The organism is Exiguobacterium artemiae, assembly GCF_033342815.1.
In the GTDB taxonomy this organism is placed as follows: Bacteria; Bacillota; Bacilli; order Exiguobacteriales; family Exiguobacteriaceae; genus Exiguobacterium_A; species Exiguobacterium_A artemiae_A.
Genome location: NZ_JAWPEN010000002.1, coordinates 288,358 through 339,450, shown reverse-complemented (window position 1 = coordinate 339,450; position 51,093 = coordinate 288,358). Strand labels below are relative to the sequence as shown.

Annotated in this window: 50 protein-coding genes, 1 rRNA gene and 5 riboswitches (1 of these 56 only partly in view); of the genes, 20 read left to right on the top strand and 31 right to left on the bottom strand. The window is 49.1% G+C overall.

The window, feature by feature from the left end:
* The 16 genes from R7V76_RS04250 to mtnK all read right to left on the bottom strand — a co-directional run.
* A 16S ribosomal RNA gene (locus R7V76_RS04250) occupies positions 1-351 on the bottom strand; the annotation flags it as partial.
* A 448-nt stretch (positions 352-799) separates the two neighbouring features.
* The gene (gene tnpB, locus R7V76_RS04245; protein ID WP_318091400.1) at positions 800-1,891 is read right to left on the bottom strand and encodes an IS200/IS605 family element RNA-guided endonuclease TnpB; all 1,092 of its coding nucleotides are present in this window, start codon (positions 1,889-1,891) and stop codon (positions 800-802) included.
* Between the two features lie 142 nt (positions 1,892-2,033).
* A complete protein-coding gene (locus tag R7V76_RS04240) occupies positions 2,034-2,945 on the bottom strand; it encodes a proline dehydrogenase family protein (protein ID WP_318091399.1) in 912 nt (303 codons plus the stop codon).
* A gap of 91 nt (positions 2,946-3,036) precedes the next feature.
* Positions 3,037-4,341: an NCS2 family permease gene (locus R7V76_RS04235; RefSeq protein WP_026829315.1), complete on the bottom strand. Its 1,305-nt coding sequence runs from the start codon at positions 4,339-4,341 to the stop codon at positions 3,037-3,039.
* Between the two features lie 135 nt (positions 4,342-4,476).
* A riboswitch (purine riboswitch) is annotated at positions 4,477-4,578 on the bottom strand.
* A gap of 121 nt (positions 4,579-4,699) precedes the next feature.
* Positions 4,700-5,716 carry an acyltransferase family protein gene (locus R7V76_RS04230; RefSeq protein ID WP_318091398.1) on the bottom strand — a complete coding sequence of 339 codons (1,017 nt, stop codon included), beginning with the start codon at positions 5,714-5,716 and terminating at the stop codon, positions 4,700-4,702.
* A gap of 176 nt (positions 5,717-5,892) precedes the next feature.
* On the bottom strand, positions 5,893-6,837 hold the full coding sequence (locus R7V76_RS04225) for a YsnF/AvaK domain-containing protein (protein WP_318091397.1): 945 nt from the start codon (positions 6,835-6,837) through the stop codon (positions 5,893-5,895).
* 312 nt (positions 6,838-7,149) lie between these two features.
* Positions 7,150-7,689 carry a hypothetical protein gene (locus R7V76_RS04220; protein ID WP_318091396.1) on the bottom strand — a complete coding sequence of 180 codons (540 nt, stop codon included), beginning with the start codon at positions 7,687-7,689 and terminating at the stop codon, positions 7,150-7,152.
* Positions 7,690-7,987: 298 nt separating this feature from the next.
* Positions 7,988-9,508: a glutamine-hydrolyzing GMP synthase gene (guaA, locus tag R7V76_RS04215; protein WP_318091407.1), complete on the bottom strand. Its 1,521-nt coding sequence runs from the start codon at positions 9,506-9,508 to the stop codon at positions 7,988-7,990.
* Between the two features lie 129 nt (positions 9,509-9,637).
* Positions 9,638-9,739: riboswitch (purine riboswitch) on the bottom strand.
* Positions 9,740-9,776: 37 nt separating this feature from the next.
* Positions 9,777-11,849: a transglutaminase TgpA family protein gene (locus tag R7V76_RS04210; protein WP_318091395.1), complete on the bottom strand. Its 2,073-nt coding sequence runs from the start codon at positions 11,847-11,849 to the stop codon at positions 9,777-9,779.
* Positions 11,846-12,928, bottom strand: coding sequence for a DUF58 domain-containing protein (locus tag R7V76_RS04205; RefSeq protein ID WP_318091394.1), 1,083 nt, complete (start codon positions 12,926-12,928; stop codon positions 11,846-11,848). The genes R7V76_RS04210 and R7V76_RS04205 overlap by 4 nt, the downstream gene beginning before the upstream one ends.
* Positions 12,925-13,881: an AAA family ATPase gene (locus R7V76_RS04200; protein ID WP_318091393.1), complete on the bottom strand. Its 957-nt coding sequence runs from the start codon at positions 13,879-13,881 to the stop codon at positions 12,925-12,927. Before R7V76_RS04200 ends, R7V76_RS04205 begins: the two co-directional genes overlap by 4 nt.
* A 365-nt stretch (positions 13,882-14,246) precedes the next feature.
* Positions 14,247-15,266 (bottom strand): ABC transporter permease, encoded by a 1,020-nt coding sequence (locus R7V76_RS04195; protein ID WP_318091392.1) that lies wholly within the window; start codon positions 15,264-15,266, stop codon positions 14,247-14,249.
* Positions 15,259-16,782 carry a sugar ABC transporter ATP-binding protein gene (locus R7V76_RS04190; protein WP_318091391.1) on the bottom strand — a complete coding sequence of 508 codons (1,524 nt, stop codon included), beginning with the start codon at positions 16,780-16,782 and terminating at the stop codon, positions 15,259-15,261. Before R7V76_RS04190 ends, R7V76_RS04195 begins: the two co-directional genes overlap by 8 nt.
* Positions 16,779-17,861: a sugar ABC transporter substrate-binding protein gene (locus tag R7V76_RS04185; protein ID WP_318091390.1), complete on the bottom strand. Its 1,083-nt coding sequence runs from the start codon at positions 17,859-17,861 to the stop codon at positions 16,779-16,781. Before R7V76_RS04185 ends, R7V76_RS04190 begins: the two co-directional genes overlap by 4 nt.
* 19 nt (positions 17,862-17,880) lie before the next feature.
* Entirely contained in the window at positions 17,881-18,927 is a 1,047-nt protein-coding gene (gene mtnA / locus R7V76_RS04180; RefSeq protein ID WP_318091389.1) for an S-methyl-5-thioribose-1-phosphate isomerase, read from the bottom strand.
* Positions 18,924-20,093, bottom strand: coding sequence for an S-methyl-5-thioribose kinase (mtnK, locus tag R7V76_RS04175; RefSeq protein ID WP_318091388.1), 1,170 nt, complete (start codon positions 20,091-20,093; stop codon positions 18,924-18,926). Before mtnK ends, mtnA begins: the two co-directional genes overlap by 4 nt.
* A 78-nt stretch (positions 20,094-20,171) precedes the next feature.
* Positions 20,172-20,274: riboswitch (SAM riboswitch) on the bottom strand.
* Between the two features lie 207 nt (positions 20,275-20,481).
* Positions 20,482-20,583: riboswitch (SAM riboswitch) on the top strand.
* An 80-nt stretch (positions 20,584-20,663) separates the two neighbouring features.
* Here mtnK and R7V76_RS04170 point away from each other — a divergent pair.
* From R7V76_RS04170 to R7V76_RS04145, 6 genes are all read left to right on the top strand, one after another.
* Positions 20,664-21,854 (top strand): 2,3-diketo-5-methylthiopentyl-1-phosphate enolase, encoded by a 1,191-nt coding sequence (locus R7V76_RS04170; protein ID WP_214850653.1) that lies wholly within the window; start codon positions 20,664-20,666, stop codon positions 21,852-21,854.
* On the top strand, positions 21,851-22,510 hold the full coding sequence (locus R7V76_RS04165) for a 2-hydroxy-3-keto-5-methylthiopentenyl-1-phosphate phosphatase (protein WP_318091387.1): 660 nt from the start codon (positions 21,851-21,853) through the stop codon (positions 22,508-22,510). Before R7V76_RS04170 ends, R7V76_RS04165 begins: the two co-directional genes overlap by 4 nt.
* Positions 22,507-23,127 carry a methylthioribulose 1-phosphate dehydratase gene (locus tag R7V76_RS04160; RefSeq protein WP_318091386.1) on the top strand — a complete coding sequence of 207 codons (621 nt, stop codon included), beginning with the start codon at positions 22,507-22,509 and terminating at the stop codon, positions 23,125-23,127. The genes R7V76_RS04165 and R7V76_RS04160 overlap by 4 nt, the downstream gene beginning before the upstream one ends.
* 15 nt (positions 23,128-23,142) lie before the next feature.
* The gene (locus R7V76_RS04155; protein ID WP_114597098.1) at positions 23,143-23,682 is read left to right on the top strand and encodes a 1,2-dihydroxy-3-keto-5-methylthiopentene dioxygenase; all 540 of its coding nucleotides are present in this window, start codon (positions 23,143-23,145) and stop codon (positions 23,680-23,682) included.
* A gap of 142 nt (positions 23,683-23,824) precedes the next feature.
* Positions 23,825-24,334 (top strand): arsinothricin resistance N-acetyltransferase ArsN1 family A, encoded by a 510-nt coding sequence (locus R7V76_RS04150; protein ID WP_114597097.1) that lies wholly within the window; start codon positions 23,825-23,827, stop codon positions 24,332-24,334.
* 68 nt (positions 24,335-24,402) lie between these two features.
* Positions 24,403-25,158, top strand: coding sequence for an MBL fold metallo-hydrolase (locus tag R7V76_RS04145; RefSeq protein ID WP_318091385.1), 756 nt, complete (start codon positions 24,403-24,405; stop codon positions 25,156-25,158).
* Positions 25,159-25,216: 58 nt separating this feature from the next.
* On the opposite strand, the gene R7V76_RS04140 is transcribed toward R7V76_RS04145, so the two are convergent.
* Positions 25,217-25,864, bottom strand: a complete 648-nt coding sequence (locus R7V76_RS04140) for a pentapeptide repeat-containing protein (RefSeq protein WP_114597095.1) — start codon at positions 25,862-25,864, stop codon at positions 25,217-25,219.
* A 158-nt stretch (positions 25,865-26,022) separates the two neighbouring features.
* Here R7V76_RS04140 and R7V76_RS04135 point away from each other — a divergent pair, with 158 nt between their 5' ends.
* The 3 genes from R7V76_RS04135 (at position 26,023) to R7V76_RS04125 (ending at position 28,543) form a co-directional block, all read left to right on the top strand.
* A complete protein-coding gene (locus R7V76_RS04135) occupies positions 26,023-27,348 on the top strand; it encodes a Y-family DNA polymerase (RefSeq protein ID WP_318091384.1) in 1,326 nt (441 codons plus the stop codon).
* A complete protein-coding gene (locus tag R7V76_RS04130) occupies positions 27,332-27,661 on the top strand; it encodes a YolD-like family protein (protein WP_318091383.1) in 330 nt (109 codons plus the stop codon). Before R7V76_RS04135 ends, R7V76_RS04130 begins: the two co-directional genes overlap by 17 nt.
* A gap of 69 nt (positions 27,662-27,730) precedes the next feature.
* The gene (locus R7V76_RS04125; RefSeq protein WP_034770070.1) at positions 27,731-28,543 is read left to right on the top strand and encodes a ZIP family metal transporter; all 813 of its coding nucleotides are present in this window, start codon (positions 27,731-27,733) and stop codon (positions 28,541-28,543) included.
* A gap of 61 nt (positions 28,544-28,604) precedes the next feature.
* Here the strand turns inward: R7V76_RS04125 and R7V76_RS04120 are convergent, their stop codons facing one another.
* A complete protein-coding gene (locus R7V76_RS04120; RefSeq protein ID WP_318091382.1) occupies positions 28,605-30,728 on the bottom strand; it encodes a heavy metal translocating P-type ATPase in 2,124 nt (707 codons plus the stop codon).
* A 171-nt stretch (positions 30,729-30,899) separates the two neighbouring features.
* Here R7V76_RS04120 and R7V76_RS04115 point away from each other — a divergent pair, with 171 nt between their 5' ends.
* The 5 genes from R7V76_RS04115 (at position 30,900) to R7V76_RS04095 (ending at position 34,632) form a co-directional block, all read left to right on the top strand.
* The gene (locus R7V76_RS04115; RefSeq protein WP_114597090.1) at positions 30,900-31,736 is read left to right on the top strand and encodes an undecaprenyl-diphosphate phosphatase; all 837 of its coding nucleotides are present in this window, start codon (positions 30,900-30,902) and stop codon (positions 31,734-31,736) included.
* Between the two features lie 109 nt (positions 31,737-31,845).
* Positions 31,846-32,439, top strand: a complete 594-nt coding sequence (locus R7V76_RS04110) for a LemA family protein (protein WP_114597089.1) — start codon at positions 31,846-31,848, stop codon at positions 32,437-32,439.
* Positions 32,436-33,176 carry a TPM domain-containing protein gene (locus tag R7V76_RS04105; protein WP_318091381.1) on the top strand — a complete coding sequence of 247 codons (741 nt, stop codon included), beginning with the start codon at positions 32,436-32,438 and terminating at the stop codon, positions 33,174-33,176. The genes R7V76_RS04110 and R7V76_RS04105 overlap by 4 nt, the downstream gene beginning before the upstream one ends.
* Before the next feature lie 9 nt (positions 33,177-33,185).
* Entirely contained in the window at positions 33,186-33,458 is a 273-nt protein-coding gene (locus R7V76_RS04100) for a DUF1294 domain-containing protein (protein WP_318091380.1), read from the top strand.
* A gap of 211 nt (positions 33,459-33,669) precedes the next feature.
* Complete coding sequence (locus tag R7V76_RS04095; RefSeq protein ID WP_318091379.1) at positions 33,670-34,632, top strand: EAL domain-containing protein; 963 nt, start codon at positions 33,670-33,672, stop codon at positions 34,630-34,632.
* Positions 34,633-34,773: 141 nt separating this feature from the next.
* Here the strand turns inward: R7V76_RS04095 and R7V76_RS04090 are convergent, their stop codons facing one another.
* Positions 34,774-35,799 carry an iron-containing alcohol dehydrogenase family protein gene (locus R7V76_RS04090; protein ID WP_318091378.1) on the bottom strand — a complete coding sequence of 342 codons (1,026 nt, stop codon included), beginning with the start codon at positions 35,797-35,799 and terminating at the stop codon, positions 34,774-34,776.
* Between the two features lie 138 nt (positions 35,800-35,937).
* Here R7V76_RS04090 and R7V76_RS04085 point away from each other — a divergent pair, with 138 nt between their 5' ends.
* Positions 35,938-36,762, top strand: coding sequence for an aldo/keto reductase (locus R7V76_RS04085; RefSeq protein WP_318091377.1), 825 nt, complete (start codon positions 35,938-35,940; stop codon positions 36,760-36,762).
* 76 nt (positions 36,763-36,838) lie between these two features.
* Here the strand turns inward: R7V76_RS04085 and R7V76_RS04080 are convergent, their stop codons facing one another.
* The 3 genes from R7V76_RS04080 to R7V76_RS04070 all read right to left on the bottom strand — a co-directional run bounded on the left by R7V76_RS04080 (position 36,839) and on the right by R7V76_RS04070 (position 38,361).
* Positions 36,839-37,594: a general stress protein gene (locus R7V76_RS04080; RefSeq protein ID WP_318091376.1), complete on the bottom strand. Its 756-nt coding sequence runs from the start codon at positions 37,592-37,594 to the stop codon at positions 36,839-36,841.
* Between the two features lie 123 nt (positions 37,595-37,717).
* A complete protein-coding gene (locus tag R7V76_RS04075; protein WP_318091375.1) occupies positions 37,718-38,035 on the bottom strand; it encodes a DMT family transporter in 318 nt (105 codons plus the stop codon).
* Entirely contained in the window at positions 38,032-38,361 is a 330-nt protein-coding gene (locus tag R7V76_RS04070; protein WP_318091374.1) for a DMT family transporter, read from the bottom strand. The genes R7V76_RS04075 and R7V76_RS04070 overlap by 4 nt, the downstream gene beginning before the upstream one ends.
* Positions 38,362-38,624: 263 nt before the next feature.
* Between R7V76_RS04070 and R7V76_RS04065 the strand changes: the two genes are divergently transcribed.
* Positions 38,625-39,182: a GNAT family N-acetyltransferase gene (locus tag R7V76_RS04065; RefSeq protein ID WP_012369315.1), complete on the top strand. Its 558-nt coding sequence runs from the start codon at positions 38,625-38,627 to the stop codon at positions 39,180-39,182.
* 182 nt (positions 39,183-39,364) lie between these two features.
* Complete coding sequence (locus R7V76_RS04060; RefSeq protein ID WP_318091373.1) at positions 39,365-41,917, top strand: SH3 domain-containing C40 family peptidase; 2,553 nt, start codon at positions 39,365-39,367, stop codon at positions 41,915-41,917.
* Positions 41,918-41,971: 54 nt separating this feature from the next.
* Here R7V76_RS04060 and R7V76_RS04055 read toward each other — a convergent pair whose 3' ends face one another.
* On the bottom strand, positions 41,972-42,265 hold the full coding sequence (locus tag R7V76_RS04055; protein ID WP_214855623.1) for a putative quinol monooxygenase: 294 nt from the start codon (positions 42,263-42,265) through the stop codon (positions 41,972-41,974).
* A 77-nt stretch (positions 42,266-42,342) separates the two neighbouring features.
* On the opposite strand from R7V76_RS04055, the gene R7V76_RS04050 reads away from it, so the two are divergent.
* Positions 42,343-43,515, top strand: coding sequence for a M20 metallopeptidase family protein (locus tag R7V76_RS04050; RefSeq protein ID WP_318091372.1), 1,173 nt, complete (start codon positions 42,343-42,345; stop codon positions 43,513-43,515).
* Positions 43,516-43,586: 71 nt separating this feature from the next.
* Positions 43,587-43,690: riboswitch (SAM riboswitch) on the top strand.
* 104 nt (positions 43,691-43,794) lie between these two features.
* Positions 43,795-44,325, top strand: a complete 531-nt coding sequence (gene msrA, locus R7V76_RS04045) for a peptide-methionine (S)-S-oxide reductase MsrA (protein WP_318091371.1) — start codon at positions 43,795-43,797, stop codon at positions 44,323-44,325.
* An 89-nt stretch (positions 44,326-44,414) separates the two neighbouring features.
* Here msrA and R7V76_RS04040 read toward each other — a convergent pair whose 3' ends face one another.
* The 3 genes from R7V76_RS04040 to R7V76_RS04030 form a co-directional block, all read right to left on the bottom strand.
* Entirely contained in the window at positions 44,415-44,894 is a 480-nt protein-coding gene (locus R7V76_RS04040; RefSeq protein WP_318091370.1) for a DMT family transporter, read from the bottom strand.
* Between the two features lie 23 nt (positions 44,895-44,917).
* Positions 44,918-45,346, bottom strand: coding sequence for a DMT family transporter (locus tag R7V76_RS04035; RefSeq protein ID WP_318091369.1), 429 nt, complete (start codon positions 45,344-45,346; stop codon positions 44,918-44,920).
* Positions 45,347-45,466: 120 nt separating this feature from the next.
* Positions 45,467-46,402: an NAD(P)H-dependent flavin oxidoreductase gene (locus tag R7V76_RS04030; RefSeq protein WP_318091368.1), complete on the bottom strand. Its 936-nt coding sequence runs from the start codon at positions 46,400-46,402 to the stop codon at positions 45,467-45,469.
* A gap of 82 nt (positions 46,403-46,484) precedes the next feature.
* Here R7V76_RS04030 and R7V76_RS04025 point away from each other — a divergent pair, with 82 nt between their 5' ends.
* A complete protein-coding gene (locus R7V76_RS04025; RefSeq protein WP_318091367.1) occupies positions 46,485-47,003 on the top strand; it encodes a gamma carbonic anhydrase family protein in 519 nt (172 codons plus the stop codon).
* A gap of 51 nt (positions 47,004-47,054) precedes the next feature.
* Here the strand turns inward: R7V76_RS04025 and paaX are convergent, their stop codons facing one another.
* The 5 genes from paaX to R7V76_RS04000 all read right to left on the bottom strand — a co-directional run.
* Entirely contained in the window at positions 47,055-47,939 is an 885-nt protein-coding gene (gene paaX, locus R7V76_RS04020) for a phenylacetic acid degradation operon negative regulatory protein PaaX (RefSeq protein WP_214766252.1), read from the bottom strand.
* Positions 47,940-48,015: 76 nt separating this feature from the next.
* On the bottom strand, positions 48,016-48,786 hold the full coding sequence (locus R7V76_RS04015; RefSeq protein WP_318091366.1) for an enoyl-CoA hydratase-related protein: 771 nt from the start codon (positions 48,784-48,786) through the stop codon (positions 48,016-48,018).
* Entirely contained in the window at positions 48,783-49,991 is a 1,209-nt protein-coding gene (locus R7V76_RS04010) for an acetyl-CoA C-acyltransferase (RefSeq protein ID WP_318091365.1), read from the bottom strand. The genes R7V76_RS04015 and R7V76_RS04010 overlap by 4 nt, the downstream gene beginning before the upstream one ends.
* Positions 49,988-50,857, bottom strand: coding sequence for a 3-hydroxyacyl-CoA dehydrogenase (locus R7V76_RS04005; protein WP_318091406.1), 870 nt, complete (start codon positions 50,855-50,857; stop codon positions 49,988-49,990). The genes R7V76_RS04010 and R7V76_RS04005 overlap by 4 nt, the downstream gene beginning before the upstream one ends.
* A 55-nt stretch (positions 50,858-50,912) precedes the next feature.
* Positions 50,913-51,093, bottom strand: the final stretch of a protein-coding gene (locus R7V76_RS04000; protein WP_318091364.1) for an aldehyde dehydrogenase family protein. 1,328 nt of this gene lie beyond the right edge of the window; the window shows 181 of its 1,509 coding nt (coding positions 1,329-1,509); its start codon lies beyond the right edge, outside the window; its stop codon occupies positions 50,913-50,915.

The window sequence follows — 51,093 nt, the reverse complement described above, 5'->3', positions numbered from 1 at the left end:
GCCGTGTCTCAGTCCCAGTGTGGCCGATCACCCTCTCAGGTCGGCTATGCATCGTCGCCTTGGTGGGCCATTACCCCACCAACTAGCTAATGCACCGCAAGGCCATCCCAAGGTGACGCCGGAGCGCCTTTCATCATCAGACCATGCGGTCTGAAGAACTATTCGGTATTAGCTCCGATTTCTCGGAGTTATCCCAATCCTTGGGGCAGGTTCCTTACGTGTTACTCACCCGTCCGCCGCTCATTCCCTTCACTTCCCTCCGAAGAGTTCCGTGAGCTTCCTGCGCTCGACTTGCATGTATTAGGCACGCCGCCAGCGTTCGTCCTGAGCCAGGATCAAACTCTCCATAAAGTGTTTGACTTGCTCGTTGTGTGACCGAAGTCACGTTGACGAAGCTTGCGCTTCATTCATTGTTTGTATCCGAAGATACGTTTTTTGCCTCATCGTTCAGTTTTCAAAGTTCGTCATTTCTTTTGTGCCGCATTAGCGACTTCAATAGATTAACAGGTTCTTATGATTATGTCAACCATGTTTAAGAAAAAGATTTTTCAGCCCCAACAAACCGTTTATAAAAGGCGTCTCGCTGGAACATTTATTAATATACCAACAAAATTCGACAAACACAAGCATTATTTCAAAAAAACTTTACAAAGGATTCAAAAACCCTTTGTAAAGCCTGTGAACTACTCACCACTTATTTGCTTCGCAAATTGAAGTGGGAGCTTCTTGGGAAGACCGTACTTTTACGAGCTACGGTTATTGACCAAGCTCATCGGGTGGTTCCCACCCTGAAGGGGTTTCAGTCTGCTAACAGCAACAAGTTGATACTTGCATTGATATCTCGATCGTGATGCGCACCGCAAGTGCATGTCCACTCTCGCACATCCAACGTCTTCTTCTCGCCTTTCGTTCCACAAGAAGAACAGATTTGCGTTGAGGCGTACCATTGGTCCGCTTTGATCAGTGTTCGTCCGTAGAATGTGCATTTATATGCCAACTGCCGGACGAACTCACACCAACTGACGTCTCCGATCGATTTGGCGATCTTATGGTTCTTCATCATGTTCTTCGACTTCAGTGTCTCGACGACGATGACTTGGTTATCGTCAACCATCCGTTTCGACAGCTTATGAAGAAAATCTTGACGTTGATTTACAATCTTCTCATGCTTCTTGGCGAGGATGATCCTCGCCTTGTCTCGATTCTTACTCCCCTTTTTTTTGCGGGACAAGGCACGTTGTGCCCTCTTGATCTTCTCTTCGGACTTTCGAAGGAAACGAGGATTGGCAACTTTCTCAGAAGTCCACTCGTCGTTTGTCATGATGGCGAAGTGTTCCAGACCAAGGTCAATTCCTACTTTATTCTTAGCGGGAACCCATTGCTCTTCGGATTGATCGACAAGAATGGAGATGAAGAATTTTGAGGTCTTCGTCATCGAGACCGTAGCGGACTTGATCATACCATCGAACGGACGATGTTGCTTCAACTTCACAAAACCGATTTTAGGAAGCTTCACCTTACGATCTTCGATTCGTATGCTCCCCTTCAGATTATTTGTTGTGTAAGAGGCACGGGCGTTGTGCTTCGATTTGAACTTCGGGAACCCGACAGACGGATCTCGAAAAAAGTTGTTATATGCTTTGTTCAAGTCCATCTGAGCGTTCGACAGCGACAGGCTGTCGACTTCTTTGAGGAAAGGGAATTCGGGCTTGTACTTCGCCGGGGTTGGGAGCTTCTGTTTCGCATTAGGGTTCAGTTTCGAATCTTCATACAATCGGATTCTCTCTTCGAGCATCTTATTGTAGACGAAACGGACACACCCGAACGTCTTCACGAAATATTCTTGTTGTGGTTTCGTCGGATAGAGTCGAAACTTGTACGCCTTCAGCAACGCAATCACACCTTTCCTTTTGATTCGTTACACTGATTTTATCAAACAATCTCAGTCTTGAAAAACAGGGTGATTCATCTCCCACCTATGCTGGGCTTCGCCCTGAGACGCTTAGAGGTGGGAGAATTCTCGCTAAATTTAGTTAAAGTCTCAACATACTCATCACGGTAAATCCAATGTTAGCTGGTCGTTCCGCCAACCGTTTCATCAGATACGTATACCAGTCGACGCCATGCGGCACATAGATGACGACACGGTATCCTTCATCTACTAATTCCTTTTGCCGATTCGGCCGCATCCCTTGCAGCATCTGGAACTCGAATTGATCGAATCCAATACCCTGTCGATGCACAAAACGAATGATTTCTTGGATCATGTCTTCGTCATGTGTCGCCACCTGTGTATAACATCCTTGCAACAGGTTGTGTTTGACCAGTTGTAAATACGTCGCGTCCACGGTTTCTTTCCGTTCAATATAAATGTCTTCCGGACCGGTATATGCCCCCTTGACGACACGAACTGTCGACTGCAAGCGTTCAAGATCAAAACGTGTCCGGTATAGGTTGGCTTGCAAGGCAATCCCGACATTTGAGAAACGTCCGCGCAACCGTTCAAAGACTTGAATAATCGTTTCACACACCGCTTCTTCTTCCATATTAACGGTCACACGCATATCGAACAGTTCTGCCGTTTCCAAAATCCGTGTCATCTGCTTCTCCGCGATTTGCGGATTAAGCCGTAATCCGACTGATGTCAGTTTTAAAGAGACTTGCGCATTTAACTTTTCTTCCGCAATGCAGTAGATGACTTTGATGCATTCATCAGCAATCCCGATTGCATCTTGTTCTGTTTCAATGAATTCACCGAGACAATCAACCGTTACCGCCCGTCCGTCTTCATTTAATTCCCGGACCGTTTGAATCGTCTCTTCCGTTTCCTGTCCTCCGACAAAAAAGGTTCCGCCTAACGGTAGACCGATTTTCCGCGCCATTTGAATCAATCCGTTGTGCTCGGCTAAATATTCAAAAACCGGACCTGTCGGGTTTTTCATCATACGAACACCTCCTCTTAATCCCCTTTCCCTCCTGCATAAAAAAAACGCCTTTCTTCTATATAGAAGAAAGACGTCATGAGCAATCAAAAAATTAGTGTAACCAGATGAAGTAAGCCAGGAACCCGAGTGACATGGCATACATGATCGGATGGACTTCTTTCGCGCGTCCTTTCGCAATCATCGTGATCGGATAGAACAGGAATCCGAAGGCAATCCCGGTTGCGATGGAATACGTCAGCGGCATCATGATCACTGTCAAGAAAGCCGGCACTGCATATTCGAACTTCTTCCAATCGATCTGGAGAAGTGATGAAGCCATCAACACACCGACGATGATTAACGCTGGCGCCGTGACCGGTGCTGTGATAATCGCAAGCAACGGTGAGAAGAACAAAGCAAGTCCGAAGAATAATCCTGTCACGATCGCCGTCATACCTGAGCGACCACCTGCTGCAACACCGGCACTTGATTCGATGTAAGAGACTGTCGTTGACGTTCCGAGAATCGAACCGGCAACTGTTGCTGTTGAATCCGCGATCAAGGCACGACCGGCACGCGGGACTTTATTTTCTTTAATTAATCCTGCTTGGTTAGCGACCGCAACGAGTGTTCCTGCTGTATCGAAGAAATCAACGAAGAAGAACGTTAAGATGACGACTGCCATTTGAACCGTAAAGATTTCATTAAAGTGTAAGAACGCTTGACCGAATGTCGGGGCGATACTTGGTGGAGCTGAGACAATTTCACCTAGACTTGACGGTACCGGAATTAAACCGAAGATCATACCAGCGATTGCTGTGATGATCATTCCGAAGAAGATCGCTCCTTTAATGCCGCGTGTCATTAAGATAGCTGAGATGACTAAGCCGAAGACAGCAAGTAATGTTGTCCCCTGACCGAGGTTACCGAGCGAGACGAGTGTCGCTTCGTTGGCGACGACGATGCCACCCGTTTTTAAACCGATGAAAGCAATGAATAAACCGATTCCGGCAGCTACTGCCATTTTAAGAGGTTCAGGAATTGCATTGATGATGGTTTCCCGAATCCCGGACGCTGTTAACACCATGAAAACCAGACCGGATACTAAAACACCGGATAAAGCTGTTTGCCACGGGATACCCATTCCGATAACAACGCTGTAAGCGAAGAACGCGTTTAGTCCCATGCCGGGTGCCAAGGCGATCGGATAATTGGCGAGTAAGCCCATCGTGACCGAACCGATAATCGCAACGAGTGCCGTTGCACCGAAGACCGCTCCGGCGTCCATTCCCGCTTCTGCGAGTGTGTTCGGATTGACGAACAAGATGTAAGCCATCGCGAAGAACGTCGTCATACCGGCGATGAACTCTGTCCGCATATTCGTACCGAGTCCATTAAAGTCGAAGTAACGCGCAATCGCATTCTCCTTTTGTTTGGGTTGTTGCGGTTTCATCTGTGTGCTCATGGTTGCCCTCTTTCCAAATAAGCCGTCTCAAGAAACGAAAAAAACGGCAGTTACCTAAGCGGTAAAAGCCGTTTCTTTAAGCGCACACCGGAAATCAGTGCACGCCGTAGTAGGAACCTTTAAGGTGTTCCTGTAGAGACTTCCGGGCCATATCCCCAGAATTATACGGCATTATTTTTTGTTTTTTTAGTGGATGATTAAGATAAGAACAGACACATCGTAGCACGCTCTAAATCACCGGTCAACCATAAAAGCGAAATTTAGTCGTTCAAATAAACCGAACGTTCGGTTTTGGAAGCGTTTTTTTCGATCAACTGACTTTTCCCACGTTTTTCTGATTATGCTTGTCACTCTTGAAAATAAGCCGTGATAACTGAAACCGAAGCGGGACTCTCCCTAAGACCACTACGAGCATGAGTGCCAAAAACGGCAGTAACAGTACTCTCTCTACGGTAAGCTCATTAAAATATGCAGCGGCAACAAATCCTTTGACGATGAATCCATGAAGAATATAAATGGTCAACGTCTTTGTTCCAAGACGAGAAAATAAGGACAGTTTTTGCGGCATTAGTGTAAAGAACGCTACAATCATGAGGCACTGCACCAGATACAGAACAAGTCGTACGATTAGTCCTGTATCGGTTAATCCAATCTTGGAATATGAATTCGCTCCACTCAGCAAACCAAATTGAAAAAGATTCGGCCAAATCCACATCATCAGCGCAACGATCATCATGACACTTACAGCTATTTTACGATTCGGGAATGCTTGATAGATCGTCCAACCTTGACTCTTGAAATAATAACCGAGCACAAAAAACGGAAAGAACACCAAAATCCGTGACAAACTGAACATCCAGCCGATCTGTTCGACGTAACCGGCAACTAAAGCAATCAGAACACTGATGACCACGATGTGCCCAACCCCGAGTTTAATGAATTGCGCCAACTGAAGAACTGCCGGCAGCATTAAACTCCAAGCGAACATCGCAAACAAATACCAATAAATATAAGCCGGTTGGAAGGTTAAAAACTGATATTGATCCATTCCGATTCCTTTCATGACCGCCACAAATACGAGTTGAATGAGTACGAACAGCACAAGGTAATCCAAAAAAAGTTTTAGTCCGGTTCTGACGGTTAATGCTGCCTTTGCAAAATAACCGGAAATGAAGATGAAAGCCGGCATATGAAAAACGTAGATAAAATTAAACACACCTTCTAACATTCGGCTTTTCACAATAAAAGGTTCAATCAAGTGACCCAGAACCACCAAAAAAATCAAAGCTAATTTGGCGTGATCATAAACCGGATTTCGTCCGTTCATCGTCCTCTTCCAACTCCTTTTCTCATCTGTTAATCTTCAGGTTCTTTTTTACGTTACTAAAATCTACACTTAAACACACGTTTTTTTGAAGAAAAGAAATGAAAACGTGACATATCGTATCTCATCAAAAAAAGAGAGTGGCTGATGAGCCACTCTCTTAACAATTAATTATAGAATTATCTTCTATCTTCTTGATCAAGTCCGTTGTTTCGATCAAGATTGTTGTCTCGTTCAAGATTGTTTGTCGTATTCGTACCATCATCGATGTCTGCCTCTTCATGACGTACCGTTTCCGAGACGGTTTTAGTATCTTGAACTTTCCGTTTCCCGACGACAATTTCTTCAGAAACAACATCTTGTTTTGAAACGACAACGCGTTCTTCAGAAAGCGGGACATGAATCGAGTCATTTTCATCTACAAACGCATCTGTTCTTGTTTCACTTTCATTGACAGGACGACGTTCTACATACACTTCTTCACGCTCAACCGGGACTTCAATGGATTGTTGTTCTTCGACTACACGTTTGCTGACATTTACTTCTCCGGTCTGTACTCTTTCTTTATCAACATTCAAACGTTCCTCATGCAGGCGAATCCGTTCTTCCTCTGTCCCGACATCTGATGCAGTAGCAGATGTCCGATCCATTTCTGAAGAATTATTGTAATCCTGATTCTGATCCACTTCTGAACTCGTACCGTATTTTTGATTCTCGTTCACATCTGAAGCAATGCCGTACCCTTGACCATAACTCTGATTATGTTTTTCGTAAGAATCCCCATAATCACTGTCTACATACAATACTAATTTGCCGTTTTGCACTTGACGACGATACTCTTCTGATTCAGTACGATCCAGTCCCATACCACTGAATGCTTCCGTAGAAGAATCCTCAGAGAAGGCGGCCATAAATTTCCCCATGAACCCTTGATGCTGCTCTTCACCCGTAGTATCCACATGGACGTCTGTCTGGTCTTTTAACATAGAAAACGAATCTTTATCTTGTGCGACGACATACATATCGCTTTCATTGTAACCCTGTGCCTTTAATTCATTCACTTTACTTAACACTTCCGCTTGGGTATTAAACACGTCGATAAATGTATTTTCTTTTCTACTCATGACCTTCTCCTCCTTTGGGATAAACAGTGTTTAAAATTTAATATTAAAATTAAATATCAAACGCTTACAAATAATTTTAAATGCCAACATTTTGAATTTCCCCTACTTCTTTTTTAATTAAACATTTTTTTTGCATGTTTTAACGAAAAGAAAGTCCGCGCTTGTTTAGCGACAGACTTTCTTCTGGCATTCCATGTTTTTCATTAATCAACAAAAAACTAATATTTCGCTTCAACCCTTTATACTCCTCCACATTTTTTATACATTAGATTTCATGTAAAAAAAGTGAGTCTTAAAAAACCACCTGGAATGTTAGCTAAATACACTTTTAAAGTACTCAGACAGTAGGCCTTCTCCTCTAAATCGATCTTCTAAAACAGGTTTTAACCGCTTTAATTCATTCTTACGTGTTCGACGTGTTCGGTAAGTATTCGTGAAAGATCCTAAGTAAGAATATTTATATACAGGTTCCTCCGGATGCAATTCATAAGCACGTTTTAACATGGAAACCCCTTTTTCTTCCCACTGTTCATAGTCGCCAAAGTATTCGGGAAACATGGAAATCATATAACCAAAACACCAGAGAAAATCTTCCTCTGTCATAAAATGAACCAAACCGAAAGTTGTCACTTCAATCAATATAGACTCTAATTCACCTGTGTCTATATCTGCATCTGTAATTCCCAGCGGTCCTTGTTCGACTACGACATACCAACAAAAAAAGCCAAGTCGTACAGTCGTTTTTAAGTCCGTCGGATTTTGTTGCCATGCTTTTACAAGATATTCTTTTGTTTCATTCCAATTCTCTTGATGCTCTAATCGATCAACTTCAAGCCATGCCCAATCAATCATAATGGTTCGCCACCTATCCCATTTCATTACTCCCTTCATATTGTATCAAACGCCCGATCCACATCTCGAAGTGTCTTATTTTTCTCTTTAGAATTTATTGATTCAGTTTGACGTCACTCAACAGTTTCTTGATTTTGTTCATGAAAAAAGCCCCCTTTCATTCACAATCTGTGAACAAAAGAGAGCTTCGTTTTGAAATACAATTGTTGAAGGTGAAACGGACTTCCTTTTACCTGTCCCCTTTAAAAAATTGGTACGACAGGTTTCATGAAACGAATTCCCTCATCAAGTCTAATTCTTATTCCCACTCGATCGTTGAAGGTGGTTTCGACGTCACATCGTACAGGACGCGGTTGACGTTCTGAACTTCATTGACGATCCGGACGGAAATCTTCTCGAGCACGTCCCACGGGATGCGTGCCCAGTCCGATGTCATCCCGTCGATTGATGTAACGGCACGGATTCCGACGGCATAGTCGTATGTCCGCTCGTCACCCATGACACCAACTGAACGAAGCGGCGGCAAGACTGTGAAGTACTGCCAGATCTCGCGTTCAAGACCGGCTTTTTTGATTTCATCACGGAGGATGAAATCGGATTCGCGGACGATTTCAAGTTTCTCGTCTGTGATTTCACCGAGGACACGGATGCCGAGACCCGGTCCCGGGAACGGTTGACGCCAGACGATTTCGTCCGACAAACCGAGTTCTTTTCCGAGTTCGCGGACTTCGTCCTTGAACAGCGTGTTGATCGGTTCGATTAACTTGAACTGCATGTCTTCCGGCAATCCACCGACGTTATGGTGTGACTTGATTGTTTGCGCTGTATCCGTTCCGCTTTCGATGATGTCCGTATAAAGCGTTCCTTGAGCGAGGAAGTCCATATCCGTCAGTTTCGACGCTTCTTCATCGAAGACGTAGACGAATTCATTCCCGATGATTTTACGTTTTTCTTCCGGATCCGAGATGCCTTTTAACTTGTTCAGGAAACGATCCTGTGCGTCGATCTTGATGACGTTCATGTGGAAGTGATCCGCAAATGTCTTCATGACACTTTCGGCTTCCCCTTTACGCAAGAGACCGTGGTCAACGAACATACATGTCAACTGGTCACCGATTGCTGCGTGAATGAGTGCTGCGACAACAGATGAATCCACGCCGCCTGAAAGGGCGCAGAGGACTTTTTTGTCGCCGACTTCTTCTTTAATTTTTGCGATTTCGATTTCGATGAAGTTTTCCATCGACCAGTCGCCCGTACACTGACAGACTTCGAAGAGGAAGTTCTTCAGGAGTTCTTTCCCGAACATCGTGTGGTTGACTTCCGGGTGGTACTGGACGCCGTACATCTTCAGCTCTTCGTTTTTGATTGAAGCAATTGGACACGAGACGTTTGTTCCATCGACGACAAATCCGTTTGGTACCGACGTGACGAGGTCACTGTGGCTCATCCAAACCGTTTGTTCGAGTGGGAGGTTCGCATACATCGGTGATGGATCGTTGAGTGTCAACGTTGCTTTCCCGTACTCACGGTGTCCGGCACGTTCGACCGTTCCACCAAAGTGTTGCGACATCAATTGCATACCATAACAGATTCCGAAAATCGGAATGCCGAGGTCAAAGATTTCAGGATCACAGCGGTACGCGTCTTCCGCGTAAACACTGCGTGGTCCACCGGAGAAGATGATACCGGCCGGTGCGATGTCTTTTACTTCTGCTGCAGTGATCTTATGCGAATGCAGTTCACTGTATACTCCGAGATCACGGATGCGGCGTGTGATCAATTGATTGTACTGACCTCCAAAGTCGAGGACGAGGATCATTTCTTGGTCCAAATGTGCTTCCAAATCTATTCCCGCCTTTCCAATTTCATGCGTACCCTAATGAAAAAAGCCCGCTCTTCACCCATAAGAAAAATGGAAAAAGAGCAGGCCGCTTCACAAAAAGTGTATACGAAGGGTCTGCTCCTTCATAGTCAGGTCGTTTAAGGTGACCCGGTAGAGACTCTCACGCCATATTCGCGAGTATATACAAAGGAGATGCATGTATGATTTACGTTGTTCCCATTGTAACTGTATCAATTCAAAAATATCAACCCTCTATCCGTCGAATGATATTTTCGAAATATTCACGTTTTTTATCAGCGGATAAGGATTCGCCGCCGTAAACCATCCGTTCATAGGCATCCGTCAACGGACGCATCGCATACGTTTCGTAATAGCCGTCGACCTCTTGCGCCAGTTCTGTCAAGGTCCGGCCATCTTTATAGTGGAACCCTTGTTTATCGAGCCGGCGTAACAGGAAGCGGTACATCCGCTTGAATCCTTCCGGTCGACTAACTTGATTGCGGAATAATAAAATCGCTGCCGTCCGGATTAACGGTTTCCGGAACAGATAGAGGAAGACCAGTCCGACGATGGCAATGACAACCGGCCAAATCGGGAACGACTGTTGCTCGGTTTGCGCTGCTGTTGTCGTCTGTTCTTCATCGAGCAGATTTTCCTGCGGACGGTTCGGTGTGGCCGTTTCGGTATCCGTCTCCGTATCCCGCTGCGGATTGGCCTGTTCGGTTTCATTGTTCGTTTCCTGATCGATTGTATATTGTCCGGCTCCGTCAAAACTGACGGTCGGCTCAAGCGGAACCCAACCCGGACCTTCGATATAGACTTCGACCCAGGAATGGGCATTTTTATTGCGGACCGTATAACTCGTCACGGCTGCCCCGATGACGTCCGATTCGCCGCCCGTAAATCCTTTTACCCAGCGGGCCGGCAGACCGGCGGCACGAAGCAGGACGGTCGCTGATGTCGAGAAATTGTCACAGTAGCCGAGTTTCGTCTCGAATAAAAATTGATCGACATAATCCTGATTTTCTTTCGGGACGGCAACTTCTTCCGTATTGTATTCGAAGTTTTCCTGTTCGAAATAATTTTCGATTGCCTTCGCTTTATCCCACGGACTGTCTTCATCCGCGACAATCTCTGTCGCGAGATCGCGGACGCGGTTCGGCAACGTATCCGGTAACTGTAAATACCGGTCCTGCTCCATTTCGGATAACGTAATCGGCTCATCCGTCTGAAGCAATTCCTCGGTAAATAACGGATAGGTGTATTGAATCTGATAATTTTGCTGACGTTCCGCGTCATCCAGGTACGAGACCTTTTGATTTTCCGGATCGATCAACAGATTTTGGCGTTGTTTATCCACAGTCAACCGGACATTATCCCCGTTATACGGGACAAACGGTAACTCCCGTGACAGCTCAAACGTCGCCTGTTCCTCCCGTGTCTTGACCTCGTCTCCAAAATGCGAGAAGAATCCCCGCGCATCGATTTCCGGTTCCGATTTCGACAGCACCCAGCCTTTGCCGGTATAGATGTCTTTTGTCTCGACACGCCAGTAGCGGCTGCCTTCACTTTCGACCTGAAAAACTTCCCGGTCGTCCATTTGGAACGGACCGCCGAGCTGCTCGTCGTTGTTGCCGTATCCTACTTTTTGAATCTGGCTCGACGAAGTACCCTCACTCTCAAAACCGTCAGTCCAGTCGTACCAGCTGTCTTGCCATGTCGCCGTGATGACGGGACTTTGAACTGCGGCAACCACCGTCGCTCCGATGATCAGCAAGGCGCTGAACGGACGGACATACGATGCCATCGGCCGTTCACTGACTTCTGTTGCATATAACAAAAACAGAGCCAGCACAATTGGATAGATGATGAACTGTTCGCCGGAGTAATCCGTCCACGTGTCGCAATAGGCAATGAAACCGATGACGCCAAGCGCCAGTCCGAAGACGAATCCGCGGTTTGGAAACGTCCGCCGCGCCAGATAGCCGATCAAGAAACTGATCAGTCCAATCGAGAATGCAAATGCCGGACGTCCCGGTAACTCCCCGTTGATGACACGGTTGATGTCGCCGGCAATTTCACGGAACAGGTTCCACGGTGCTTCGCCGGGAATCAAAATCAAATAGAAAGAAACGAGCAAGGCCAGTAAACTGCCGAGTAAAAACCAGCTGCGCCGGACATGCGACAGCAAAAGTGGTGTCAGCAGAAGCGGCAGAAACGGAATGACACTCTCAAACGTCGTCAACTCAAGCAGCGGCGGCATGAAACTCGCAAACAGCAGTCCGGCGAGCAGGTTCCAAATCAGTCGTCGCATCATCCGCTCGTCCTCCTCTCTGGTGTATAGACATGAACGCTTGCTTCCTGCCGGATTTTTGAAATCCACATTTCATTGTTGGATTCAAGGTCCGGTGTGATAAACAGGACATTTCCGCTCAGTCGTAACGCTTTTGAAGAGTATTCCCAGGATTCAATGAACGACCGGGTCCGGCTCGGTTGCGCCGTCATCAGATAATGCGTCAGTTTTGCGCCTTCAAGCGGCAACGATAACGACTGCACACCATGTCCGACGAGGTGAATCCGGTAATTCAGATGACGTTTATTCAATTGATCCGTTGCGGCAGCCAGCATGGAAATACTTTTTTCGAAGTTTTCATCGCTGACGGTTCCTTCGTCAAAGACAATCGTCGTCTCGCGTTCCTGTTCCCGCTCAAACGTTTTCGTCATCAAGCCTTGCCGTTTCGCGGTTGATTTCCAGTCAATCTGATTCATCCGGTCTCCGCTGACGTACTCACGGACACCGACGACCGTAAAGGAAGATTGCCGGAGATCCAGGGAAACGGGCGAAATCCCGCCGTCGCCGCGATCGTCCTCATGCGGCAGTTGAACCGCTAACCGGGCCGGTTCGACGGCCAGATACGTTTCGACCGGGTAGAGTTTTTTCCGCATGAACAAGCCAAACGGATCACGGATTTCGAGCACACAGCCTGGAATTTGATACAGTCCCCGACGGATGGAAGGAATCAGGTAATCGATGTGCTCGACTTTCCGGTAATGTGCCCGGAGCGGATGCCGGATATCAAGCGGTTCTTCACTGAGTGTGTCCGGAACAGCTTCCGTGACGTCGACGGCACCGATGAGAAACGGATATTTCCGCCGGACTCGAAGTGAAACCGGAAGATCGGTTCCGGCAATCAACATCTTATTTGAAACTTCCCGCGTCGCGATCGCTTGTGTGACCGGCCAGATCAAAAACAGCGTCCAGTAAACGGTTAACCCTGCCATGATATAAACCAACAGTGAAGCGACGTTTCCGCCGTCAATCCGGGCATAGATCCACAGAGCTGCGACTGTAATCAGCAAGACGGCGTAACGCCAACCGATTTGCCATTTTGTCATAAGGACTCCACGTCTTGCTGGATCGGCACGGCGACTTCTTTTTTCACTTGTTCGAGAATTCGTTCTGCCGTCTGTCCGTGATAGCGGGCATCCGCCGTTAAGATCAAACGGTGCGAGAGTACCGGTGTCAGCAGTTCCTTGACGTCATCCGGTAAGACGAAAGACCGCCCTTCCATATACGCCCACGCTTGTGCCACTTTCATCAGGGCAATCGAAGATCGTGGACTGGCTCCGAGATAAAGCGAGGCATGGGTCCGGGTCGCCTGAACCAAATGAACGATATATTTTTTGACCGGTTGCGAGACATGCACAGCCTTAACTTCTTCTTTCATCCGTAACAATTCGTCGCGTGTGATGACGGACTCCAGTGTCTCGATCGGTTCGTCCCGCTCGAACCGTGTCAGCAGCTTCATCTCCTGTTGAAAATCGGGATACCCCATCTTGACCTTAATTAAAAACCGGTCGAGTTGGGCTTCCGGAAGCGGATAGGTCCCCTCGTGTTCAATCGGATTTTGTGTCGCCATGACAAAAAAGGGATTAGGAAGCGTGTGAATTTCTCCATCCACCGTGACGTTCGCTTCCGCCATCCCTTCGAGTAAGGCTGATTGTGTTTTCGGTGAGGTCCGGTTGATTTCATCTGCCAGGACAATGTTTCCCATCAAAGGACCCGGGCGGTACTCAAATTGACTCGTCTTTTGGTTGTACATCGAAACCCCCGTCAAATCGGACGGCAGCAGATCAGGTGTGAATTGGACACGCTTAAATGTCAAACCGATCGAACGGCTAAATGCACGAACGAGCATCGTTTTCCCGACACCCGGTACGTCTTCCAGTAAGACGTGACCTCCGGCAAGTAACGCGGCTAAAGATTGTGTAATGACATTCTCTTTTCCGATAATGACTTTTTCTACGTTGTCGATGATCGCTTGAATCTCCTTCGTATATGTTCGCATTGTCTGGCCCCTTGCTGTTTAGTAGTTGAATTTTCTGACTTTTTATATCATCTCATATTTTTCGATGCTTTTAAAGGCGTGGGGGTAGCCGAATACGCACAAAAGGGGGCGCCGCTGTTCGCGACTCCCCCTTCCTGCTTTCAGGAACGATCACATATCGTAAACCGTTCTTGAGCCGTGCAATCTGCACGTAAAACACGAATCACTTCGTGTCTATTGTCATGTTGCGTCCGTCAAGTCCGGTGATCCTCTTCTTCTCGAAGCGACATGCGATCGTTCCCTATACATTGATAATCATTCATGTGCATCACCATCCTTTCATATACTGAATATTACCGATTCTATTAGAACTTAAACCACTTTTTTTAATTTTTTTTGAAACGGTAATAGGTTGAAGCCAAAGCAATCGCCAGGACAGCACCTTTGATGATGTTCAGGGAATAATACGGTACCGATAACATGACGAGTCCATTCTCGAGAATTCCGACGAGACAGGCACCGACGAGTGTGCCGAGCGCATTCGGTTTACCTTGGCCGGCAAACGAGGAACCGATGAAAGCTGCTGCGACAGCCGGCATCAAATAACCCGATCCGGCGTTAATTTGGGAAGAACCGACTTGTGATGCCAGTAAAATACCGCCGACAGCCGCCAGTAATCCGGCAATCAGATACGCGACTGCGCGGTACCGGTTCACCCGGATTCCCGTCAGATGCGCTGCTTCCGGATTTCCACCGATGATATACAAAAAACGTCCGTGCCGTGTGTGGTTCAAAAAGACATGTGTCACCGCTACGACGACAAGCATGATCAGGATGATCCAAGGCGCCTGACTGATTTTTAAGAACGATTCCGGGATCAGTCCGACCGTTGGTGTCCCGTCAAGACGCGGCATCCCGGCACTGATCGAGCCGCCGCCGGTATACGTCATCGCGACGCCTTCAAAAATGAACATCGTCGCAAGCGTTGCGAACAAATCCGGAATCTTGAACTTCACGATTAACAGAATGTTGACGAGTGCGACCGCCAAGGCAATCAAAAGAGCCAGACCAATCGATACGCCGAGCGGCAGACTGTACCAAACAAAAAACGAGACGACTAGCGAACTGGCAAACGTCGCGGTCGAACCGACGGATAAGTCAAACCCGTTGACTGTCAACGAAACCGTCAAGCCGATGGCGATGATCGTCACAATTGAAATGCTTCGTAAAATATTGACCAGATTCGTCCCCTGTAAAAAGTTCGGTGCCGTCATGGAAAAAAACAGGATCAGTGCAAGAATCGCGAGGACGATGCCCCAGTCATTCAAGAAACGCAGCACCGGTTTTCCCGCTGCTGTTCGCGGCGCTTCCGGCTGTGCAGCCGGTTCGTGCAATATATCATTCATGTCGTTGTCCTCCTGTTGCATACCACAATAGTTGTTCTTCGGTCGTTTCCGCAGTGGTCGTCTCAAATACAATCTGTCCGTCATACATGACATAAATCCGATCGGTCACTGCCAGCAGTTCATCCAGTTCACTCGATGCATAGATGACGGCTTTCTGTTCTGCCGCCAGCTGATCAATCACTTGGAAAATTTCCGCTTTCGCCCCGACATCGACCCCTTTTGTCGGCTCATCCAATACGAGGACGGAAGCATCTGCCAGCAACCATTTCCCGATGGCAACTTTTTGCTGGTTACCGCCGGACAACTCAGCGGCACGTTGCCGGGTATCACTGACTTTAATCGACAGTTGCTGTACGATCCGGTTTGCCGCTGCCCGTTCTTTTGTCTTCTCTACAAACCCGAATCGGTTGACGAATTGTTTGAGGCTGGCCGCCGTCATATTTTGTTCAATCGGATCCGCGACCAAAATCCCTTCTTTCCGTCGTTCTTCCGGCACGAGTCCGATGCCCAGCCGGACCGCATCATACGCCGAACGGATACGCCGTGTTTCTCCCGCAAGACGGATTGATCCCGAAGTGACCGGAATCGATCCGAAAATCGTTTTACACAGTTCTGTTTTTCCGGCACCGACCAATCCGGCAATCCCGATTACTTCTCCGGCACGGACCGTTAACGAGATCTCGTCCAGTTGTCCCGTGACCGTGACCCGATCGAGCTCAAGTGAGGGGGCACCAGCTGGACGTGCCTCGCGGCTGCTTTTTTGCAAACGTCGGCCTAGCATCTGTTCGACGACCGTTTCTTTCGTTTGTCCGGCAAGAAGTTGCCGCGCTACCAGCCTGCCGTCGCGCATGACGGAAATCGATTCACAAATCTCAAACAACTCCTGCAGACGGTGGGAAATGAAGATGACCCCCAGTTGTTCCTTCTCCGCCAACTCGCGAATGATCCGAAACAGTTGTTCCGTTTCCCGGCCGCTGAGTGGAGCGGTCGGTTCGTCCAAAATCAAAAACCGGCTTTCCTGCACGAGGGCACGGGCAATCAGGACGAGTTGTTTCTCGGCTAACCGTAACTCACTGACCCGTTGGCGGACATCAATCGATGCTTTCAATTTTTGTAAAGCACGCTCGGCGATTTCTTCATACCGCCGGCGTCGGATGACTCCTTTCAACTGTCCGCTCGCCAGCATGTCGAGACAGATGTTTTCGGCGACGGTCAAATAATCGACCAGTGCCGTATCGACTTCCTGATAGACGATTTCAATCCCAGCCTGTTTCGCGGCACTTGGTGAATCAATTGCAAGCGGTACACCGTCGAACAAAATCGTTCCGTCGTACGACGCATAGGCGCCGGCCAAGACTTTCATCAGCGTTGATTTACCGGCTCCGTTCGCTCCGACAAGCGCGTGGATTTCCCCGCGTTTTACGGAAAAGTGAACGTCATCTAGCGCCTTGACACCGGGGAATTCCATTGAAATCCCCCGCATTTCCAATCGTTGTTCGTTCACCGGAGGCGTCATTTCCCGTCATTCGCTTTCCGTAACTGATCCATCCACGGTTCATTGAATTTTTCGGATGTACTCCAGCCTTTGATGATCGTATCGAGATTGTACATCGTCGTATCCGCCTTGAGTGCTTTTTGTTCGACCAGTTTGGCATCGAGATCAAAACTGTCCGGTGTTTTTTCGCCGGCCAGCTTTTTCGCAAGCAGGCGCATATCCGTCTGTCCGATCAAATGCGGATCAACGGCACTCGTCGAGACCCAGTTACTTCCCTTCTCACGCATCAGATTGATGTCCTGGTTCGAAACATCGATCGAAATGAGCGGAATTTCCTGACGCTTGTTGTCTTTTAAAGACTTATAAGCTCCTTTGGCGACTTCATCCCAGGCGCCCCAGACGGCATCGATGCTTCCTTTCGGATACTTGGCGAGAACCGCATTCATTTTGGTCGCGATATCGCCCTGGACATCCTGGAAGTTTGTCGGTCCGACCGTTTCGAGCGTCTTGATTTTGCCGTCGGCTTCATACGTCTTGTAGATTTCCTGACGGCGGTCAAGCGGGGCAAAGCCCGGACCAAACCAGAGTTTGATGACACGGACCGGCTTATCGTCCTTCACTTTCGTCACTTCATCGAGCGAAAGTTGCGCCAGTTTATGATCATCCTGGAACGTTTCCGTGATGCCTTTTAACGTCTGGTCCTTTTTCTTCGTCACCGTATCGAACGTCACGACCTTAATCCCCTTATCGATTGCCAGTTTGATCATGTCGTAGGCATAATCCTCTTTTCCGTGCGAGATGATCAGTCCGTCATAGTCCTGTTGGACAGCTTGGGCGACCAGTTCCTTGAACTTGACGTCATTGCCTTCCGAAATGAACGTGTTGACTTGAAAACCAAGTGCTTCCCCTTCCGAACGGGCCCCGTCCAAAAACTGTTTCGTATGGTCGTCGGACGCCAGATTCCGGATGACGGCAATTTTAACGCCTCCCTGAACGCCTTCCGGTACACCGCTGATTTTTTTCGCCGGTGTTGCTTCACTATTCGCGCAAGCAGCCAGTAAGACCGCTGGTGCCAGTACAGCCAATGCTAATTTTTTCATCTCGATCTCCCCTGTCTGTTTAGCTTGTTTGTTGTCCAATCATGTGTTCAATCGTTTCTACGGAAGGATGTTCGATGACTCCGAGTTCCGTAATGATCGCCGTGATCAATTCATGCGGTGTCACATCAAATGCCGGATTAAAGACTGTTACGCCGGCCGGTGCCGTCGCTTTTCCGGCAAGTTGTGTCACTTCACGGGCGTCGCGTTCTTCAATCTCGATCTCGTCTCCTGACAGACTTGTAAAGTCAAACGTCGAGAGCGGTGCGGCAACGTAAAATGGAATGCCAAATGCACGGGCCAGTAAAGCCAGCTGAAACGTTCCGATTTTGTTTGCTGTATCGCCGTTCCGAGTAATCCGGTCTGCTCCGACGATGATTGCCGTGATGTTTTTTTCTTTGATCGTATGGGCGACCATATTGTCGGTAATCAAGGTCACGTCAATTCCGGCCCGTTGCAATTCCCACGTCGTCAGGCGTGCTCCCTGAAGCAGCGGCCGCGTTTCCGAAGCATATACCGCGAGCGGAATCCCCTGTTCTTTCGCAAGATAAAACGGAGCGAGCGCCGTTCCGTAAGCTGCCGTCGCAATGGATCCGGCATTACAAATCGTCAGTACCCGGTCACCGGACTCGAACAATTCCAGTGCATGAACCCCGATTTGACGGGATGTTTTGGCATCCGTCTGATAAAGTTCCAGTGCCTTTTGTTCGAGACGTACCGGCAGTTCGGCAAGCGTCGTAGCCGAAACGATCAGCTGATTCAGCTCATCGAGGACATTTCGCAGATTGACGGCCGTCGGACGGGTCGCGAGTAATTGTGCCGACACCGTCAACAGCTCCTGTTTTGTTTCAGCCAGCGTCCCTGTCGTCCGAAACGCTTCCTGAACGAGAACGAATCCGCCGAACAGACTGATGGCCGGTGCACCGCGGACCCGCAATTGTTTGATGGCGTCAATCGCCTGCGCCAAGTCATGGATGATTTCATAATGTTCTTCTTCCGGAAGACGGGTCTGATCCAAAATCGTCACCGTCCTGTTTTCATAGATGATGCTCTGAACGAACTGACTCATCGGCTGAGTTCCTCCGTCAAATCGAAATTTCGTAAATCAGTGAACGTCTTGCATTCGGTCCGGCGTTTAATCAAAGCCTTTCCAAGACGAAGGGCATGCCGTTTCCGCTCCAGACGCTCCGTCGTGTCGGTAATCGTCTCAAGGTCTGCGACAGGAGCCAGACCAATCGTCCGTCGAATCAATTCACATCCGGCAAATCCGAGGGCATCCTGTAAAATCGTACCGAGGACATCGTCGACAAGACCGTTCGCCGACCGGAACGGCTCGACCGCTTCGCGTTCCCACAAGGCTTTGAACGTCGATGCAAACGTCAGCCAGAACGTGTCGATGTCTTTAACGCGAGCTTCCCGTAGTTCAGCATAGTTCGGATACGAAGCAAAGCAGAGGTGGGCGATAAATTGCCCGACATCAAAACCAAATGGTCCGTAAAAGGCGAATTCGGGATCGATGACTTTCGTTTCTTCGGCGGAAGCAAAAATACTTCCGGTATGTAGATCACCGTGCAGCAAGGCATCCCCTTTCGTAACGAACAGGGTTTCCAGTTTTGCGACTTCACGCTTCAATTCCGCGTCCTGCCACAACTGTTCGACCTCCGGTTCAAGCCCCGCTTCGACGGCATTCGTTTCCGCATCATAAAACGGATCCGTGAAGATCAGCTTCTCCGTGATGTCACACAGATCCGGGTTGTAGTACTGTCGTGCCACCTGCTTTTTCGCGACCGGCCCCAGTCCGAAATCCGACGTATAAAACAGTGTCCGCGCCAAGTACGAACCGATGTGTTCCGCGAGCAACGGATACTTTTCCCCTTCAAGCAGGCCGCCCCGGACGATTGTCAGATGTGACAAATCTTCCATCACCGTGAACGCTTCTTCTTTGCTCGCATAGTAGACATGCGGGACGAATGGAACGGCGACTTTTGCGAATTCTTTTAAGGCCGATTGTTCAATCCAGGCCCGTTCGAGCGACAGCGGCCAGCTTTCCCCGACGACTTTTGCATAAGGTAACGCCTGCTTTAAAATCAGCCGTTTTTCTCCTGCCTGAATCCGGAAAACGAGATTTAAATTCCCATCTCCAATTTCCTCTGCCGTCACCGGTTCATTGCCGATTAATCCGAGTGTCCGGACCCGTTCAATCGCGTCCTGTACTGTAAATGCTTGATATCCCATTTTGTTTTCCTCCTTGTTGATCACACGAAAAAACGCCTCTTTTCGTCAAAGAAAAGAGGCGCGGCAGAATACTCCGTCCTCTTATCTCTCAGACGAATGTCTGTTGGATGTAGCACCGTGCCGGATGGTCGGTTGCTGCGGCGTCTTCGGGCCAATTCCCTCTGCCAACTCACGATAAGAGTCATATGTAGTTGTCGTGTGATTGATGTTGATTTGAATACTACGTGCGTTCCTGGGGGTCTGTCAATTCCATTTTTTAGTGAAACAGCTTCAAAAACGGAACCGTCTATAGAAGAAGTATTTTCAAAAAAATAAATTTTCAAAATATAGTTTGACAAGTGACGAATCTCATGTAAAAATTGCAATTAGATTTCACAATTTCATCCAATTCTTATCAAGAGCAGACGGAGGGACGAGCCCTACGATGTCGCAGCAACCGACCACTTGGCACGGTGCTAATTCTTGCAGCTATTACGCTGACAGATAAGAGTCCACGCGCAATTTTTCATGGTCTCTTGTCATTGACGAGGGACCATTTTTGTATTCTTCAACAAGGGAGAGACAGTCGATATGACGTATATTACCGCAACATACCAACTCGGAACGACGGATCAGTTACCAAAACGTGCAGAACAAATCGCGCTCGGCTTGACCGTCGGTTCGTGGACCGATTTAAATCATTTGGAGCAACAGCAGCTTGAATCGTTCAAAGGACAGGTCGTCCATACGGAAGAACACGACGGGAAAGGCTACATCACAATCCGGTATCCGGAACACAACGTCTCCCGCGATTTTTCAGCAATCTTAACGACCGTCTTCGGCAAACTGTCGCTCGACGGACAAATCAAATTAACGGATTTACAGCTCCCGGCTTCATTCACCACTGACTTCCCCGGTGCCAAATTCGGTATCGAAGGTGTCCGGCAGTTGATTCAAGTTCACGACCGTCCTCTGTTGATGAGCATCTTTAAGGGCGTCATCGGCCGGGACCTCACCTTTTTGCGGGAACAACTCGAAGCGCAGCTTGCGGGCGGCATCGATCTCGTCAAAGATGATGAGATCTTATACGATAATCCGTTGACACCGGCACTCGACCGGGCACGGATCGGACGTGAAGTCCTGAATGCCCATTATGAAAAAACCGGCAAACGGGCGCTTTACGCGATTACGTTGAGTGGTCCCGTCTTCGGCTTAAAGGATCAAGCGAAACGTTTAATCGAAGCCGGTGCGACTGCCTTCCTGCTCAATACGTTTACATATGGACTCGACGTCCTGCGCGAATTAGCGGCTGATCCGGACATTTCCGTTCCGATCTTTAATCATCCGGCCTTAAGCGGAGCCTTGATCGCAAGCCCGGAATACGGCATTGCAGCTCCTGTTTTACTCGGGACGTTACCGCGGCTGGCCGGTGCCGATTTGACGTTGTTCCCGTCGCCATACGGAAACGTCGCCCTCGCCAAAGACTTGGCGCGCGGAATTGCCGTCGAAGCCACACGGATCGGAGAAACGAAGACGATTCTTCCGGTTCCCTCGGCAGGTATTCATCCCGGTCTCGTCGCTCAGCTCGTTCGTGATTTCGGGACCGATTCCGTCATCAATGCCGGCGGCGGAGTTCATGGTCATCCGCAGGGCGCTGCGGCCGGTGTGCTCGCTTTCCGCCAGGCCCTCGACGCAGCACTTGCCGGCGAATCTTTGACGAGTGCCGCAACGCGGCAGGAAGAACTTCGGGTCGCACTCGACGCCTGGGGGATTACGAAATGACGATCCGGATTTTATGTGACTTTGACGGGACCGTGACCGAACACGACAATATCATTGCGTTGATGAAAGAATTCGCTCCCCCGGCAGCGTTTGAACCGTTGAAAAAAGGTGTCCTCGATCAATCGTTGTCCATCCAGTCCGGTGTCGGACAGATGTTCCGGTTGCTCCCCTCGGATCGTAAACAGGACTATATTGATTTTTTGGAACAGCGGGCTGTCATCCGTCCCGGCTTTAAGACCTTACTCTCCTTTGCAAAATCGAACGGGATCGACTTTGCAATTGTCAGCGGTGGAATCGACTTTTTTGTCCAACCGATTCTTCAAGAATTACTGACAGATGAAGCGATTTACTGCAACGGCAGTGACTTCAGTGAGGAGACGGTTCGCATCGAGTGGCCACACGCCTGCGATGATAAATGTACGAATCACTGCGGCTGTTGTAAAACGTCGATTGCCCGAAAGCTCAAGCAGGATGGCGATATCATCATCGCGATCGGTGACTCCGTGACGGATTTTGAACTGGCGAAACAAGCGGATCATGTCTATGCCCGCGATTATCTGATTACGCTGTGCGAACAGCACGGGATTGCATATACACCGTTTGAAACGTTTTACGACATTGTTGATCATCTGCAGACAACGGAGGTGTACGCATGACCTTTTTAAAACGATACGAAGAACTCCGCGCCATCAAGCAGGAGTTCTCTGCACGGGACTGGTTTCCCGGTACGAGCGGTAATCTCGCCATTCGAACAGGCAGCCATCCGACGGAATTTCTTGTGACGGCCAGCGGGAAAGATAAACGGCAGGACACGCCGGACGATTTCGTCCATGTTGATGCGACCGGTCAATTGATCGGCGAACAAAACGGACGTCCTTCTGCGGAGACCTTACTTCATGTCGAAGTTTTTAACCGCACGACGGCCGGCTGCTCGCTTCACGTCCATACCGTCGACAACAATGTCATTTCAGAACTCTACGGAGACCGCGGGGAAATCCGGTTTACCGGTCAGGAAATCATCAAGGCACTCGGCCGCTGGGAAGAAGACGCGGAAGTCGTCGTACCGGTCATCGCGAACCATGCGGATATCCCGACTCTTGCCGCAACGTTTGCCAGGCATGTAAAAACGGAAAGCGGTGCCGTCCTGATTCGCAATCACGGGATCACCGTCTGGGGACCAACTGCCTTTGAAGCGAAAAAACAGTTGGAAGCCTTTGAATTTTTATTCAGCTACACCTTAAAACTGCAAACGTGCCGACAGGCGATTCATTAAAAGGAGGAATTTAAAATGGCAACAGTACTTTTCCAACAGACAAACGAACGGTATACGGATCAAAACGAGGTGTCCGCGTTTCTTTCTTCACGTGGTGTCCTGTATGAACAATGGGATGTCTCGAAGCTCCCGACAGAACTGGTCGACACCTATACGTTGACGGACGCGGACAAACAAACGATTCTCGATACGTTCGAGCCGGAAATTACGGACGTCTCGGAACGCCGTGGCTACCAGACGGCCGATATCATCTCACTGTCCGATGCGACACCGAACTTGGATGAGTTGCTCGTCAACTTCCAGAAAGAGCACCACCATACGGATGACGAAGTCCGGTTCATCGTCAGCGGTCACGGCGTGTTTGCGATCCAGGACGACGAAGTCGGCTATTACAACATTGAACTGAACCCCGGAGATTTGATTTCCGTTCCCGTCAATACACGGCATTACTTCACACTACAGGACGATCGCCAAGTCGTTGCCGTCCGGATTTTCGTGACGACGGATGGTTGGGTTCCGATTTACGAAAAAGATCCGATCGAAACAACTAACTAAAGGATTCTCCTGAAAACAGATGGTCCGGTTTATCCGGCTTTCTGTTTTTTTAGTGTTCATTCCTATCTTACAAACATACCGCTTGTTTTCGTTTCCTCCTATATAATGAAGAAAAGACTCTTTTGAATTGGAGGTCACGTGTATGATGATTCGTCCTGTCCAGGAAGCTGATTTACAAGACATTCTCGCCATCTATAACGAAGGCATCGAAGATCGGATCGCGACGCTTGAAACGGATACCAAGGAATTATCTTTCATGCAGGACTGGTATCAGGAACGGACACCCCGCTATGCCGGGTTTGTAGCGTATGAAGGAACGACAATTCTTGGCTTCATCTCACTTGACCCCTACAATCCGCGCCCCGTCTATCAATCGGTCGGTGAACTGTCGGTCTACATCACCCGGACCCACCGCGGACAAGGCATCGGGCGTCAGCTGCTCCATGTCATTGAAGAACACGCGATTACGCAAGGGTTCCACAAGTTGATTCTGTTTACGTTTCCGTTTAACAGACTCGGTCAAAAACTGTACATCCGGTCCGGCTTCCGGATTGTCGGAACGTTTAAGGAACAGGGTATGCTGAACGGATATTACGTCGATGTCCTGGCGATGGAAAAATTGCTTCCGAAAACGATCGATGATCAAATATGATTAACACGGCGGCTGAATGGGAAATGAACGAACAGTGAAACATTCCCAACCCGAAAGGAAGACTGCCCGTGGATATTCAACAAATCCGTAATGCGACACTCGTCGTCACTTATGCCAATCAAGTATTTTTAATCGATCCGTTTCTCGGTGAAAAAGGAACCTTACCGCCGTTTGGTCAAACTCCGAATGCCGTTCCGAACCCGCTCGTCGACTTACCGGTCGATATCGCGACCTTACTTGATCCGGACGCGATTTTCGTCACCCATCTGCATGCCGATCATTTTGACGATACGGCAAAAGAAGTGTTACCGAAACAAATTCCGCTTTATGCGCAAAATGAGACGGATGCGGCCACGATCCGCGAAGCCGGATTCACCAATGTCTCTTCATTCGAAGACGGACTGTCGCTCGGTGATATCCGTGTCTCCCATACGTCGGGACAGCACGGTGTCGGTGAAATCGGTCAACGGATGGGTACCGTGTCCGGTCTCGTCTTGAAACATCCGGACGAACCGACGCTCTATATCACCGGTGACACGATTTGGTGTGATGAAGTCGCGACGGCGATTGAACAACATGCGCCAGATATCATCATCGTCAACAGTGGTGCTGCACAATTCCTGACCGGCGAACCGATTACGATGTCCCAGCGTGACTTGCTTGCTGTTCATCAGGCGGCGGCTGAAGCCACGATCATCGTCTCGCATCTCGAGTCCGTAAACCATTGTCTTCTGCGCCGCGATATGATTGCCGATTTTCTGGCCGCTCATCATCTGTCCGCGCATTTCCTCATCCCGGATGACGGTGAAACCATTTCCTTCTAAACAAAATGAAGTCCGCTGTCCCGGTAGTACTGGACAGCGGACTTCATTTTGTTAATCGTTAATCGTGACTTGGAATGACGAGTCCGAGTAACCGGGCAAAGGTGATGGCCTGGCTTTCCGTAACGACGGCACCCGGTAAGAAACGTGGATCAATCGTGATTCCGGACAGATCGACGTGCCGCAGATCGAGTCCTTTTAACGCCGTCTCGACCCATTGGCTTTCCGATAAATCAACTTCATGGAGACGGAAATCGGTCGGTTTCATTTCAAAGAAATGACTTTCCCGCATCGTCGTCTGTTCCACTGCGACGTGACGTAACGCTGTCCGGATAATTTGAGCATAATTCGCCTGACAGTTTTTGATCGTTACATGATCAACCGTATTGGACTCAAAGTGAATTCCGGTCAGACGGCACTCCTCAAAAATGACCCGGTGAAAACGGCTGTCCTGGAACTGACATCCTGTGAAGTCACATTGTTCAAACCGGACGTTTTCAAATGAAGCCCGCTCAAAGACCAGTCCTGCAAACGAGACGTTCCGAAAACAGACTTGATTGACGTCGAGCCGCTCTGTCAGCTCGACCGGTAATGTCTCTTTTTCATACAGCGTTTGGTACAGATACGGGTCATCGATTTCGACATCCGCAAAGGTTTCCGGTGTCAATTGATGTGGTAACTCGGGTAATTGAATGATTTGTTTTTTCACGTACTTCCCCTTCTTTCCTTCTACATCACTTTTCTCTTTTTTAGTGTAGCAAAGATTGACTCTTTTTTGGTTTTTTGATTTGAGACCAACTGAGACCATGATATAGTCAAATCAAAAATAAGAACAAATGTTCTTTTTAGTACCAAGGAGTGTTTCCGATGAACCCGACAAGCTCTTTTCCCGATCAACGCATCTTTTGTGTCGACAGTGTCTCCTTCTATGCCAGTTGCGAATGCCGTTACCGAAGCCTTCCTCCTTTGACGACGAAACTTGCTGTCGTATCGGACTTGACCCGCTCCGGATCCGTTGTCCTCGCAGCCAGCCCTGCCTTAAAACAACTCGGCATCAAGACCGCCAGTCGACTCTATCAGATCGAACAATTGCCTTACCGGGAGCGAAAGCAGATTATACTAGTTGAACCGCGGATGCTCGCATATATGAAAACATCAATTGAAGTATTGGATGTCTTGCATCAGTTTGCCCCGCCCGATGCTATCCGGATCTATTCAATCGACGAAAATTTTATCGACATGAGCGGAACGGAACGGCTTTTTGGATCAGATGTTGAAACAGCTCAAAAAATCCAGACAGCAATTTGGCAACAGACCGGCATTCCGGTCCGGATTGGCATCGGTCCGAACAACGTCATCGCAAAACTGGTGCTCGACTTACGTGGAAAACGTGAAGGCATCGCACAATGCGGGTATGCGGATGTTTCCCGGTTGCTGCATGATTTTCCGGTTCGCAAGATGTGGGGCGTCGGACGGATGATGGAACAACACTTGTCGGTAATGGGTATCAGCACCATTGGTGACCTCGCTGCAGCACGGGTGGAAGACTTACACGAACGATTTGGAGTCCTTGGGGCAGAGCTTTGGCATCATGCCTGGGGAATCGACAGTTCTCCAACCATCATTGATCCGATGACTTTATTTCAGACTGCGCCGGATGCCAAAAGAACGATCGGACATGGGGTTACTTTAATGCGCGATTATTACCAGTATGAACAGATTCGTTTAGTGCTGGCCGAATTAGCAGCTGACGTCGCGGCACGGGTCCGTTTTTCCAATCAAGTCGGTTGGACGGTCCATCTCGGCGTCCGCTACTCCCGCCATGTCACCCGGGACGGCTTTTCGAAGCAGCTCCGGCTGCCTTATCCGACAGCCGATGAACGGCTGTTATTACGTCATATTCTTCAATTGTTCGAACCGAATTGGCTCGACGGTGAACCGGTTCGCTTTTTATCGGTCGCTCTTGGACAACTTACCCCGGATCAGGGAACACTTCAATTGTCCTTGTTTGAAGACAATACAAAGGTTTGGCGCCGAAAACGGTTATTAAAAGCCATCGACCACGTCAATTTACGTTACGGCAAAGGAACGATCCGGCTGGCGGTGTCTTTCCTCGATACAAGTGTCGCGAAACGCCGGCTCCGGTTCGTCGGTGGCCATCCGGGAGGTGATTTACATGACACGTTATCGTGACCGCGGAAATCTCAAGTGGCTTCCCTTTTTGATGCCGGAACACATCCAGTTGCTTAAAGCCTATTATCTTGAAACACATCATATCGATTTTCCTGTCCTCGATGAACAACTGCAGTATCCTTGGCAGTTCTTACTCGAACAAGCATTAATAGAAGGAATCGAGCTCGAAATCACGTACTATAGTGAAAGGGGCTATGTCACGACATCCGGTTTCATCGAGCAGGTGCATCGGGAACGCGCTTATCTTGTTTTGCGTGGACCCTCATTGCTTGAGATTCCGCTCGGACGAATCATTCGGATTGAAAACGGGTAGAAGAGACAGAAGCTGCTGTATGTTAAGCACTTATTTTAAGTATTGGAATTGAAAGAAGGAATGATTCGTATGATGGAATGGTTTACCGGACTTCCGGTCGTCGTGCAAGCCCTGCTTGCCGGCATGATGACCTGGGGATTAACGGCACTCGGGGCCGCACTTGTCTTCGTCTTTACGACGATTGAAAAACGGGTCATGAATATGATGCTCGGCTTTGCGGCCGGTGTTATGATTGCGGCTTCGTTTTGGTCATTACTTGCCCCGGCAATTGAATTTACGGAAAAAGATGGTGGGATTGCCTGGTTACCGGCCGCAATCGGTTTCCTCGCAGGCGGTTTTTTTGTCCGCCTCCTCGATTTTGTCACTCCTCACCTGCACTTATCCGCTCCGCTCGAAACAGCCGAAGGTCCTTCGACCGGTCTGAAAAAGACGACATTGCTGTTTCTTGCGATTACGCTCCACAATATCCCGGAAGGACTCGCGATCGGTGTCGCTTTCGGTGCCGCTGCCTTGAACATGGATGGCGCGACCGTTGCCGGTGCCTTGACACTGGCACTTGGAATCGGGATTCAAAACATGCCGGAAGGGGCTGCTTTGTCGATTCCGCTTCGCGGAGAAGGCATGTCACGCCGGCGGGCCTTTAACTACGGACAATTATCGGCGATCGTCGAACCGATCGCTGCCATGGTCGGTGCTGCTGCCGTCTTCTTTATTCAACCGCTCTTGCCGTATGCCTTGGCGTTTGCCGCCGGTGCGATGATTTTCGTCGTCGTCGAAGAATTGATTCCTGAATCGCAGGCTGAAAACGGGTCCGACTTGGCAACACTCGGTCTGATGGTCGGCTTCACAGTCATGATGATTCTCGATGTCGCTCTCGGTTGATGTAACACGAATAAAACCTCTCCCATCTTTACGCGGGAGAGGTTTTATTGTGCATCCATTCTTATTTTCGTAAAATCCGCATCGCGTTTAAGACCGCGAGCACCGTTACACCGACATCGGCAAAAACAGCTTCCCACATCGTCGCAACACCAAAGGCGCCAAGCAATAAGAACACGCCTTTTATACCAAGTGCAAATGCGATGTTCTGATAAACAATCCGGCGTGTCGCTCGGGCAATCCGAATCGCTTCGACGAGCTGTTTCGGTTCATCCGTCATCAGGACGACATCCGCCGCTTCGATTGCGACATCACTTCCGAGTCCACCCATCGCAATCCCGACATCCGCCCGTGTCAACACGGGAGCATCGTTGATCCCGTCGCCGACGAACGCGACCCGGCCTTTCGCTTGATGTAAGATGGCTTCTAATTGTTCGACTTTTTGATCCGGCAACAGTTCCGCCTTCACTTGCGTCATCCCGATTTGTTGGCCGATGCGCTCTGCCGTTTCCCGGCGGTCGCCGGTCAACATGATTGTCTGAAGAATTCCGAGTGCTTTCAGCCCGTCCAACGCTTCTACCGTCGTGTCTTTAATACGGTCGGCAATCCGGATAAATCCAAGGTAGCTGTCATTTCGGGCCACATGTACATAGGTCCCGTCCTCGGTCTGAGCGAGCGGCGTAAAGCCGAGCTCTTTGAACCACCGGGCACTTCCCGCCTGAATTTGATCTGTCCCGAACCGTCCGCTGACGCCGGAACCTGCCACTTCCTGATACTCTTGAACAGCGGTCGAAACGGAACCGTGTGATGCATACATCCGCTGAATGGATTTGGCAATCGGATGATTGGAATGTTGCTCGACGGTTGCCGCGGCACGCAATAAGTCGTCTTCTGATCCATGAACCGCCTGCATCTCAACGACTTCAAAAACCCCTTCCGTCAACGTTCCTGTTTTATCAAAGACGACGGTATCGAGTTGTTGTAACGCTTCAAGATGATTTCCGCCTTTGACGAGAATACCGCGTTTCGAAGCGGCACCGATTCCGCTAAAGAAGCCGAGCGGAATCGAAATCACAAGCGCGCAGGGACAACTGATGACAAGGAACACTAGTGCCCGGTAAATCCAGTCACTCCACGTTGCTTCCGTCACGACGAGTGGCGGCACGACGGCAAGAAGTGTTGCTACAAGAACGACAATCGGTGTATAAACTCGTGCAAATCGTGTGATGAATTTTTCCGTCGGTGCTTTATGGCGTGACGCATTTTCCACTAAATCGAGAATTTTAGCGACAGTCGACTCATTGTACGGCCGGTCGACTTGAATCAACAGATGACCGTCCGTATTGATCGTTCCGGCTAAAATCGGCTCGGTCGGACGAACACGCCGCGGGACCGATTCCCCGGTCAACGCGGTCGTATCGATGAACGCTTCTCCTGTTAGAACCGTTCCATCCAGTGGAACCTTCTCCCCTGCCCGAACAACAATCCGTTGACCGATGTTGACCTGTTCCGGACTCACACGTCGTCCATCCTCAAGCGTCGCGACATCCGACCGGATATCCATCAACGCAGCAATCGATTTCCGCGACTGATCGACAGCACGGTGTTGGAAAAACTCCCCGACTTGATAAAACAACATGACAGCAACCGCTTCCGGATACTCTCCGATTAAAAAAGCACCGAACGTCGCAATGACCATCAAGAAGTTCTCGTCAAACACCTGACCATGCCGGATATTTCTGACAGCGGTTCGAAGGACATCCCAACCGATTAAAAAATAGGCAATTGCAAAAAATAGAAGGTCAATTGATCCCGGAACAAAAAAAGCACTGATGAACGAGATCATGCCGACACTGTATTGTATTTTTTTCGTACGGTTCAAAAATGGACCATGATCGTGCGGATGGCTGTGGTCATGTCCCGTGTGTTCATGCGGATCGACGGCTTCTGTTGTCGCCGTCCGGACGAGACGGACATCCGGTTCAAGTTGCTGAATCCGTTCGACGACTGCCTGATACGTATCGTCGCATGCAGCGCCCTTTTCATATGTCAGATAGAGTTTCTGACCGGCAAAATCCAAATCAGCTTGCTCGATGCCTGCCACGCTCGCGACACCCCGTTCCACCTTCGCCGCACAGTTGGCACAATCAATTCCTGTAATTTTCAGACGTTCTGTTTTCGCTTCCATTCCCTCACCTCATTCAAACGTTTGTTTGATTATAAGTTCAGTGTACTCTTTTTTGATGCTTGCAACAAGCCGGATTTCTCTCAGTCCTGCGCCCGATATTTCGATTCGTTCTATCTCAGAAGAATAAAACATGATATGTTTTTATTTAGAATAATATAGAAGGAGAATAACATGACTATCATTGAATTACTTAAAGCACTTTTACTCGGTTTCGTCGAAGGAATGACGGAATTCGCCCCTGTCTCCTCGACCGGACATATGATCATCGTCGATGACATGTGGCTTCAAACAACGGACTTCTTAGGGAAGTACTCGGCCAACACCTTTAAAATCGTCATCCAGCTTGGTTCGATTTTAGCCGTCATCGTCGTCTTTTGGAAACGGCTGTTCAGTTTAATCGGTCTTTATAAAATCGAAGGTGAGCACGATGCATCGGGTACGCATAAATTAAAATTACGCCATGTCCTGATCGGTTTACTCCCGGCAGCCGTTCTCGGTCTGTTGTTTGAAGACTTCATCGACGAAAATCTTTTCTCAATCGATACGGTCATCATCGGTCTTGCCGCTGGTGCGATTTTAATGATTGCCGCTGATAAATTCGGACCAAAAGAACCGAAAACAACGACGCTTGATCAGATTTCATACCGCCAGGCAGCACTGGTCGGGCTGTTCCAATGTATCTCGCTTTGGCCGGGATTCTCACGGTCCGGCTCAACGATTTCCGGTGGTGTTTTCCTCGGAATGAATCACCGGACAGCAGCGGACTTTACGTTCATCATGGCGGTTCCGATCATGTTTGGGGCAAGTGCCTTGTCACTCGTCAAGAACTGGGAATATATCAATGTTGGAGATCTTGGATTTTATGCAGTCGGTTTCATCGCTTCGTTCGGCTTTGCGTTACTGTCGATCCGTTTCTTCCTGAAACTGATCAATAAAATCAAACTCGTTCCGTTTGCGATTTACCGTCTTGTCCTGGCAGCGATTCTTGCGGTCGTCGTCTATATGTAATCCCAAAAATCATCAGCTTTCCGCTGATGGTTTTTTGATTTCTTGAAACTTATTGTTGCAGATTAGGGTATAGATAGTTGAGATACAGAAAAAAGGAGTGGTCATCAATATGGCTCGTAGAAATCGTGGAGGTTCCAAGTTACCTCTCATCATCGGGATTGCAGTCGTCGTCCTCATTGCCTTTTTAGCAATCGGACAGTACAACAGTCTCGTCAATGTCGAAGAAGATGTTTCAAATAAGTGGTCGCAAGTCGATAATCAAATTAAACGCCGGGCGGATTTAATTCCGAACCTCGTTGAAACCGTCAAAGGGGTCGCCGGTCAGGAACAAAAAGTCTACGGTGATATCGCCGAGGCACAGGCAGGTCTTGCCCGTGCGGCTTCAACAGAACAACGGATTGAAGCCGATCAACAGGTCACGTCTTCACTTCGTGGATTGATTGCGTTGCAAACGACATATCCGGACTTAAAATCAAGCGAACGATTCCAATCGTTGATGGATACACTTGAAGGAACCGAAAATCGTCTCGGTATCGCTCGGAAAGATTATAATGATGCCGTGACTGTCTACAATAAAAAACGTCGCAGTTTCCCAACTTCGCTTTATGCTTCGGCGTTTGGTTTCGAGAAAAAACCATATTATGAAATCTCAGAAAGTGACCGTGAAAATCCAACGGTTGACTTCAATAGTGACTCGAAATGATTTGGCGACGAACGCGCCTGCTTTTTACCGCGTTCCTCGTCTTCTTCCTTCTGACTCCGACTGCCGAAGCCGTGTCAGAACGCACGGGCGCAGCGTTCTTCATCCAGGATGATGCACAGCTGCTGACCGCGTCGGAAGAAGCGGAACTCGCTCGTCTCGGGCAAGAACTCGAACAATATACAACGGCACAGGTTGTACTCAAGACTGTGCCGGATTTAAAAGGACAAGATTTAAGCACGTATGCCAATGAAACGTTCCGGTCTCAAGGCATCGGACAGGCCGGAAAAGATAACGGAATTCTCGTCGTCGTGGCACCAAACGAAAAAGACCGGAATTTCCGGATCGAGGTCGGCTATAAGCTGGAAGGTATTCTGACCGACATCACAGCGGGACGGATTCTTGACAAGTACGCCGTTCCGTACCGGGATCAAGGTAATTATGGCAAAGCGGCATCCGAAACCTATAAAGCGGTCGTCAGCGTCGTGTCGAAAGAACAGTCGCTTGAATCACAGGATCCGGTCAAGAAAAGTACGGACGGCGGTTTGAGTACATGGGCAAAAGTCCTGATTGGTGCCGGTCTTGTCCTCTTGCTGTTCCTCGACATGAAGTTCACCGGTGGCATGTTCTTCTTTGCCATCATCAATATTTTTTCCGCCATCATGCGTGGTGGTGGAGGCGGTGGCGGTGGCAGCCGGGGCGGCGGCGGAAGTTCCGGTGGCGGCGGCGCGGAAAGGTAATATACAGACATGACTATTTTTTCAACTATTGTTGTCTTTTACGGTATTATGACTGTTATCGGATTTGTTTCGATGTGGCGGGATAAACGAAAAGCACAGCAACACGAATGGCGTACACCGGAAGCGACCTTGCTGATCATCGCATTTCTCGGTGGTGCACTCGGGACACTTTTAGCGATGCAATCGGTTCGTCATAAAACCCGGACAGCGAAGTTTCAACTTCTTGTACCGCTGGCGATTTTACTCCATGCGACGCTGTGGATTTTGTGGATTCGATCGTAATCCTTTAAATTATGTACCGATTAACCGATAAAAAAGACAGGATGGTTCATCAAAAGATGAACTGGACCTGTCTTTTTTTTTACTTTGGTCAATAGAAGGACAAATAGTTGATATCATGTTTATTTATAGATTATCTTCGGGTAAAGACTTTAACTAATTTAATAAATACATCTTTAACATGTATTTAAATCAGAAAGGTGGACACTCATCCATGTGGCATCCTTGCGCCGAATGTACAACGACCATCCGATTTATTGAAGCGGGATCTCTACATATCCAGTCTTCTCCACCGGAAATATTTTCTTATAGTTCATTTGAACAGTTGGAACAAATTCTCGCCTCTACGTTACAAATTGCCGATTTTCCAGTCTCCTGCCGGGCGACAGGATCCCGTCTCGTGACACCTGTGCTGACCGCCTCTGTTTTACTCGAACAGTTAAAGAGCCGTCAAGCCATCGATTTCATCCAAAACGGAGTCATGACGAGTCATCTGCAACCCATATTTAATATTCAAGACAACAGCTTGTTCGCCAACGAAGCGTTGCTCCGGGCCGCTGATCAAACGATTCCGATGTCTCCCGGTCTCCTCTTTTCGACGGCATCAAAAATGGGGCTCCATTCCCGCCTCGATCAACGGGCGCGTGAAGAAGCGATTCGGGCAACACACTTGGTCGGCGGAACAGAGAAGACATTCATCAACTTCCTTCCTTCGACCATCTATAATCCGGAATACTGCCTGCGTCATACGTTTGAAATCGTCGAACGGTATAACGTGGATCCAAGTCGGCTCGTGTTCGAAGTCGTCGAGACGGAAAAAATCGAAGACGTCAATCACTTGAAACATGTCTTCGAACAATATAAAAAACAGGGTATTCAAGTAGCACTGGACGATGTCGGTGCCGGCTTCTCGACGCTTGATATGTTGTCGTTGCTCCAACCGGATTACGTTAAAATTGACCGCGCCTTCATCTCAAACTGTGACACGGTGGCAGAAAATGAAGCGTTCTTGCGAAAAGCACGTCATTTAACAAAAGAGATGGGCATTCAAATTCTTGCAGAAGGTATCGAACGTCAGGAAGAACTTGACCTCTGCCGCGAACTTGGGTTTGATCTCGGTCAAGGTTATTTACTCGGTCGCCCTGCACCTTATTCGGAGCTGGCAAAAGCACAATGATGATGACGGGCTGACTCAAAAGTCTGCCTCTACAAAGATAAGGGTGGCAGATGATTATTCTACCACCCTTTTGTTTCGTAAAAAAAGAATCACTCGCTTCACGCCACTCCTGCAGGAAAAATCGTCCTTCTTCTTACGGCATCAACGTACGGAAACGGCCTGCCGGTCATTTTTCATTAAAGTCGAAAAAACGGTTTCTTCTGACCAGTCCGTTGCAATCAATTGACAGAGCGGTTCTTGGCCAATTCGTTTTGCCAAGTCGGCTCGCTCCGCTTCCGTCAATCCGAGATCTGTACTCGTCGTCGGTTGTTTGTTTTCAATCAAATACTGTCGGAGCTCTGCATAGGATTCCGGATTACCCAACAGCGATTCCTGGATCAACAAGCCGTAACCGACTTTACTTCCGTGTAAAATCCGTTTCGTCGACGGAAACGGCGATAATGCATTATGGACGCCGTGACCAATCGCCCCGCGTGTCGCTTCGTCACCGAATCCGCCGGCACTTCCGGCAAGGGGAATGACCGTTTCCACCAGATGTTGAATCGAAAGCGGATAATCTTGAAATTGTTCGGGACTGATCGGCGTCTGCAAAATCAATTGTTTGCAGTGTTCTGCCATCCGTAAGGCGGTTTCGACGACCGGATTGTCAGAAGTCGCCCCACTCAGTGCCCGGGCTTCATACCATTTAGCCAACGTATCGACCAGACCGGCAACAAAATAATCGTATGGACTGGCTGCTAAAATCCGGTGATCAAGCAACAAGGCTTCGATGACGACAGGAATCGTGTCAAAACGAAGGTACTGTCCCCGTTCGTCGTACATGACGCTGAGCGGTGTCCAAGGGGCACAGTTCGAGACGAGCGTCGGAATGACGATCAAGGGACGGTTTAGTTTGCAGGCAACTTGTTTGGCCGTGTCGATGACGGACCCGCCGCCAAGAGCGATGATGATTTCATATGAGGCACATCGTTCTGTCAGCTCGGCTACCTGCTGGTCGGTACAGTGTCCGGAAAATAATAACTTCGGCAGTTCCGGTAAATACTGTTCGGACGATTTCAACGCCTGTTCGCCGTGAATCAGGACAGCTTTTCTCCCCCGTAATAATTCTGAAAGTCGATCGACAGCATGTTCTTCATGTATGTATTGTAAAACGGCTTGACGAATCATCTTCATCCCTCCCAATATTTGTTAACGCTCAGTATACGGATTTACCTGCGCCAATTCAACCCTTGCTTTGATTCGATTTTCGAAAGTGAAAAGCGTAAACTGGTTAAGACAGGATTATCATCATAAGGGGGAGTTCAAATGGAGTTCGTCACATTGAATAATGGACTGGTTATGCCGCAACTAGGTTACGGTGTCTTTAAAGTCCCGGAACAGGAAGTCTATGAAGCGGTGCGGGAAGCTTTACGGGTCGGCTACCGTTCCATCGATACGGCAATGATTTATGAAAACGAAGCCGGTGTCGGTCGTGCATTAAAAGATTCGGGGATTCCACGGGAAGAGATTTTTTTAACGACGAAGGTTTGGAATAAGGATCAAGGTTACGAACAGACACTTGCCGCCTTTGAAACAAGTCTTACAAAACTTGGTGTCGATTACGTCGATTTATACTTGATTCATTGGCCGATGCCGGACGAGGATTTATACATGGATACGTGGCGGGCATTAGAACAGTTGTATCGGGACGGCAAAACAAAAGCCATCGGGGTCTCGAATTTCCACATTCCACATTTAACACGGGTACTGGAAGAAGGAACCGTCGTCCCAGCCGTCAATCAAATCGAGTTACATCCGTTCTTGAGTCAGGAAGCCATCCGTGAATTTTGCCAAAAGAACGGGATTGTTGTCGAAGCATGGAGTCCGTTAATGAAAGGCCGCGACGCCTTAACAGAACCGGTCATCACAGAGATTGCAGCACGCCACGGCAAAACCCCTGCTCAAGTCGTTCTCCGCTGGCACCTGCAGCATGACATCATCGCGATTCCGAAATCCGTCACACCAAGCCGGATTCAGGAAAACCTGGACATCTTTGAGTTTACGTTGTCTCCGGACGACATGCGACAAATCGATCAGCTCAATCGTAACGAGCGGACCGGATCGAATCCGGACGACATGCACAAAAAATAAGACGAGGCTCACATCACTGTGAACATCGCCTGATACAAAGAGGCTGACACGTCCGTCAGTCTCTTTTTTTTGGGGATTAACGATCCAAATCGTTTCCGTGATCCTGTTTCGCCACATCATCAGAGTGATCCGCCGAACGGGTCGGACGGTGCAGTTGTTCTTTTTTCTCATCCGAATGTTCCTCATGACGTTCCTTTTGTTCTTCCCACTCCGGACGTTTAAAATCGTCGTCCCGGCGCATCGCAATGTCCGGTTCACGGTTACTGTCCAGTTTGGCATGCTGAATTGCCTCTTCGTCCTGCGGCATCTTGTCGGTGCCGGCACGATGCAAATCGATGTCCGCATGCTCTTCTTTTGAGTCTTTATCGACGTCAAGCGGATTGCCCGATCCGAGTTGCGCATTGGAATTGGCATCGTCTGATGTATGCGTTTCTTCATAACTGCCGTAACGCACTTTGACGTCCGGATGTGTATTGTCCGTATTTAAATGGGGATCAAACTGAATGTCCTGAACTTCCAGTAACAGAACGAATCCGCCGCCTTCGACTTCCGTTTTATGGACTTCGACTTGATCCGCCGGTAAATCGAGCGAACCAAACAGATCGTCCACTTCCTGATCGCGTCCGTGATTTCCACGGATCCGGTCGATCCATGACGGTTTCGTCGTCGCGATTTCCGCATCCATCTGACTGCGGACAAGTTGAAGATTCGATTTCTCTTTGACGATGATATAAAAATCTTCTTCGCGATGACCTTGCTGATGCAACTCATCCATTTTCGAAATCAGTTCTTCCTCTTTATAAAACGTTCCGATATACTGTTTCGTTTTCATATCCATCCATCCCCTTATGCACGATTTTAATGACGTACTTGTCTTATAAGGAGTATTTCCTTTTTTCAGCTAAAATATGCCACCTAGTCGGCTCGAACAGGAAAAGTAATCTAAATGATATGTTTATTCTCCAATCAGCTTCAAACCAATCGTCGCACTAAGAATTAAGCCGATACAAACAATCCGTTTCCAATCCTTCGCTTCATTGTAAAAAATCATGCTGAGAATCGTCCCACCGGCTGCTCCAATGCCCGTCCAGACCGCATAAGCTGTTCCCATTGGCAGCTCATTCATCGCTAAGGTCAGGAATAAAAAACTGAGTCCAAAACCAGTGAACATCAGCAACAGATTCTTGACGTTTTTTTGTTGATTGTACGTATTGATCAAAACAACACCCAACATTTCAAACAGTCCTGCCAGAATCAAATAAAACCAACTCATTGTTTTTCACCCTCCCCGCTGACTAATTTCAAACCGATCACACCTACGAGCAAGACGGCAATCAATATCAGCTTGATGACGGATGCGGACTGACCAAACAGAACGATATCCGTCACGACCGTCCCTGCTGTACCGAGTCCGACGAACACCGCATAGACCGTTCCGACCGGCAAATGATTGCTGACTTTAATTAAAACAGTAAAACTGATAATGATACTGACCACAGTCGCCGCCCATTCAAGTGGTGTCGTAGCGTGCTTTAATCCGATGACCCAACCGACTTCAAAAAAGGATGCCAGGATGATGCTGAACCAATATTTTGCCATGTGATTTCCTCCTTCAGTTCGAATCAAACAAAAAAGCCCGGGAGCAAGCGTAAAAACGCTTTACTCCCGGGCTTTTATCCCTCCGTTGCATAAGGTTTCCCTTATGTTCCTCCCTTGGTCCAGCCGAACGGAACCCTAGAGGATACTTATACTGTTCATTCGATACACCGACTTTAGCACGCTTGATTTTGCCTGTCAAACAGGAAAATCGGGCTGAACAGCTAATATCTTATAGAGAGTCCACTACAGAGGAGGAGTCCATCATGCGCTATAAAATCAACGAGCAACTGCGAATCCGTCGTTTCACTCCAGAAGATTTAGAAGCTGTCCATGCCTATGCCTCAAAACCGATTGTCAGTCAGTATCAATCGTGGGGACCCAACTCCGAAAGCGACAGTAAACAGTTTATTCATGATGCTCTCGAGAGCGAACTTGAAAATCCACGCCGCCGTTATGTCTTTGCCGTCACCTTCCCGGACGACCGTGTCATCGGAGCCGGTGAACTGGTGATCACCGATACCGAACACAAGATTGCCGAAATCGGTTATATCCTGTCACCCGATGAATGGGGAAACGGCTATGCAACGTCCGTTGCGGCATTTTTACTCGAATTCGGATTCGAAAAACTGGAGTTACACCGGATTACCGCCACGTGTGACCCGCGAAATGTCGCTTCAGAACGTGTCCTTCAGAAAGTCGGGATGACGAAAGAAGGACAGCTCCGTGAAACCGTCTATCTCGAAGATCATTGGCGCGATTCGCTCATTTACGGCATGCTCGATTGGGAATGGCAAGTCGATCATGAAGACGATCCCGCATAATTCAGATGGTGCCTCTTTAACACGAGGTACCGTTTTTTTTTTGCATCATATTGTCCCTTGTATCATTTGGGTGATGATTTACTTTTTTTGATATCTTTTTACACCATTAAAAATGAACATGGTAAACTTAGTTTTAATTGGAGTAAAAATTAATTTTCTAGAGAAATGGAGTTTTAGATACGATGCCTCTTTCAAAAAAATGGTTCACGTCACTCGCCGCTTCCGTCATGCTGTTCAGTTCTTTCCCGATCAGTCCGCTGGCAGAAGGAAATGATTCAGCCGTCGTTGTCGACGAGCAAACAGAAGTGGCGACCGGTAAACAGTTTACCCAGACTGCTACCCCGGTCTTTGAAACAACGGAAAGTACAGCCGCAGTCAGCACCTTGCCTGCCGCTACTGAAGTCGAGACGTTCGGAGTCGAAGGTCTCTTTACCCGCATTAAACTCGATGGTGTCTACCGGTTTGTGAAGACAGACCAGTTGGCGGATACTCCTGTCTATCCGAAAATCGGCAGTCACTATACAAATAAAGTGACCGTCCTTTATTCATCGGCAGATTCGTCGGCAGCAACCGCTCAGACATTTGCGCCAAACAGCAAAATCGATACATATGGTCAGGTCGGTCTCTTCACCCGCGTCAAACAGGATGCCGGTTATCTGTTTGTCCTGACGGCGGATTTAAGTACAACCCCTGTCTATTCGGCGACAGGAGAACGGTTTGTCCAACAAAAAACACCGGTCTATCCGACCGCCGACACCACACAAAAACCGCTTGCCACTTTGACACAAAATGATGCCATCAAGACACTCGGTACTTCAGGAAACTTCACCCGGATTGAGTTAAATGGTACGTATGCCTTCGTCTTGACGGCTCATCTCGGAACAAAACCGGTCATCTCGTATACAGCAACCGGCAAAAAATACAGCCAACAGCTTGCAACTGTCTACCCGACCGCTGCAACGACAGGGACACCACTCGGTACATTGGCTCAAAATCAACTCGTCGACATTTACGGCGTATCCGGTGTCTATACACGCGTCCGCTTAAACAATGTCTATGGATTTGTCCTGACGGCTCAGTTAGGTGACCTGGAGTTTTTTGCACAGACAGCCCGGTTGTATGTCCAGTCGCCTACTCCAATCCGCCAGTTGCCTAATGCATCCAGTCCCGTCTTAAAGGAGCATCAGACGAATACGCTGTTAACCGTCTACGGAACAAGCGGCGCCTACAGTCGGATTTTATTCCGCGGACAATATGCCTATGTCCTGACGAGCGCACTCGCTCCCTTAAAAGTTTATGCCAAAACAGATCGTTTATACGTCCAGACACCGACGTCGATTCGTTCCGCACCTAATACGTCCAGTCCCGTCCTTAAGCAGCATCAGACGAATACGCTGTTAACCGTCTACGGAACGAGCGGTGCTTACAGCCGGATTCTGTTCCGCGGACAATACGCCTACGTCTTAACGAGTACGCTTGCCCCGACGAAAGTCTATGCCAAGACAGGTCTCCGGTATACGAGCAAATCGACAGCTATTTTTAAAGACACGACCGCAAAAACGATTGTCCGTACAATGAAGCGTGCAGAACAGATTGACATTTACGGCACAAGCGGCGCGTACACACGCGTTAAGCTTGGTTCTGTCTACGCTTACGTCAAAACAACCGATCTCGTGACGAAAAAACCGGATTTGTATGATGTCACCGGAATCCGTTACGTTCTCGATGATAAAGTCGTCGTTCACCCGAAAGCCAGTCTGACAGGAAAAATCGGCACCCTGAAGAAAAATGCACAACTGTCGATTTACGGTACAAGCGGCTACTACACACGGGTCAAAATTGGAACGACGTTTGGCTACGTCGACTCGAGCAGACTCGGTTTAAACAAACCGGTCGCGCGTCCAAAAGTCGGCACCGTCTTTTATGTCCACTTTGATCAGACGCCGCTCTTCTCAGCCGATGTCGCCTACAGCCGCCCTGCCGGTTATTTGAGCAAAGGCACAAAGTTGATCGGTCTGAAAGCAATCGACGATGACTTTTGGCAAGTCCGCTTGCCAAACGGAACAACCGGTTATGTCATCAATCCGTACATCGGAACAACAAAACCGGACATGCGTTACACCCAACAAGCGATTAACCGTCAAAAAATCTATACGGTCAAAGCAATATCGTCTTATTTTGTGACACCGGTCAGTCCGAAAAGTGCCGGACTGATGGAACAGGGAAAACGTGTTTATCCCCGGTACCGGGTCGGTAATTTTTATGTCATTCAGTCCGGCTGGTCCCCTGTTTATCTGCCGGTCAGTGCCGTCACGGTAAAAACGGATACACGGATTGCACAGAAAAACACATCGCGCGGTGAAAAGTTGATTCAGGCAGCCGCCAAACACTTAGGAACACCATATACATGGGGTTCGCAAACAGCAGCCAACGGCGGGTTTGATTGTTCCGGACTGATTCATTACGCAACGAATGAAGCCGGGAAATACGGTGGCCGGACGAACGTCAGCGGCTACTGGTACGGTGCGTTCTTTACGAATCGCCGGACGACAATCAGCAGCGGGAAACGGTCGGATATCGTCTTTTTCGAAAATACGTATACGGACGGACCGTCACACATCGGTATCATGCTCGATAATGAATATTTCATTCATGCCGGCGGCTCACAACTGCAAATCAACTCGATTTACGAACCACGTTGGCGGGAACATTTCCTCGGCTTTAAATCGATGTAACAACGAAAAAGGCGTATGGACCCTTGCGGATCCATACGCCCTTCTTTCCTTGATTCAGAATGTCATCTCGACGTATTTCGTCACTTGACGGTCCTCCAGGTACAACTCGATTTGTTCCCGGTATGCTTTATAGTGGTCCGATGCAATATGTGCTTCCAGTGCTTCTTCATCCTGATAGACTTCATAGAGCATGAACTGATGTTCATTTTCAATCGATTGATGTAATGTATAACGCAAGCAACCCGGTTCATTTTGTGCTGCTTTGTAGACTGTGCTTAAAATTGGAAAGACTTGATCGGCTAATCCTGCTTTGACTGTAAGAACGGCATTGACGATGATTTCACCCATATGTTGATTCCTCCTCTAATTGATTACTTCTATCTGTACCCGTTTTTACTCAAGACATACCGAAAAGGATGATTTCGATGCAAGAAAATTTATTTACCTACTTAACTGGTTATGAACCGGAGATGATTCGTTTACGCCGCGACTTTCACCGCCATCCGGAATTATCGTTTCAAGAAGTCCGCACTCCCGCTAAAATCGCTGCTTTTTATGATGAACTCGGTATTCCGTACCGGGCAAACGTCGGCGGCAGCGGGATCGTCGCGACGCTGAAAGGAACACGTCCCGGAAAAACAATCGCCATCCGGGCCGATTTTGATGCGTTGCCGTTGCAGGAAGAAACCGAGTTATCGTTCCGTTCGATTCGTCCCGGCGTCATGCATGCCTGCGGACACGACGGTCATACGGCGATTGTCCTCGGACTGGCCGCTGCTTTTCATGCCATACAGGATGAACTGGCAGGTACTGTCGTCTTCATTCATCAACACGGTGAAGAAGTGTTCCCCGGCGGTGCCATCCAGATGATTGAGGACGGTTGTCTCGACGGAGTCGATGCCATCTTCGGCACTCACCTCGAAAATGATCTTCCGGTCGGATCAATCGGCTATCACAGCGGTCATACGTTATGTGCAATCGATGAATTTGAAATTGTTGTTCACGGTCAAGGCGGTCATGCCCAAGCTCCGCACCGGACACAGGATGCGCTCGTCGCCGGTGCCCAGCTTGTCTGCAATCTCCAGCATCTCGTCAGCCGGCGGGTTGATCCATTTGAGCCGGCTATCGTTGCAATCGGTTCGTTCCACGCCGGAACGGCACCGAACATCGTCACCGGTGAAGCCCGGATCGTCGGAGAAATCCGGACGTTCAATGAACAACTCCGGCACCAGTTACGCCAACAGGTGGATCTCGTCGCCCGGACGACCTGCACCGGAGTCGGCGCTGATTATTCGATTGATTTCACGACCGGTTATCCGTCGCTTTGGAATCATCCGGATGAAACACAGCTCGTCCGGGAATCCGCCGGTTTTTTACCGGAATCACAGGTTCGCGAGATGAAACCGATGATGGCAGCGGATGACTTTGCCTATTACCTCGAAAAAGTACCGGGCAGTTATTTCTTCACGGGCTCTGCAAAAATGGACGGGCGGACGATTTATCCGCAACACCATCCGAAATATGAAATCGATGAGCGGGCTCTGCTGATTGGATCCAAAACGTTAGGAGCCACCGTTCTTCGTGCCTTACAAACATAAGGATTGACTTTCCACTTTTATGAATGGTATTATCATCCCAATGATAACGAACTTACATCAACTTCATATAACACTTATCAAGAGTGGACCGAGAGATCTGGATCGATGACGTCCCAGCAACCTGCGCACAGCAAGGTGCTACGACCAGCAAAGCGAAAGCTTTGGTTGATAAAAAGCGGCGACTCCTTTTGCAACCAAGCAAAGGAGTCGTTTTCGTTTTCTCACTGTCAGACATGACAGGATCAAGGCTCAAGAAGCCAAGGGAAAGGGAGAGATGACATGGAAAAAGCAACATTTGCAGGCGGATGTTTCTGGTGCATGGTGACACCATTTGAGGAACTGCCGGGGATTCACAGTATCGTATCCGGCTATACAGGAGGACATGTCGACAATCCGACATACGAGCAAGTCAAAACCGGAACGACCGGACATTCCGAAGTCGTTGAAATTACATTTGATCCGGCACTGTTCTCCTACGAACGGTTACTCGAACTGTACTGGCCGCAAACGGATCCGACCGATGCCGGCGGACAATTCCAGGACCGCGGTACACAATATGCTCCGGCGATTTTTTATCATACGGAAGAACAACGCCTGGCAGCAATTGCGTCCCGTGACGCCTTAGCGGCGACAAACCGTTTTAAACAACCAATCGTCACCCGGATTGAACCGGCACACGCCTTCTATCCGGCGGAAGAATACCATCAAGACTTCCACAAAAAAAATCCGGACCATTATAAGAAAGACCGGAAAGCATCCGGTCGCGACGCCTTTATCGATGTCGCCTGGAAAGAAGAAGTCACTGTCTGATTCAGCTTCAAAAAGAGATCACCCTTTCACGCACTTTACCAGTAGAAGTGGCGTGAAAGAAATGATCTCTTTTTTATATCTTTTTTTCTTCAGGAAATGACTTTAACATCTTCCACTTCTTCTGCATCCTCCGCGACCTGATACCGCTTCAGGACGAAGATGCCGCTCAGCATGACGGCCAGACCGATGATCTGACCAAACGACAACTCGACTTTCGGTAAACCGAACCAGCCAAAGACGTCGACACAGAGCGCAAAACTGAGTTGCGAAATCAGGACGACGGAAATCGCAATTGACGGTCCGAGCAACTGAATTCCACGCATGACACAAAAGACAACCCCGACCCCAACGAAACCGCCAAACAGATAAAGCGGCTGGACTTCGGCCAGCCCCGCAAGCGTTCCACCCCGAAAGAAGATCAATGCGAGCAACGACCCGAGCAGTCCGACAAAAAAGACTAATGTCGTCGTCGCCCAAGCACCGAAGGCATGACTCATCCGTGCATTTAAAACGGTCTGTAAACTGATCATCATCCCTGCGACGATGGCACAAAACATTCCGAGCCCCATTCTAATTCCTCCTCCTATTCCATTCAGGCAAATGAAAAAATCAAGACGCCGGTCAACATCAAGCCGACCCCGACCCCCTGCCCGGTATTACTGCTTTTTTTAACGACTCCAAACCAGCCGTTCAAATCAATTACAAAGGCACACAAGATCTGTGCGACAAGCAACAGCGACATCGCCCATGTCATCCCGAGCAGTTGAATCGACGTCAGTTCCGTCACGACAACAAAGACACCAAGCAATCCGCCGCTTGCGTAAATCAGCGGCAAGGTGCGGAAACCGCCGATTTTCCGGTCCTGGACAAATCCGTAAATTAATAAACAGCCGATTAGACCGACGAAATGGACGATCGTCACGGAGATCCACGGCCCAACCGCGTCACCAAGCCGGGCATTAAAAATCCCTTGCAATGCGATGAACAATCCGCTGAATAAAGCAAAAACGATTCCTTGCATCTTCATCCTCCTTTTTCTCTAATTACGAGTAGAACGTATTTTGCACTCATTTGAAAGGACAAATGTCCTGAACCACAAAAAAGAAGCGGACCTGATCGGTCGGCTTCTTTTGCTTCTCTACTACTGGAGTGTCCGATACATCCGTTCGATCCGTCCGAACGCATCATCCATCATCCGGTTAAACAGCTCCGCGACGGTCGGAACATCATCAATCAAACCGGAGATCAGACCGGCATTAACGTATCCTGCCGTCTCGTCCCCCTCAAGGGCTCCTTTAATATGAAACGATTCGGTTGTCTGTTCCTGAAAAGCCGCAAGTGACGTCGGCTGCAGTGCCTCGACATACGGTCCGTTCAGCACACGCCGGACCTGTCCGACTTCACGGCCGATGATTCGTGTTTCCAGATCGTCCGCCTGCACAAGATGTTGTTTATACTGCTCATGCACACGGGATTCCTGGGTCGCAATCAATCGGGTGCCGAGCTGCACACCTTCTGCTCCGAGCATCCAGGCAGCGGCAAGACCACGCCCGTCGCCGATGCCGCCGGCGGCAAGGACAGGAATCGTGACATGATCCGCAATTTGCGGAATCAGGGTCATCGTGGTCAACTCAAGCGGTGAATTGATGCCCGCCGCTTCGACGCCTTCCGCCACCAATACATCAATCCCCGCCTGTTCGGCTTTAATCGCCTGTTTGACCGAAGCAACGACTCCGATCGTCTGGATCCCCGCCTGCTTTAACTTGGACAAAAAAGGAGCCGGATTACCGGCCGACAAGGATACGACCGGAATCCGTTCTTCAATCGCCAACTCGACCAACTGTTCGGCATGAGGCGAGACGCGGATTGCGATGTTGAGGGCAAACGGACGTGATGTCAACCGGCGTGTCGCTTCGATTAATTGTCTGACTTCAGCAGGTGGCATCGTCCCGCATCCGATCGTTCCAAGCCCTCCGGCATTCGAGACGGCGGCGGTCAGTTCGGCATGGCTGATATTCCCCATCCCGCCTTGAATAATCGGGACATCAATCTGTAATTTGCTGCATAGACGAGACATGGTCTCCCTCCGTTTCCGTTGTCAGGAATGGTATACTAAGTAAGACTGAATTTTAATTCATTTTTAGAAAAGAGGCGTTTTCATGAAGATTCCCTACCGTGATAGTTCCCCCCAGCTCGCCACAAATGTATTTGTCGCTCCCGGTGCTTTTTTGATCGGCGATGTAACTGTCGGGGAAGAGTCGACGATTTGGTTTAATGCCGTCCTGCGCGGCGATGAAGGTCCGATCACGATCGGCAAACGTTGTAGCATCCAGGACAATGCGACCATCCACCTTTACGAGGGAGCACCGGTCATTGTTGAAGATGAGGTGACAGTCGGACACAACGCCATTTTACATGGTTGTAAAATCGGCCGGCGCTCAATCGTCGGGATGGGGGCAACGGTTCTCGATCATGCCGATATTGGGGAAGAATGTATTATCGGTGCCAATACCTTAATTCCGTCCGGAAAAAAATTCCCGCCCCGTTCGCTCATTATCGGGTCACCGGGTAAAGTCGTCCGTGAACTCACAGCATCCGATCTCGAGATGATTCAGGAATCGATCGATTCCTACGTCGATAAAGGGTATGCCTTCCGAAAACAGCTTGCTGACAATTGACGATCGGCACGAAAACGCTCATCTCGTTTCTTCGGGATGAGCGTTTTTGTTTTAGCGTTCTGCAAACAATGGATGTTCCGAAGCATCATAATCGGCACTTTTTTGCGTCACATCGTGGGTTTCACGAAAGATCGATTCAAAAAACCGGCTCGCCGGTTCTGCGAGCAACCGGTAATACTGTTCAAACAACAAGGCCGCGTGATGGCCGCTCCACTCATCCGGCAACAGCTCCTGCGGCAGTCCCGGATCCGTAAATAAAAACTTCCGGTATTCATGGACGAGAGTCGTCCGTTCGACAAAACACTGTTCCTCATCCATTTCACCGAGCTGGATCCGGCTTTGATGAACGATGTAACGCCGGCTGTACTCGGCGATGAACCGTTCATACCGTTCTTGTAATTCATCAAGCGGAAAGGCCCGTTCGACCAGTGATTGATCCTGTTGCGGACCGTGATATTCGCCGACAAAAAAGTCGACATACGCTTTGATATCATAGGCTTCAATTAACCGTTCCGCTTCTTTTTCGAGTGGGTTCGGCGAAATCCAGACACCGTTCGATAAATTTCCGAATCCGCTCCACGACAACTCTTTCCGCAGTTCATCACGGATTTGCCGTTTGTCTTCCGGAATCGTATACATCAGCGTCCGCCATTTTCCGTCCCAGACATGAGGCGTCGATTTATAAATCCGCCGGGCGGCTTCTTCCATCCGCTCAACACCGCGCGGGGTCAACGAATAAAAGCTTTTGGTGCCTTGTTTTTGTGACGTCAACCAGCCCTGCTTGACCATCCGGGAAACCGCGACCCGGACCGCCTGTTCATTATGACCAAACTCTTTGAGCAGACGAATCAGACTGCCGACCCAAATTTGATTGCCGTAATGACGGATGTAATCCCCGTATACTGTAAAAATCATCGATTGTGTATTCGCACTCATGTCATTCACTCTCTCTTTAATATAACGTTTTTTTGTGTACCGTTAGTATACGTGTTATTTCAGAGGACGACCATCCTCATTTTCCTTGAAACTGCGGTGTCCGTTTCTCGGAAAAAGCACGTAACGCCTCCAAGCGGTCTTCCGTCGGGATGACGGTTTCATAGGCAGCTGTTTCAAGTTTCAAGCCTTCGGAAAGCGTATGATCAAGCCCTTGGTCGATTGCCTGTTTCGCCTGCCGGATGGCAATCGGTCCGTTGCACAGCATCTCGTCGGCAAAAGCCAGACAGACTTCCATCAATTCTTCGACGGTTGGGACGACACGCGAGACGATGCCGTAACGCTCCGCTGTCTCCGCATCGATTTTTTTTGCTGTGAAAATCATTTCCTTTGCCCGCGTTTCCCCGATCAACCTTGGCAGACGTTGTGTCCCGCCAGCGCCGGGAATGATTCCGAAACTGGTTTCCGTCAAGCCGACGAGCGCCCCGTTGACGATGATCCGGAAATCACAGGCAAGCATCCATTCAAAGCCGCCTCCGAGCGCATGACCGTTGACGGCAGCAATTGTCGGTTGCGGCAAACGGGCAATATCTGCGAAGACGTCACGAATCATTTCAACGTTCCGCCGGACTTCCGTTTCGTTTAATGTCACCCGTTCCTTTAAGTCCGCTCCGGCACTAAACGCTTTCCCCGTCCCCGTGAAGAGGACGACCCGGATATCCGGCTCGCGACGGACGGTTGCGACGAGCTCTTTCAATTCGACCAACGTCGGATAATCGAAACAGTTCAGCCGTTCCGGCCGGTCCACCCGAATAATGGCGACGTGATCCAAACGTTCCAAATGAATCATGTCAGTCCCTCCCGTTCAACAACGAGCGCAATCCCTTGTCCGACTCCGACACACATCGTCGCGAGACCATATGTCTGATTCGTCCGGCACATCTCGTGGATTAACGTCGTCAAAATCCGTGCCCCGCTTGCACCGAGCGGATGACCGAATGCGATCGCACCTCCGTTGATGTTCACTTTTTCCGGCGGTAAACCAAGCTCGTTCATACAGGCGACGCTTTGTGCCGCAAACGCCTCGTTGAGTTCAATCAAGTCCAGTTGTTCCACCGTCAAACCGGCCCGCTTCAAGACTTTCCGGGTCGCATCGACTGGTCCGATTCCCATGACAGCAGGTTCGACACCTGCGACAGCACTGGCCCGGTAATAGGCAAGCGGCGTCAGACCAAGACGTTCCGCCGTTTCTTCGCTCATCAACAACAGCGCCGCTGCCCCATCGTTGACACCGGATGCATTTCCCGCTGTGACGGTACCATTCGGAAACAGGCTTTTGAGCGTTCCGAGCTTCTCACGGCTCGTATCGGGACGCGGATGTTCGTCCGTTTTCACTTCGACGACCTGTCCTTTACGTGTCGTATACCGGACCGGCACCAGCTCGGTTTGAAAACGATGTGTTTCCATCGCCTGCTTCGCCCGTTGCTGACTGGAGAAGGCAAAATCGTCCTGCACTTCCCGCGAAATGCCGTACCGGGTTGCGACGTGTTCCGCCGTTTCCGGCATCGAGTCCGTTCCATATTTCGCATCCAGCTTTTCATTGACGAACCGCCAGCCGATTGTCGTGTCATACATCGTCGGATTCCCGCGGGCAAAACCCATTTCTGGCTTGCCCATGACGAGCGGAGCACGGGTCATGCTTTCCGTTCCGCCGGCAATGTAAATATCGCCTTCGTTCATCGCAATCGCCCGGGCTGCCGCAATGACGGCATCCAGTCCGGAACCGCACAACCGGTTGACGGTCGTTCCTGCGACTTCGACCGGGAGACCAGCGAGTAAGCCGGACATACGGGCGACATTCCGGTTATCTTCTCCCGCCTGATTGGCATTTCCGAAAATCACTTCTTCGATTTGCTGCGGATCGACATCCGGATTCCGCTCAATGAGGGCTTGAATGACACACGCCCCTAAATCATCCGGACGGACATCTTTCAGTGCCCCGTTATACCGGCCGATCGGCGTACGGACCGCATCAATGATGGCTACACGTCTCATCGTGTCTTCACCCCGCTGTCGGAATAGTCATAGACACCGCGTCCGGTTTTCCGTCCGAGGCGTCCGGCTTTGACATACTGTTCGAGCAGTGGTGCCGGACGGTATTTTTCACCCAATTTTTCATGCAGATACTTCAGATTGTTTAAACGGGTGTCGAGTCCGACGAGATCCCCGAGTTCAAACGGTCCCATCGGATAGTTCAGTCCGAGTTTAATCGCTTTATCAATTTCTTCCGGTGTCCCGAGTCCTTCCTGGAGCATATAAAACGCTTCGTTCCCGACGAGGGCACTGATCCGGGACGTGACGAATCCGGGAAACTCCTGAATGACGACCGTCTCTTTTCCCATCTGTTGCGCAACGGTTTCGCAGATTGCTACCGTTTCGTCCGATGTTTCAAGACCCCGTGCCAGTTCGACAAGCGGCATTCGGTGAACCGGATTAAAGAAATGCATCGCCATGATTCGTTCCGGACGTTTCGTAAACGACGCAATCTCGGTCGGGCTCATCGTCGACGTATTGGTCGCAAAAACACAATCCACCGGTGCATGATGATCCAGTGTCTCAAACACCGTTCGCTTGATATCGAGTCGTTCCGGAACAGCTTCGATGACAAGATCCGCTTCTTTGACCGCCTCTTCTAAATCCGTTGCATAACGCAAACGGTCGAACAGTTGCCCGGCTTCTTCCGTCGTCATTTTCCCGCGGCTGACCCCTTTGTCGGCAATCGTTTCCAGTTCTTGCTGCGCTGACGTAAGCAGCTCTTGCTCCACATCGACCAGCGTCACATCAAATCCGCTTGCTGCTGCGACGTACGCAATTCCTCTTCCCATCACACCTGATCCTACGACAACCATCTGTTGAACCATCATCTGATTTCCCCCTTTAAAAAAGCGTGCGGACGAACGTCCGCACGCTTTGGTTTTACAGTCCGAACGGATTAAGTGGACGACTGCCGTAGTACGACAGGATACTTTTCGTTTCCGTATATAAATCAAGCGTCTCGATGCAGAGTTCACGACCGAAACCAGATTGTTTGTAGCCGCCGAACGGTGTGCCCGGGAAGGCCGAGAACGGACAGTTGATCATGACGATACCGGCTTTG

What these genes read in the sequence shown, in the direction of transcription:
- R7V76_RS04240 (WP_318091399.1), bottom strand. Translation starts at nt 2,945, where the DNA reads ATGATGAAAAACCCGACAGGTCCGGTTTTTGAATATTTAGCCGAGCAC.
- R7V76_RS04230 (WP_318091398.1), bottom strand. Translation starts at nt 5,716, where the DNA reads ATGAACGGACGAAATCCGGTTTATGATCACGCCAAATTAGCTTTGATT.
- R7V76_RS04225 (WP_318091397.1), bottom strand. Translation starts at nt 6,837, where the DNA reads ATGAGTAGAAAAGAAAATACATTTATCGACGTGTTTAATACCCAAGCG.
- R7V76_RS04220 (WP_318091396.1), bottom strand. Translation starts at nt 7,689, where the DNA reads ATGATTGATTGGGCATGGCTTGAAGTTGATCGATTAGAGCATCAAGAG.
- guaA (WP_318091407.1), bottom strand. Translation starts at nt 9,508, where the DNA reads ATGATCCTCGTCCTCGACTTTGGAGGTCAGTACAATCAATTGATCACA.
- R7V76_RS04210 (WP_318091395.1), bottom strand. Translation starts at nt 11,849, where the DNA reads ATGATGCGACGACTGATTTGGAACCTGCTCGCCGGACTGCTGTTTGCG.
- R7V76_RS04205 (WP_318091394.1), bottom strand. Translation starts at nt 12,928, where the DNA reads ATGACAAAATGGCAAATCGGTTGGCGTTACGCCGTCTTGCTGATTACA.
- R7V76_RS04200 (WP_318091393.1), bottom strand. Translation starts at nt 13,881, where the DNA reads ATGCGAACATATACGAAGGAGATTCAAGCGATCATCGACAACGTAGAA.
- R7V76_RS04195 (WP_318091392.1), bottom strand. Translation starts at nt 15,266, where the DNA reads ATGAATGATATATTGCACGAACCGGCTGCACAGCCGGAAGCGCCGCGA.
- R7V76_RS04190 (WP_318091391.1), bottom strand. Translation starts at nt 16,782, where the DNA reads ATGACGCCTCCGGTGAACGAACAACGATTGGAAATGCGGGGGATTTCA.
- R7V76_RS04185 (WP_318091390.1), bottom strand. Translation starts at nt 17,861, where the DNA reads ATGAAAAAATTAGCATTGGCTGTACTGGCACCAGCGGTCTTACTGGCT.
- mtnA (WP_318091389.1), bottom strand. Translation starts at nt 18,927, where the DNA reads ATGAGTCAGTTCGTTCAGAGCATCATCTATGAAAACAGGACGGTGACG.
- mtnK (WP_318091388.1), bottom strand. Translation starts at nt 20,093, where the DNA reads ATGGGATATCAAGCATTTACAGTACAGGACGCGATTGAACGGGTCCGG.
- R7V76_RS04170 (WP_214850653.1), top strand. Translation starts at nt 20,664, where the DNA reads ATGACGTATATTACCGCAACATACCAACTCGGAACGACGGATCAGTTA.
- R7V76_RS04165 (WP_318091387.1), top strand. Translation starts at nt 21,851, where the DNA reads ATGACGATCCGGATTTTATGTGACTTTGACGGGACCGTGACCGAACAC.
- R7V76_RS04160 (WP_318091386.1), top strand. Translation starts at nt 22,507, where the DNA reads ATGACCTTTTTAAAACGATACGAAGAACTCCGCGCCATCAAGCAGGAG.
- R7V76_RS04155 (WP_114597098.1), top strand. Translation starts at nt 23,143, where the DNA reads ATGGCAACAGTACTTTTCCAACAGACAAACGAACGGTATACGGATCAA.
- R7V76_RS04150 (WP_114597097.1), top strand. Translation starts at nt 23,825, where the DNA reads ATGATGATTCGTCCTGTCCAGGAAGCTGATTTACAAGACATTCTCGCC.
- R7V76_RS04135 (WP_318091384.1), top strand. Translation starts at nt 26,023, where the DNA reads ATGAACCCGACAAGCTCTTTTCCCGATCAACGCATCTTTTGTGTCGAC.
- R7V76_RS04130 (WP_318091383.1), top strand. Translation starts at nt 27,332, where the DNA reads ATGACACGTTATCGTGACCGCGGAAATCTCAAGTGGCTTCCCTTTTTG.
- R7V76_RS04125 (WP_034770070.1), top strand. Translation starts at nt 27,731, where the DNA reads ATGATGGAATGGTTTACCGGACTTCCGGTCGTCGTGCAAGCCCTGCTT.
- R7V76_RS04120 (WP_318091382.1), bottom strand. Translation starts at nt 30,728, where the DNA reads ATGGAAGCGAAAACAGAACGTCTGAAAATTACAGGAATTGATTGTGCC.
- R7V76_RS04115 (WP_114597090.1), top strand. Translation starts at nt 30,900, where the DNA reads ATGACTATCATTGAATTACTTAAAGCACTTTTACTCGGTTTCGTCGAA.
- R7V76_RS04110 (WP_114597089.1), top strand. Translation starts at nt 31,846, where the DNA reads ATGGCTCGTAGAAATCGTGGAGGTTCCAAGTTACCTCTCATCATCGGG.
- R7V76_RS04105 (WP_318091381.1), top strand. Translation starts at nt 32,436, where the DNA reads ATGATTTGGCGACGAACGCGCCTGCTTTTTACCGCGTTCCTCGTCTTC.
- R7V76_RS04100 (WP_318091380.1), top strand. Translation starts at nt 33,186, where the DNA reads ATGACTATTTTTTCAACTATTGTTGTCTTTTACGGTATTATGACTGTT.
- R7V76_RS04095 (WP_318091379.1), top strand. Translation starts at nt 33,670, where the DNA reads ATGTGGCATCCTTGCGCCGAATGTACAACGACCATCCGATTTATTGAA.
- R7V76_RS04090 (WP_318091378.1), bottom strand. Translation starts at nt 35,799, where the DNA reads ATGATTCGTCAAGCCGTTTTACAATACATACATGAAGAACATGCTGTC.
- R7V76_RS04085 (WP_318091377.1), top strand. Translation starts at nt 35,938, where the DNA reads ATGGAGTTCGTCACATTGAATAATGGACTGGTTATGCCGCAACTAGGT.
- R7V76_RS04080 (WP_318091376.1), bottom strand. Translation starts at nt 37,594, where the DNA reads ATGAAAACGAAACAGTATATCGGAACGTTTTATAAAGAGGAAGAACTG.
- R7V76_RS04075 (WP_318091375.1), bottom strand. Translation starts at nt 38,035, where the DNA reads ATGAGTTGGTTTTATTTGATTCTGGCAGGACTGTTTGAAATGTTGGGT.
- R7V76_RS04070 (WP_318091374.1), bottom strand. Translation starts at nt 38,361, where the DNA reads ATGGCAAAATATTGGTTCAGCATCATCCTGGCATCCTTTTTTGAAGTC.
- R7V76_RS04065 (WP_012369315.1), top strand. Translation starts at nt 38,625, where the DNA reads ATGCGCTATAAAATCAACGAGCAACTGCGAATCCGTCGTTTCACTCCA.
- R7V76_RS04060 (WP_318091373.1), top strand. Translation starts at nt 39,365, where the DNA reads ATGCCTCTTTCAAAAAAATGGTTCACGTCACTCGCCGCTTCCGTCATG.
- R7V76_RS04055 (WP_214855623.1), bottom strand. Translation starts at nt 42,265, where the DNA reads ATGGGTGAAATCATCGTCAATGCCGTTCTTACAGTCAAAGCAGGATTA.
- R7V76_RS04050 (WP_318091372.1), top strand. Translation starts at nt 42,343, where the DNA reads ATGCAAGAAAATTTATTTACCTACTTAACTGGTTATGAACCGGAGATG.
- msrA (WP_318091371.1), top strand. Translation starts at nt 43,795, where the DNA reads ATGGAAAAAGCAACATTTGCAGGCGGATGTTTCTGGTGCATGGTGACA.
- R7V76_RS04040 (WP_318091370.1), bottom strand. Translation starts at nt 44,894, where the DNA reads ATGGGGCTCGGAATGTTTTGTGCCATCGTCGCAGGGATGATGATCAGT.
- R7V76_RS04035 (WP_318091369.1), bottom strand. Translation starts at nt 45,346, where the DNA reads ATGCAAGGAATCGTTTTTGCTTTATTCAGCGGATTGTTCATCGCATTG.
- R7V76_RS04030 (WP_318091368.1), bottom strand. Translation starts at nt 46,402, where the DNA reads ATGTCTCGTCTATGCAGCAAATTACAGATTGATGTCCCGATTATTCAA.
- R7V76_RS04025 (WP_318091367.1), top strand. Translation starts at nt 46,485, where the DNA reads ATGAAGATTCCCTACCGTGATAGTTCCCCCCAGCTCGCCACAAATGTA.
- paaX (WP_214766252.1), bottom strand. Translation starts at nt 47,939, where the DNA reads ATGAGTGCGAATACACAATCGATGATTTTTACAGTATACGGGGATTAC.
- R7V76_RS04015 (WP_318091366.1), bottom strand. Translation starts at nt 48,786, where the DNA reads ATGATTCATTTGGAACGTTTGGATCACGTCGCCATTATTCGGGTGGAC.
- R7V76_RS04010 (WP_318091365.1), bottom strand. Translation starts at nt 49,991, where the DNA reads ATGAGACGTGTAGCCATCATTGATGCGGTCCGTACGCCGATCGGCCGG.
- R7V76_RS04005 (WP_318091406.1), bottom strand. Translation starts at nt 50,857, where the DNA reads ATGGTTCAACAGATGGTTGTCGTAGGATCAGGTGTGATGGGAAGAGGA.